This window comes from Nostoc sp., assembly GCF_036919575.1.
GTDB lineage: Bacteria > Cyanobacteriota > Cyanobacteriia > Cyanobacteriales > Nostocaceae > Nostoc.
Window position 1 is genome coordinate 1 of sequence record NZ_JBALBY010000128.1, and the last position, 57,671, is coordinate 57,671.

Annotated in this window: 54 protein-coding genes, 1 pseudogene and 1 riboswitch (1 of these 56 running past the window's edge); of the genes and pseudogenes, 30 read left to right on the forward strand and 25 right to left on the reverse strand. The window is 42.9% G+C overall.

Annotation, left to right across the window (positions count from 1 at the left end; translation table 11 throughout):
* Window positions 1–197 precede the first annotated feature (197 nt).
* Both V7K27_RS34285 and V7K27_RS34290 read left to right on the forward strand, forming a co-directional pair.
* Window positions 198–1,553 (forward strand): UDP-N-acetylmuramoyl-tripeptide--D-alanyl-D-alanine ligase, encoded by a 1,356-nt coding sequence (locus V7K27_RS34285; RefSeq protein ID WP_334953250.1) that lies wholly within the window; start codon window positions 198–200, stop codon window positions 1,551–1,553.
* Window positions 1,550–2,098 (forward strand): GNAT family N-acetyltransferase, encoded by a 549-nt coding sequence (locus V7K27_RS34290; protein WP_334953251.1) that lies wholly within the window; start codon window positions 1,550–1,552, stop codon window positions 2,096–2,098. Before V7K27_RS34285 ends, V7K27_RS34290 begins: the two co-directional genes overlap by 4 nt.
* Before the next feature lie 40 nt (window positions 2,099–2,138).
* Here V7K27_RS34290 and V7K27_RS34295 read toward each other — a convergent pair whose 3' ends face one another.
* From V7K27_RS34295 to V7K27_RS34320, 6 genes and pseudogenes are all read right to left on the reverse strand, one after another.
* Window positions 2,139–2,468 (reverse strand): hypothetical protein, encoded by a 330-nt coding sequence (locus V7K27_RS34295; protein WP_334953253.1) that lies wholly within the window; start codon window positions 2,466–2,468, stop codon window positions 2,139–2,141.
* A 201-nt stretch (window positions 2,469–2,669) separates the two neighbouring features.
* Entirely contained in the window at window positions 2,670–3,071 is a 402-nt protein-coding gene (locus V7K27_RS34300; protein ID WP_334953254.1) for a fasciclin domain-containing protein, read from the reverse strand.
* Between the two features lie 233 nt (window positions 3,072–3,304).
* On the reverse strand, window positions 3,305–4,621 hold the full coding sequence (trmFO, locus tag V7K27_RS34305; protein ID WP_334953255.1) for an FADH(2)-oxidizing methylenetetrahydrofolate--tRNA-(uracil(54)-C(5))-methyltransferase TrmFO: 1,317 nt from the start codon (window positions 4,619–4,621) through the stop codon (window positions 3,305–3,307).
* 56 nt (window positions 4,622–4,677) lie between these two features.
* A complete protein-coding gene (locus V7K27_RS34310) occupies window positions 4,678–5,457 on the reverse strand; it encodes a Uma2 family endonuclease (protein WP_334953256.1) in 780 nt (259 codons plus the stop codon).
* Between the two features lie 194 nt (window positions 5,458–5,651).
* Entirely contained in the window at window positions 5,652–6,461 is an 810-nt protein-coding gene (locus V7K27_RS34315) for a tetratricopeptide repeat protein (RefSeq protein WP_334953258.1), read from the reverse strand.
* 221 nt (window positions 6,462–6,682) lie between these two features.
* Window positions 6,683–6,895, reverse strand: a pseudogene (locus V7K27_RS34320) (4-Cys prefix domain-containing protein); the annotation flags it as partial.
* A gap of 161 nt (window positions 6,896–7,056) precedes the next feature.
* Here V7K27_RS34320 and V7K27_RS34325 point away from each other — a divergent pair.
* A complete protein-coding gene (locus V7K27_RS34325; RefSeq protein WP_442947673.1) occupies window positions 7,057–7,248 on the forward strand; it encodes a DUF6888 family protein in 192 nt (63 codons plus the stop codon).
* Window positions 7,232–7,480: a DUF6887 family protein gene (locus V7K27_RS34330; protein WP_334953260.1), complete on the forward strand. Its 249-nt coding sequence runs from the start codon at window positions 7,232–7,234 to the stop codon at window positions 7,478–7,480. The genes V7K27_RS34325 and V7K27_RS34330 overlap by 17 nt, the downstream gene beginning before the upstream one ends.
* A 3-nt stretch (window positions 7,481–7,483) precedes the next feature.
* Here V7K27_RS34330 and V7K27_RS34335 read toward each other — a convergent pair whose 3' ends face one another.
* The 4 genes from V7K27_RS34335 to V7K27_RS34350 are packed head-to-tail and all read right to left on the reverse strand — an operon-like array spanning window position 7,484 to window position 10,333.
* Complete coding sequence (locus V7K27_RS34335; RefSeq protein WP_442947674.1) at window positions 7,484–8,269, reverse strand: Uma2 family endonuclease; 786 nt, start codon at window positions 8,267–8,269, stop codon at window positions 7,484–7,486.
* A gap of 24 nt (window positions 8,270–8,293) precedes the next feature.
* Window positions 8,294–9,064, reverse strand: coding sequence for a 3-methyl-2-oxobutanoate hydroxymethyltransferase (gene panB, locus V7K27_RS34340; RefSeq protein ID WP_334953262.1), 771 nt, complete (start codon window positions 9,062–9,064; stop codon window positions 8,294–8,296).
* A complete protein-coding gene (locus V7K27_RS34345) occupies window positions 9,040–9,201 on the reverse strand; it encodes a hypothetical protein (protein ID WP_334953263.1) in 162 nt (53 codons plus the stop codon). The genes panB and V7K27_RS34345 overlap by 25 nt, the downstream gene beginning before the upstream one ends.
* 25 nt (window positions 9,202–9,226) lie before the next feature.
* The gene (locus V7K27_RS34350; RefSeq protein ID WP_334953264.1) at window positions 9,227–10,333 is read right to left on the reverse strand and encodes a ligand-binding sensor domain-containing protein; all 1,107 of its coding nucleotides are present in this window, start codon (window positions 10,331–10,333) and stop codon (window positions 9,227–9,229) included.
* Window positions 10,334–10,435: 102 nt separating this feature from the next.
* On the opposite strand from V7K27_RS34350, the gene V7K27_RS34355 reads away from it, so the two are divergent.
* The 8 genes from V7K27_RS34355 (at window position 10,436) to V7K27_RS34390 (ending at window position 16,747) form a co-directional block, all read left to right on the forward strand.
* Entirely contained in the window at window positions 10,436–10,636 is a 201-nt protein-coding gene (locus V7K27_RS34355; protein ID WP_334953265.1) for a hypothetical protein, read from the forward strand.
* 338 nt (window positions 10,637–10,974) lie between these two features.
* Complete coding sequence (locus tag V7K27_RS34360; RefSeq protein ID WP_292800584.1) at window positions 10,975–12,405, forward strand: form I ribulose bisphosphate carboxylase large subunit; 1,431 nt, start codon at window positions 10,975–10,977, stop codon at window positions 12,403–12,405.
* 216 nt (window positions 12,406–12,621) lie between these two features.
* Entirely contained in the window at window positions 12,622–13,029 is a 408-nt protein-coding gene (gene rcbX, locus V7K27_RS34365) for a RuBisCO chaperone RbcX (protein ID WP_334953266.1), read from the forward strand.
* 46 nt (window positions 13,030–13,075) lie between these two features.
* On the forward strand, window positions 13,076–13,405 hold the full coding sequence (locus tag V7K27_RS34370; RefSeq protein WP_292771904.1) for a ribulose bisphosphate carboxylase small subunit: 330 nt from the start codon (window positions 13,076–13,078) through the stop codon (window positions 13,403–13,405).
* 150 nt (window positions 13,406–13,555) lie between these two features.
* Entirely contained in the window at window positions 13,556–14,587 is a 1,032-nt protein-coding gene (locus tag V7K27_RS34375) for a tetratricopeptide repeat protein (protein ID WP_334953267.1), read from the forward strand.
* Window positions 14,588–14,773: 186 nt separating this feature from the next.
* Window positions 14,774–15,001 (forward strand): type II toxin-antitoxin system Phd/YefM family antitoxin, encoded by a 228-nt coding sequence (locus V7K27_RS34380; protein ID WP_334953268.1) that lies wholly within the window; start codon window positions 14,774–14,776, stop codon window positions 14,999–15,001.
* Window positions 14,998–15,384 carry a type II toxin-antitoxin system VapC family toxin gene (locus tag V7K27_RS34385; RefSeq protein WP_334953270.1) on the forward strand — a complete coding sequence of 129 codons (387 nt, stop codon included), beginning with the start codon at window positions 14,998–15,000 and terminating at the stop codon, window positions 15,382–15,384. The genes V7K27_RS34380 and V7K27_RS34385 overlap by 4 nt, the downstream gene beginning before the upstream one ends.
* Before the next feature lie 91 nt (window positions 15,385–15,475).
* Window positions 15,476–16,747: a ribulose bisphosphate carboxylase small subunit gene (locus V7K27_RS34390; RefSeq protein WP_334953272.1), complete on the forward strand. Its 1,272-nt coding sequence runs from the start codon at window positions 15,476–15,478 to the stop codon at window positions 16,745–16,747.
* 138 nt (window positions 16,748–16,885) lie between these two features.
* Here the strand turns inward: V7K27_RS34390 and V7K27_RS34395 are convergent, their stop codons facing one another.
* The 4 genes from V7K27_RS34395 to V7K27_RS34410 all read right to left on the reverse strand — a co-directional run bounded on the left by V7K27_RS34395 (window position 16,886) and on the right by V7K27_RS34410 (window position 21,540).
* On the reverse strand, window positions 16,886–17,638 hold the full coding sequence (locus tag V7K27_RS34395) for a hypothetical protein (protein WP_334953274.1): 753 nt from the start codon (window positions 17,636–17,638) through the stop codon (window positions 16,886–16,888).
* A 351-nt stretch (window positions 17,639–17,989) separates the two neighbouring features.
* Window positions 17,990–18,388, reverse strand: coding sequence for a hypothetical protein (locus tag V7K27_RS34400; protein ID WP_334953276.1), 399 nt, complete (start codon window positions 18,386–18,388; stop codon window positions 17,990–17,992).
* Between the two features lie 1,088 nt (window positions 18,389–19,476).
* Window positions 19,477–20,622 carry a beta-ketoacyl-ACP synthase gene (locus V7K27_RS34405; RefSeq protein ID WP_334953278.1) on the reverse strand — a complete coding sequence of 382 codons (1,146 nt, stop codon included), beginning with the start codon at window positions 20,620–20,622 and terminating at the stop codon, window positions 19,477–19,479.
* Between the two features lie 117 nt (window positions 20,623–20,739).
* Complete coding sequence (locus V7K27_RS34410) at window positions 20,740–21,540, reverse strand: peptidylprolyl isomerase (protein WP_334953279.1); 801 nt, start codon at window positions 21,538–21,540, stop codon at window positions 20,740–20,742.
* Between the two features lie 59 nt (window positions 21,541–21,599).
* Here V7K27_RS34410 and V7K27_RS34415 point away from each other — a divergent pair, with 59 nt between their 5' ends.
* Complete coding sequence (locus V7K27_RS34415) at window positions 21,600–21,755, forward strand: hypothetical protein (RefSeq protein WP_334953280.1); 156 nt, start codon at window positions 21,600–21,602, stop codon at window positions 21,753–21,755.
* Here V7K27_RS34415 and V7K27_RS34420 read toward each other — a convergent pair.
* A complete protein-coding gene (locus tag V7K27_RS34420; protein WP_334953281.1) occupies window positions 21,741–22,310 on the reverse strand; it encodes a photosystem I assembly protein Ycf4 in 570 nt (189 codons plus the stop codon). The genes V7K27_RS34415 and V7K27_RS34420 overlap by 15 nt on opposite strands.
* Before the next feature lie 798 nt (window positions 22,311–23,108).
* On the opposite strand from V7K27_RS34420, the gene psbD reads away from it, so the two are divergent.
* From psbD to V7K27_RS34435, 3 genes are all read left to right on the forward strand, one after another.
* Window positions 23,109–24,164, forward strand: coding sequence for a photosystem II D2 protein (photosystem q(a) protein) (gene psbD / locus V7K27_RS34425; RefSeq protein WP_334827233.1), 1,056 nt, complete (start codon window positions 23,109–23,111; stop codon window positions 24,162–24,164).
* On the forward strand, window positions 24,148–25,539 hold the full coding sequence (gene psbC, locus V7K27_RS34430; RefSeq protein WP_334953283.1) for a photosystem II reaction center protein CP43: 1,392 nt from the start codon (window positions 24,148–24,150) through the stop codon (window positions 25,537–25,539). Before psbD ends, psbC begins: the two co-directional genes overlap by 17 nt.
* Before the next feature lie 131 nt (window positions 25,540–25,670).
* Window positions 25,671–25,856, forward strand: coding sequence for a PCP reductase family protein (locus tag V7K27_RS34435; protein WP_334953284.1), 186 nt, complete (start codon window positions 25,671–25,673; stop codon window positions 25,854–25,856).
* A gap of 407 nt (window positions 25,857–26,263) precedes the next feature.
* Here the strand turns inward: V7K27_RS34435 and V7K27_RS34440 are convergent, their stop codons facing one another.
* Window positions 26,264–27,100 carry an SWIM zinc finger family protein gene (locus V7K27_RS34440; RefSeq protein WP_334953286.1) on the reverse strand — a complete coding sequence of 279 codons (837 nt, stop codon included), beginning with the start codon at window positions 27,098–27,100 and terminating at the stop codon, window positions 26,264–26,266.
* Between the two features lie 471 nt (window positions 27,101–27,571).
* Between V7K27_RS34440 and V7K27_RS34445 the strand changes: the two genes are divergently transcribed.
* Window positions 27,572–28,828 carry an FAD-dependent oxidoreductase gene (locus V7K27_RS34445; RefSeq protein ID WP_334953287.1) on the forward strand — a complete coding sequence of 419 codons (1,257 nt, stop codon included), beginning with the start codon at window positions 27,572–27,574 and terminating at the stop codon, window positions 28,826–28,828.
* Window positions 28,829–28,865: 37 nt separating this feature from the next.
* Here V7K27_RS34445 and V7K27_RS34450 read toward each other — a convergent pair whose 3' ends face one another.
* A complete protein-coding gene (locus tag V7K27_RS34450; RefSeq protein WP_334953288.1) occupies window positions 28,866–33,710 on the reverse strand; it encodes an SNF2-related protein in 4,845 nt (1,614 codons plus the stop codon).
* Window positions 33,711–33,854: 144 nt separating this feature from the next.
* Here V7K27_RS34450 and V7K27_RS34455 point away from each other — a divergent pair, with 144 nt between their 5' ends.
* The 4 genes from V7K27_RS34455 to V7K27_RS34470 all read left to right on the forward strand — a co-directional run bounded on the left by V7K27_RS34455 (window position 33,855) and on the right by V7K27_RS34470 (window position 40,442).
* Complete coding sequence (locus V7K27_RS34455) at window positions 33,855–34,400, forward strand: GNAT family N-acetyltransferase (RefSeq protein WP_334953290.1); 546 nt, start codon at window positions 33,855–33,857, stop codon at window positions 34,398–34,400.
* Between the two features lie 230 nt (window positions 34,401–34,630).
* Window positions 34,631–36,787 (forward strand): polyribonucleotide nucleotidyltransferase, encoded by a 2,157-nt coding sequence (locus tag V7K27_RS34460; protein ID WP_334953292.1) that lies wholly within the window; start codon window positions 34,631–34,633, stop codon window positions 36,785–36,787.
* 1,095 nt (window positions 36,788–37,882) lie between these two features.
* Window positions 37,883–39,244: a 5-histidylcysteine sulfoxide synthase gene (ovoA, locus tag V7K27_RS34465; RefSeq protein WP_334953293.1), complete on the forward strand. Its 1,362-nt coding sequence runs from the start codon at window positions 37,883–37,885 to the stop codon at window positions 39,242–39,244.
* A gap of 649 nt (window positions 39,245–39,893) precedes the next feature.
* Window positions 39,894–40,442 (forward strand): FG-GAP repeat domain-containing protein, encoded by a 549-nt coding sequence (locus V7K27_RS34470; RefSeq protein ID WP_334953294.1) that lies wholly within the window; start codon window positions 39,894–39,896, stop codon window positions 40,440–40,442.
* A gap of 447 nt (window positions 40,443–40,889) precedes the next feature.
* Here the strand turns inward: V7K27_RS34470 and ilvC are convergent, their stop codons facing one another.
* Both ilvC and V7K27_RS34480 read right to left on the reverse strand, forming a co-directional pair.
* Complete coding sequence (ilvC, locus tag V7K27_RS34475; RefSeq protein ID WP_334953295.1) at window positions 40,890–41,885, reverse strand: ketol-acid reductoisomerase; 996 nt, start codon at window positions 41,883–41,885, stop codon at window positions 40,890–40,892.
* Between the two features lie 261 nt (window positions 41,886–42,146).
* Window positions 42,147–42,323, reverse strand: coding sequence for a hypothetical protein (locus V7K27_RS34480; protein ID WP_334953296.1), 177 nt, complete (start codon window positions 42,321–42,323; stop codon window positions 42,147–42,149).
* Between the two features lie 13 nt (window positions 42,324–42,336).
* On the opposite strand from V7K27_RS34480, the gene V7K27_RS34485 reads away from it, so the two are divergent.
* The 5 genes from V7K27_RS34485 (at window position 42,337) to V7K27_RS34505 (ending at window position 48,418) form a co-directional block, all read left to right on the forward strand.
* Window positions 42,337–43,263 carry a DUF4349 domain-containing protein gene (locus V7K27_RS34485; RefSeq protein ID WP_334953297.1) on the forward strand — a complete coding sequence of 309 codons (927 nt, stop codon included), beginning with the start codon at window positions 42,337–42,339 and terminating at the stop codon, window positions 43,261–43,263.
* 430 nt (window positions 43,264–43,693) lie between these two features.
* Complete coding sequence (locus V7K27_RS34490; protein WP_334953298.1) at window positions 43,694–45,052, forward strand: NAD(P)/FAD-dependent oxidoreductase; 1,359 nt, start codon at window positions 43,694–43,696, stop codon at window positions 45,050–45,052.
* A 166-nt stretch (window positions 45,053–45,218) separates the two neighbouring features.
* Window positions 45,219–46,454 (forward strand): LL-diaminopimelate aminotransferase, encoded by a 1,236-nt coding sequence (locus tag V7K27_RS34495; protein ID WP_334953299.1) that lies wholly within the window; start codon window positions 45,219–45,221, stop codon window positions 46,452–46,454.
* Window positions 46,455–46,576: 122 nt separating this feature from the next.
* Window positions 46,577–47,215 (forward strand): Uma2 family endonuclease, encoded by a 639-nt coding sequence (locus V7K27_RS34500; protein WP_334953300.1) that lies wholly within the window; start codon window positions 46,577–46,579, stop codon window positions 47,213–47,215.
* Window positions 47,216–47,476: 261 nt separating this feature from the next.
* The gene (locus V7K27_RS34505) at window positions 47,477–48,418 is read left to right on the forward strand and encodes a hypothetical protein (RefSeq protein ID WP_334953301.1); all 942 of its coding nucleotides are present in this window, start codon (window positions 47,477–47,479) and stop codon (window positions 48,416–48,418) included.
* Window positions 48,419–48,560: 142 nt separating this feature from the next.
* On the opposite strand, the gene V7K27_RS34510 is transcribed toward V7K27_RS34505, so the two are convergent.
* The 3 genes from V7K27_RS34510 to V7K27_RS34520 all read right to left on the reverse strand — a co-directional run bounded on the left by V7K27_RS34510 (window position 48,561) and on the right by V7K27_RS34520 (window position 51,034).
* Window positions 48,561–48,857 carry a hypothetical protein gene (locus tag V7K27_RS34510; protein ID WP_334953302.1) on the reverse strand — a complete coding sequence of 99 codons (297 nt, stop codon included), beginning with the start codon at window positions 48,855–48,857 and terminating at the stop codon, window positions 48,561–48,563.
* A gap of 312 nt (window positions 48,858–49,169) precedes the next feature.
* On the reverse strand, window positions 49,170–50,510 hold the full coding sequence (locus V7K27_RS34515; RefSeq protein ID WP_334953303.1) for a voltage-gated chloride channel family protein: 1,341 nt from the start codon (window positions 50,508–50,510) through the stop codon (window positions 49,170–49,172).
* A gap of 95 nt (window positions 50,511–50,605) precedes the next feature.
* Window positions 50,606–50,692, reverse strand: a riboswitch (Fluoride riboswitch).
* A 93-nt stretch (window positions 50,693–50,785) separates the two neighbouring features.
* Complete coding sequence (locus tag V7K27_RS34520; RefSeq protein WP_334953304.1) at window positions 50,786–51,034, reverse strand: hypothetical protein; 249 nt, start codon at window positions 51,032–51,034, stop codon at window positions 50,786–50,788.
* Between the two features lie 82 nt (window positions 51,035–51,116).
* Between V7K27_RS34520 and V7K27_RS34525 the strand changes: the two genes are divergently transcribed.
* From V7K27_RS34525 to V7K27_RS34535, 3 genes are all read left to right on the forward strand, one after another.
* Window positions 51,117–51,659: a Chromate resistance protein ChrB gene (locus V7K27_RS34525; protein ID WP_334953305.1), complete on the forward strand. Its 543-nt coding sequence runs from the start codon at window positions 51,117–51,119 to the stop codon at window positions 51,657–51,659.
* Between the two features lie 383 nt (window positions 51,660–52,042).
* The gene (locus tag V7K27_RS34530; protein ID WP_334953306.1) at window positions 52,043–52,912 is read left to right on the forward strand and encodes a zinc metalloprotease HtpX; all 870 of its coding nucleotides are present in this window, start codon (window positions 52,043–52,045) and stop codon (window positions 52,910–52,912) included.
* 116 nt (window positions 52,913–53,028) lie between these two features.
* Window positions 53,029–53,451, forward strand: a complete 423-nt coding sequence (locus V7K27_RS34535) for a hypothetical protein (RefSeq protein WP_334953308.1) — start codon at window positions 53,029–53,031, stop codon at window positions 53,449–53,451.
* A 154-nt stretch (window positions 53,452–53,605) separates the two neighbouring features.
* On the opposite strand, the gene V7K27_RS34540 is transcribed toward V7K27_RS34535, so the two are convergent.
* The gene (locus V7K27_RS34540; RefSeq protein WP_334953309.1) at window positions 53,606–53,989 is read right to left on the reverse strand and encodes a hypothetical protein; all 384 of its coding nucleotides are present in this window, start codon (window positions 53,987–53,989) and stop codon (window positions 53,606–53,608) included.
* A gap of 203 nt (window positions 53,990–54,192) precedes the next feature.
* Here V7K27_RS34540 and V7K27_RS34545 point away from each other — a divergent pair, with 203 nt between their 5' ends.
* The gene (locus V7K27_RS34545; RefSeq protein ID WP_334953310.1) at window positions 54,193–54,378 is read left to right on the forward strand and encodes a hypothetical protein; all 186 of its coding nucleotides are present in this window, start codon (window positions 54,193–54,195) and stop codon (window positions 54,376–54,378) included.
* 151 nt (window positions 54,379–54,529) lie between these two features.
* Here V7K27_RS34545 and V7K27_RS34550 read toward each other — a convergent pair whose 3' ends face one another.
* Window positions 54,530–55,819: a restriction endonuclease subunit S gene (locus V7K27_RS34550; RefSeq protein ID WP_334953312.1), complete on the reverse strand. Its 1,290-nt coding sequence runs from the start codon at window positions 55,817–55,819 to the stop codon at window positions 54,530–54,532.
* A protein-coding gene (locus tag V7K27_RS34555; RefSeq protein WP_334953314.1) for a type I restriction-modification system subunit M crosses the window boundary here: on the reverse strand, window positions 55,816–57,671 show its 3' portion. Its footprint extends 166 nt past the window's final position; 1,856 of the gene's 2,022 nt are visible here — the last part of the coding sequence; its start codon lies beyond the right edge, outside the window — the gene reads right to left on this strand; the stop codon is at window positions 55,816–55,818. Before V7K27_RS34555 ends, V7K27_RS34550 begins: the two co-directional genes overlap by 4 nt.

Genomic DNA, 57,671 nt, shown 5'->3' on the forward strand with positions numbered 1-57,671 from the left:
TCGCACGGAGACTCGTGTCCCGATATGCCGACACATCGTTATTATAAAACGATAGGACAGAACCCATCAAAACTAATGACATACACTACTAGGCTGAGATTCCCGACTTTTTCAAGAAGTCGCAAATCTTGTTGTTCAATGTAGTATTGTGTCATAATCCGATTTTATAATTTTGAACTTTAAATTGTAAATTACTTATGCGTTGCTCTGCCACCCTAACCCAACTGGTTGAAGTTCTTTTGGCTCAAACTGTAAACTTATCTGAAACTGCTTTAACACAAGTAAGTAGCGGTATACAAACAGATAGCCGTACCCTGAAGCCGGGTGAAGTATTTCTAGCTTTGCGAGGCGATAAGTTTGATGGACATGAATTTGTGCCAACTGCGATCGCAAAGGGTGCAATAGCTGCAATTGTAGATTTTGAATACGAAAATCCGGGATTTCCGATATTACAGGTAAAAGATACGCTCAAGGCATATCAACAAATTGCCAGATGGTGGCGCGATCGCTTTAACATTCCTGTAATTGGCATAACAGGTTCCGTGGGCAAAACTACAACCAAAGAATTGATCGCCGCAGTTTTAGCAACCAAGGGACGAGTTCACAAAACTTATGAAAATTATAATAATGAAATTGGTGTCCCGAAAACTCTCCTAGAACTTGGCGCAGAAGATGACTACGCCGTGATTGAAATGGCGATGCGGGGTAGAGGACAAATTGCCGAACTGACGCAAATAGCGCGTCCAACAATTGGAGTGATTACCAATGTCGGGACGGCACATATTGAGTTACTGGGTTCCGAAGAAGCGATCGCTCAGGCAAAATGTGAGTTATTAGCCGAAATGTCTACTGATAGAGTGGCAATTCTCAACCATGATAATCCCCTATTAATGGCCACGGCGGCTACAGTTTGGCACGGAGAAGTTATAACTTACGGCTTTTCTGGTGGGGATATTCAAGGGCAATTAATTGATCACGAGACTGTGGAAGTTGCAGGAATGCAATTGCCTCTACCTCTACCCGGTCGTCACAATGCGACTAATTTCTTAGCAGCTTTAGCGGTGGCAAAGGTGTTGGGGATTGATTGGGCAAACCTGAAAGCAGGTGTGATGGTGAATATGCCCACAGGGCGATCGCAACAATTTACCTTAGCCAATGATGTGGTAATCTTAGATGAAACTTATAATGCTGCACCAGAAGCCATGATCGCAGCGTTGCAATTATTGGCAGAAACACCCGGAAAGCGAAAGATTGCCGTATTGGGTGCAATGAAAGAATTGGGAGAGCGATCGCAGCAGTTGCACCAGCGAGTGGGAGAAACAGTGCGAAAGTTGAATTTAGACGGCTTGTTGGTTTTGGTAGATGGACAAGATGCCGAAGCGATCGCCCTTAGTGCCGAAGGTGTCCCATCGGAGTGCTTTGCAACTCATGCTGATTTGGTGGCTAGGTTGAAGACATTTGTGCAAGCAGGCGATCGTTTATTATTCAAAGCCGCCCATTCGGTGGGACTAGATCAGGTAGTCAATCAGTTACGTGCAGAATTTCCCAAATGAATCTACCGCTAGAAACCCAACGTCTCAGACTGCGAGACTTTGTAGAATCCGATTGGCAAGCGGTTCATAAATACGCTAGCGATCGTGAAGTTGTGCGCTATTTGACCTTTAGCCCAAATAGCGAAGAAGATACCAAAAATTTTTTGCAAAGAGAGATTTCATTGCAAGGGGAAGAACCCCGTCAGCATTTTGCCTTGGCAGTGACTTTAAAACTCCAAAAGCAATTAATTGGTATCTGTCGCATATCTGTTAAGGATACTGGCAACAAAACAGGCTCTATTGGATACTCTTTTACTAAGGAATTTTGGGGACAAGGATATGCAACTGAAGCTGTAAAAGCAATTGTATCATTTGGTTTTCAGGAGTTAGGCTTACATCGCATCTTTGCGACTTGTCACCCAGAAAACATTGCCTCAGCACGAGTTATGCAAAAAATCGGAATGCAGCAAGAAGGATATTTGCGAGAACACCATTGGATTAAGGGAGAATGGCGAGACTCTTGGCTATATGCCATCCTTGAGCATGAATGGAGAGGCGTTAAATGATGATTTTCAGAAAATCTCACCAATAGACGCTCGATAGACTTCAGTTGGAAAGACTAGGGCTGTTATTGTAGCGTCTTTGAAAAAGAATTGCTGCAAAATTAGCCACCAAACAGGTGATTGCTAGCCACAGCAAGATATAAGTAGGAGCCATCACCACGCCAATCAGGAACCAAGTATATACGTGCAGTATCATTACAGAAGCGAAAAAGCTAGCAATTCCAGCAGATTGCCACACTTGATGCGATGGGCGACGTAACGCTACTAGGCTCATCGTTAAAATTGTGACAAGCAAGTTCGCTGGTACGAGAAATGCACAAATACTTATGCAGTTGCCACGAGAGAAGTCAGCTAAGGTGTTAAAATCGAGCATTAATTTGTTGGGATAGATGTTAGCTTTTTAAGAATTTAATTTATTTTAAAATAACAAAATATAAATTAACATACGAGTGAGTAATCACATTGTAAACCTAACATAAATTAACCTATTTGGCTGGCGTTTTGATACTACCAATAGTTAGATAATTCTAAAAATTTTGGATAACTAGGGTGGAAAACACCCACCCTAGCGGAATTAACCCGGTAAAATCACCGTATCGATAACGTGTATCACACCATTATCAGCTTCAATATCTGCTGCTAAAACTGTGGCATTTTTAACTTCAAAACCATCAGAAGAATTAATTTTAATGGGTGAACCTTCCACAGAATTAAGCGTACCGAGTTCTGCTAAATCAGCTTGTAGCAGCTTTCCTGGAACGACATGATACTTTAAAATCCGCGTTAGCTGGGGAATATTCTGTAACAGAGTTTGGATAGTTCCTGCTGGTAACTTGGCAAAAGCATCGTCATTTGGTGCAAAGACAGTGAACGGCCCAGGACTTTTTAATGTTTCTACTAAACCAGCAGCTTGTACAGCCGCCACCAGTGTTTTGAAAGACTCAGCCGTAACAGCAATATCAACAATATCAGCCATATATTTTACCTAAATCTCTGCAAAAGATTTTACAGCTATTTTCAGGTAAATAGACCACGCGGGTAGGGGCACAGCATTGCTGTGCCCCTACGATAGATGTGGTTCAAATAGAAAACTGCTGTAAAGGATAATAAACCTATTTAACGAGTGGCAGAGGAGAATAATTAATAACCAATGCCCAATACTTCGACTTCGCTCAGTACAAGTGCCCAATGCCCCATGCCCCATGCCCATTAATTATGATTAGCTTTCCAGTTTGCTAGATCAGTTAAAGAGCGATCGCGGTAACGTCCATAACGCTCCTGCTTACTTTTGATTTTCGCACCCAATTCGGGAAAAATTCCAAAGTTGGGCGGCATTGGTTGGAAATGCTTCGGCGAAGCGGAACTAATAAATTCCAATAACGCACCCATCATTGTTGTTGGTGGTAAAACCAAAGCTTCTTTACCCAAAGCTAGCCGCGCAGCATTAATTCCCGCCAAGCAACCACCCGCAGCCGCAGCAGTGTAGCCTTCAGTACCAATCAACTGTCCAGCTGCTAACAATGTCGGACGCTCTTTAAATTGCAGAGTCGGATACATTAACTGAGGAGCATTAATAAAAGTGTTGCGGTGCATCACTCCCAGCCGTACAAACTCTGCCTTTTCCAAACTTGGAATTAGCTGAAATATTCGCTTTTGCTCACCCCAACGCAAGTTTGTTTGAAATCCTACCATATTCCACAGTTGACCGGCTTTATCTTCTTGTCGCAACTGCACTACAGCATAAGAACGTTCCCCGGTGCGAGTATCTGACAATCCCACTGGCTTTAGTGGGCCATAGCGCATGGTATCTTCCCCGCGCTGTGCGAGTTCTTCTATGGGTAAACAAGCTTCAAAAAATTTCGCCGTTTCCCGTTCAAAACCTTTGAGTTCTGTTTGTTCAGCTTTACAAAGTTCTTCTCGAAACTGCAAATACTGCTCTTTATTCATTGGGCAGTTGAGATAAGCGGCTTCACCTTTGTCATAACGTGATGCCATAAAAGCAACGTCACGGTTAATCGATTCTCCCACAATAATCGGACTAGCCGCATCAAAAAAGCTGAGGTATTCCATCCCGGTAAAGCGGCGCAAATCTTCGGCTAAATCGGGGCTAGTTAAAGGCCCAGTCGCCAAAACCACAATTCCTTCTGGAATTGCAGACACTTCACCCCGGCGAAATTCAATTAAAGGATGATGTGCTAAAGTTTGAGTCAAGTCTTGGCCAAATTGTCCTCTATCGACGGCTAGCGCCCCACCAGCAGGTACGGCGTGTTCATCAGCTTTAGAAATGACGATCGAACCCAGTTGACGTAACTCTTCGTGCAATAATCCAGCTGCGCGATCGCTTGCCATTGCCCCAAAGGAATTACTACAGACTAATTCTGCCAAATGTTCTGTATGATGAGCCGGACTGAAGCGTTTTGGACGCATTTCATGCAGAATTACTGGCACTCCAGCTTGGGCTATTTGCCAAGCTGCTTCTGTCCCAGCTAGTCCACCTCCAATTACTTGTATCGGTTCTTGTTCCATAGTTAAATTTAGACATAACCAGTAGCGATAGCATAACGCACCATCAACACCAACAATTACAAATTATCTGTGTCAATTCCCTTTTGTTTGAGTTTAGCTAACAATTCTTGATAGCGATCGCGCTCTTTTTCTAATTCTTGTAAAGCCGCTTCTTTTTCTTGTGAAGCCGCTTCTAATTCTTGTGAAGCCGCTTCTAATTCTTGTAAAGCGGCTTCCTTTGCTTGACGTTCCCGTTCTGCACGTTGGCGTTCTTGTTCCCGTAACTGGTCAATTTCTCCGGGGCTTAAAAACTTTTGTCCGGTGGGAGAAACAATTTCCAGGGTATCCGGTGTCAATATAAAACGGATTCCCAAACGCGGACTTACCCAGCCATTCATCTCTTCGATAACTTCAAAACTATCCCCAGAACGGAGCAAGCCATTTAAATCGTTCTTATCAGGATCATAAATATAATATTCTTCCACGCCGTAACGCTGGTAAAACTGCAATTTTTTGGCCATTTCTTTGAGAGTGTTACCTGGCGATAGAATTTCAAATACTACCTGGGGAGGTATATTATCTTCATTCCATTGTAAATAGGAACTCCGTTTTCCTTTTGGTCTGCCAAAGACTACCATCGTATCGGGCGCTTGTTTAATATTAGGGTTTCCTTGAATTGGATACCAAAATAAATCTCCGGCGATAAATACATCGGCTGGCGATGCAAATAAGATTTCTAAATTTTCTTTAATTTTGACAATCCATGCAAATTGTTCTGTATTATCCGCCATTGGCTGTCCGTCGCTTTCTGGGTAGATGACTTCGATGGTGGTTTCTGGTGTGACTTGTTGTACCATTGCTGCACCTCAAAATATGGGGTATTTAGCTGATATTTCTAGTTGAGATAGTGATCGCGTTCATATTGATTTTAGCTATAAGTAAGTCGGCGATTAAAAACAAGCTATATAAAATCTCTGGAATTAGCTCGTAGTTGCGCTTTAGCGAAGACAGCGCAACTGCAAACCATAATCATTTATTCATGCCGACTTACTTAAGACTGAATTTCGCTCATGAAGTTAATCACCTTTTGGTGAAATATTGTGTTTTGATGCTTTAAAGCAATTTGGGCTGACTCTTGGAGATCAGCGATCGCTTCTTGCCGATTTCCTAAGCGATCGCGAGCCAAACCCCTTGCGTAGAAAGCAAATTCATCCTCAGAATATATTTCACCTGCACCTACTGCTTCAATCTGCTTCGCTTCATTAAAATCTGCAAATGCACCTTGCTCATCTCCTAAGTCATAACACGCATTACCTCGCACATAATAAGCAGCCGTTAAATTGGGATCTACATAAAGAGCCTTGCTTAAGTGCTTAATGGCTTGACTATTAATACCCTGAGAATATTGCAAAATGCCCAAATTGTAGTAAGAAATAGCAGAACGTTCCATGCTGGCGATCAGGCTGAAGTCTTCTAGCGCACCTTGATAGTTACCAGAGTAAAAATGCGCTGCACCTCGTCCAAAATAGGCTCGTACATATTGCGGATCTAATTGAATCGCCCGATGAGAATCTTCAATTGCACTTTGATTGTCGCCGATTGCTGCACGAGCAACACCACGTTCAGCATAAGCTTGAGCATATTGAGGATTCAGCCGGATTGCTTTATTAAAGTCTTCAATTGCATTTTGATAATCCTTTGTCAGTGAACGAGCCACACCACGACTAAAATATGATATCCAATCCTCTGAATTTTGTAAAATTGCCTGACTATAATTTTCAATCGCTCCTTGATAGTCGCCAGAATTATAAAGTATATAACCAAGGCTGGAGTATCCAAAAGCAAACATGAAATTGAGCATTGGTTTATAAAAGCTGATGACACTACTATTATTCCCAAATCTAGGAATTAAACATCACGACCTTTGCTCTGCTATCTTGCGACTGCGGACATGAAATTAATCATCAGGAGGATGCCAACCACTAATTGTCCAACGTCGTTGGGCAACAAGTATAACTGGATTATTCATTCGCAAGCAAACAATTGTCGCCCTACCAATAATAGCAGTGTGCAAGTTCAGGGAACTTGCGGTGCAAATTGCTTGATTACACAATGCTCATTTAGTTTGTCGATATCTTCTGCCAAATAAGTTTTACCAAATCCTCCACCACCTAATGATTTAATTGGGCGATAGCGGTTTCTCAACACCACCAATCCTGTACCGCAGTTAGAGCAAAACATTGTGCGATCGCTATTGGGCGGATTGTGGCAATCTGGATTTAGGCAGCAGATCATAACTGTGCTTGTGTGGGGAAATGTATTTATTATCGCCTAGCTATAAGCTATTCCTCGGAGAAATCGCCAAATAGTAGATAAGTAGAGTTTTTATAAGTAACAGGGTTTGTAATAAGTCGCCAAGGCTTACTATTATCTATGTCACAATTGAGGAACAGACAATCAACCCAACCAACGAACAAGCACAAGCCTGTGTGCGAGTCTGCCAAATGTTGTCAAACACTTACAAAGATATCCACCTGTTTCGTTTTGAAATCCAAACTAGAGATGTGTATATTTTGGCAGGTGAGAATATTCAAATTATCGTACCCCCTAGTGGACTTTGGAGGTTTTTGAATGAAACCGAACTTTGAAGCAATGACTAGCAAAGAACTAACAGCTTATATACTTGCACACCGAGATGATGATGAAGCTATTCGTGTCCTGTTTAGTCGCCGTAATCCTCCCGACTCCGAAGCAACATGGTATGGGCCAATGGTGACAGCAGACGGTACACCAATAGAAGAAAATATTCGCATCGCAGAAGAAGCAATTAAGCAGCGCATTGAGCAAGCAAATAAAAGAAAGCAAGATTCTCAAAGTTAAGCCTTACTCGTCTGGATTCACACCCATATCTCTCAGCCTTTGCGCCAAGCGTTCACCCCGTTGACGTTCCTGTTCTAACAATAATTCAGACTGCTGTAACTGTTGTTGAGCTTGTTCTTTTTGCTGTCTTTCCAAATCTGCTCTTTCTTCACCAGAGAGTAATAAATTTCCCTGCTCATCCCACCAACGCAACCAAGGTAATTCCAGATTCTGATAGCGACCTTGCCAAATACCTAACTCTACACCAAGAGCGTTGATGGGGTAATGTCCTCGTTCGTTTTCTAGGACTAGTTCATAGTGGTCTTCTATTAGGTGATACACTTCTACGCGACTGCGACGCACTTCGTAAATGCCGTAAAAGGCAGGTCGAATTGCTTGCTCATAAACCCAAAATTTTCTCGTCCAAGAAGTTTTGTCACGTTCTTCTGAACCATCACCCGATACAAACTCCAATACAATCAAAGGTGGGATGATTTCTTGCCATAATACATAAGAACGTCGTGTTTGACCCTTTAAAAGTGGTGGCACATTAGGCACATAAAACCAGTCTGGTGCTTCTGCACCTCTTTGTGGCGGGTCTGTCATCCGCCAATAAATGCCAGAATCTTGACCAATGCAATAATTACCTTCTGGATGACGTTGCTGTAATACTGGTTGAATCGAATCTGTGAGTAAAATGCTTTGGGGATGTTCTTGAAAATTTTTCACAAATGTGCCATCAGACTCAGGTAACTGAGTATGATCTGGTAAGGTAGTTGGCAGTATTTCAGGTGTAGTAGTCATAGAAATTTTGCCTCAACTCAGATTCTACTATTATGGAAACTTCCGATCGCGCACTTCTAGGGCATAATCTTGCACAGCTTTAGTAATCGTCTCTCGCAAGTTTGTATAAACTTTGGCGAATGGTGGATGCTTCTCGGTAAGTCCGATGACATCTGAAGTAACTAAAACTTGTCCATCGCAGTGAATTCCGGCACCGATACCAATTGTCGGAATGCTTAATTTTTGTGTAATCTGCATTGCTAAATCTGCGGGGATATGCTCTAACACTAAAGAAAATACACCAGCTTGTTCCAGAGCGATCGCTTCATTGAAAATTCTTTCCCCCGTTTCCTGGCTTTTTCCCTGTTGTCGCAAACCAAGTTGATGTATTGATTGCGGTGTCAAACCTACATGACCCATTACCGGAATTCCAACTTGTACTAAACGAGCAATAGTTTCAGCGATCGCTGGATAGCCACCTTCCAACTTTACCGCTTGAGCGCCTGTTTCCTTCAATACCCGCCCAGCTGAGTGCATCGCTTGCTGGAGACTTTCTTGATAGGTCAAAAATGGTAAATCTACAACCACTAAGGCGCGTTTAACTCCTCGACGCACAGATTTGGCGTGATATATCATTTCATCCAAAGTTATCGGCAGTGTTGTTTCATAGCCTAGAACTACTGCCATAGAGTCACCCACGAGGATTAAGTCTACACCAGCTGCGTCGAGGAGTTGAGCGATCGCATAATCCCAGGCCGTCAACGCCACAATTGCACGTCCCTGTTGTTTCCATTGAATTAATTGCTGGGTAGTGATTGCCATTTTCCTAAGTGGGGAGTAGGGAGTAGGGAGTAGGGAGTGGGGAGTAGGGAGTAGGGAGTAGGGAGTAGGGAGTGGGGAGTAGGGAGTAGGGAGTAGGGAGTAGGGAGTAGGAAGTAGGGAATTTCACCACTCCCCATTCACCACTCCCCACTCCCCCACTCTTCATTTAACGGCGTGACTGAAAGCAATATGGGGTTTTGCACTACCCATTTTGGGCATTAACCAAGCTAAACCTTCACTAGTGCCGATCCATAATTTATTGCTAATGTCAGGTGCAAGGGCAAGAACCCGACTAGAAGGAAGTCCAGCAACTTCTGCATCTAACACAGCTCCTGTATTTGGATTTAATCGTAACAAACCATTATTAGTTCCGACCCAGACACTACCATCTTTAGCAAAACGTACCACTGTCACATTACGCCCACGCAGACGAGTTACAGAGCGCAACACTGCACCAGTTTTTGGGTTAATAACAAGCAAATTATTCGGCATTCCCGCCCAAATTAATCCTTCTGGACTAATAGCTAAAGCTTGTACAGTCGTCCCTGGCAAATCTGCTATCCGCTTGATAATCGCAGCACTAGCAGTATTTACCCGCACTAATCCATCAAGAGTGCCAACCCACAGTTGACCTTCAGCATCTAAAGTCAGGGTGTTAGCGCTGACACCAGGCAGATTTTTTAATGTTGTCATAATCAAACCTTGGTCGGGACTAATTAGAGCTAAACCATTATCGGTTCCAACCCACAAATAACCCCGTTTGTCAAGTAACAGTGACAACACCCGTTTAGAAGGCAAAAATAAATTCTGCGCGGTGATTTCGTTAGTGCGCGGGTCTACTCGGATCAGTCCCTCAGAACTTCCCACCCACAAACGTCCTACTTTGTCTTGGGCTAAAGCACCAATTGCAACACTTGGCAAGCTAACACGAGAAATAATCTTGCCGGTTTTAGGATCAATCCGCGATAGTCCCCGTCCAGAACTTACCCAAAGATTACCTGTAACATCTCCCAGTAAGTTACCGACACGATAATCAGTTTTTGGTGAATGTTCTTGCACTCCCCGCTCATCTGGCAAAGGTTCCACTCGTGGTGGCGGTGGCGAAGGTGGGTAAACAGGGGTTACATCAGACGAATTAATCTCAGGGGTTTTTTGTGCCAATCCCATACTTGGCAAAGCTATCAACCCCAACAAAATAGAACTAATCAATAAACTAGTACGCTTGCAAAACAATACCACGGTGACATTTCCTTTGGAGACAGTACCCATAACGATTACCTAAACTTGCTTTAGGTTAATTCCAGTGTTCCCCTAGCTGGCATTTTTTAAACGTCATCGGCAATTTTTCTCAAATTCAATGGGCATTGGGCATTGGGCATTTGTCATTTGTCATTTGTCATTTGTCATTTGTCATTTGTCAGAAATTCTCCCCCTGCTCCCCCATCTCCCCCATCTCCCTCATCTCCCTCATCTCCCCCACTCCCCACTCCCCAACAGTTATCGATCGCACTTTGTAAAGTTTTTGTTACAAAATGTTTAAATCTTTCTGTGATAACAAAATTAAATAAGTAAGTTAAAAACTTTCAAAGAATAACTTATCAAATTATTGATATATTGTGAGACAAGCTACAAATTACGTGGTGTGCAATTCTTTTTTCTTTCGCTATAAGTATAGCAGGGAACAGTAAAAACACTAGGTTGTGTACTCCTAGATGGTGAAAACACTGGTAAGGAAGATTACCACCCCTGCCAAAGTGTCCACCGCCAAAAACTCTACCCTCTACTAAAAGCGACCCTTAAAAAAATTTTCCTGATCTTCTTCCCTCTGAAGAGGGGAAAGAGCGGAATGAGGAAAGTTGCCAAAAACGTGATTTGATAAGTAAAAGAGAGATTTCTGAGAAGGATAAAATATGTCTTACGCTCAAACTAAAACTCAGAGCAAAACTGGGTATAAAGCCGGGGTTCAAGATTACAGACTAACTTATTACACACCCGATTACACACCGAAAGATACAGACATTTTAGCGGCATTCCGTGTTACACCTCAGCCCGGAGTTCCCCCCGAAGAAGCAGCTGCGGCTGTAGCGGCTGAGTCTTCCACTGGTACTTGGACAACTGTGTGGACAGATTTGCTCACCGACCTCGATCGCTACAAAGGTCGTTGCTACGACATCGAACCCGTTCCTGGTGATGACAACCAATTCATCGCCTACATTGCCTACCCTTTGGATTTGTTTGAAGAAGGTTCTGTAACCAATATGTTGACCTCCATTGTAGGCAACGTATTTGGTTTCAAAGCTTTGCGGGCACTACGTCTGGAAGACTTGCGGATTCCTGTGGCTTACCTGAAGACTTTCCAAGGGCCTCCCCACGGTATTCAAGTTGAGCGTGACAAGTTAAACAAATACGGTCGTCCTTTGTTGGGTTGTACAATTAAGCCCAAATTAGGTCTTTCGGCTAAAAACTACGGACGCGCTGTATACGAGTGCTTGCGCGGTGGTTTGGACTTCACCAAAGACGACGAAAACATCAACTCCGCACCATTCCAAAGATGGCGCGATCGCTTCTTGTTCGTATCTGAAGCTATTAGCAAAGCTCAAGCTGAAACCGGTGAAATCAAAGGTCACTACCTAAACGTCACCGCTCCCACTTGTGAAGAAATGCTGAAGCGGGCTGAGTTCGCTAAAGAACTCAAACAGCCCATCATCATGCACGATTACCTCACCGCAGGTTTCACCGCCAACACCACATTGGCTCGTTGGTGTCGTGACAACGGCATATTGCTGCACATTCACCGCGCTATGCACGCCGTAATCGACCGTCAAAAGAACCACGGTATCCACTTCCGCGTATTGGCTAAAGCCCTGCGGATGTCCGGCGGCGACCACATCCACACCGGCACCGTAGTTGGTAAACTGGAAGGTGAACGCGGTATCACAATGGGCTTCGTTGACTTGTTGCGTGAAAACTACATTGAACAAGACAAGTCTCGCGGTATCTACTTTACCCAAGACTGGGCTTCTCTTCCCGGTGTAATGGCAGTTGCTTCCGGTGGTATCCACATTTGGCACATGCCTGCACTCGTAGAAATCTTTGGTGATGACTCCGTACTGCAATTTGGTGGTGGTACTCTCGGACATCCTTGGGGTAATGCTCCTGGTGCTACAGCTAACCGCGTAGCTTTAGAAGCTTGCGTCCAAGCTCGTAACGAAGGTCGCAACTTGGCTCGTGAAGGTAACGACATTATCCGCGAAGCGGCTAAGTGGTCTCCTGAATTAGCTGTTGCTTGCGAACTGTGGAAAGAAATCAAGTTCGAGTTTGAAGCTATGGATACCGTCTGATCAAAAGTTAGGAGTTAGAAGTAGAGACGCGACGCCAGTCGCTACAACGGGGAGGCAGCGCGATCTTGGGGGTTTCCCCCATGAGTGACTGCCGTGGGAACCCCCGCAACGCGCTGGCTCATTAATCGCGTCTGTAACAAGAGTTAAGAGTTACATTAATTCATAATTCATAACTCTTAACTCATAACTCATAACTGTTGACGGCTGGGGTCAAGCATGAATCTTAAGCAAATTGCGAAGGACACAGCCAAGACTCTCCAAAGTTATCTGACTTATCAGGCTCTAAGGACAGTGTTGGCACAGCTAGGCGAAACGAATCCTCCATTAGAACTTTGGCTGCATAACTTTTCGTCTGGCAAAATTCAGAATGGTGAATCATACATTGAGCAACTGTTGCAAGAAAAACCAGATTTGGCTTTGCGAATCATGACTGTCAGGGAACACATTGCGGAAGAAGTCATGGAATTTCTACCGGAAATGGTTCGCACTGGCATTCAGCAAGCCAATATGGAACAGCGTCGCCAGCATTTAGAACGGATTACGCAACTCAATTTATCGAACCCCAGCCTGCAACCAGAACAGCAAGCAAGTTCAGATCCGAATTTAGATAACTTATCGAATTAGTTCGGTCAACCTAGTAGTAAAAAATCACAACCCATTATCAAAAGCTATGCAAACTTTACCAAAAGAGCGTCGTTACGAAACCCTTTCTTATCTGCCCCCTCTGTCTGATGCTCAAATTTCCAAGCAGATCCAGTACATTTTGAATCAAGGTTACATTCCAGCGATCGAGTTTAACGAAACTTCTGACCCGAAAGAATTCTATTGGACAATGTGGAAGTTGCCTTTATTTGGTGCTAGATCGACTCAAGAAGTATTGAGCGAAGTTCAAGGATGCCGTTCTCAATTCAACACCAGCTATATTCGGGTTGTGGGTTTTGACAACATCAAGCAGTGCCAAATTCTCAGCTTTCTTGTTCACAAACCCAACAAATACTAAGGTTAGCAAGCTTTAAGTAATTGGTTTATTTTCATAGGAGAGGTAGAATTATCTGCCTCTCTTTTTTTTAGAGTACGGGAAACTCGGAGGTTTTTTTTTAGTTTGTGATGCAGAATAGAATCGTAAATTGAAAAGCAAAAGGTGGTACTTGTGCAGTACACTACTCTGGCTGAAGCATACTATAATCGAGGTATTGCTAACTATTATTTGGAGGATTTTCAGGGGGCTTTGGAAGACTTGAATGGAGCTTTGCAAATTAATCCTAACAATACCAAATCTCTCATTGCAAGGGGCATAATTTATTCTGCATTAGGAGCAATAGAAGAAGCTATCAAGGATTATAACAAAGTATTAAAGATTAATCCCAATAATTATTATGCTTACTTTAATAGGGCAGTTGTCTACTCTATTATAGGAAATAAACAGAAGGCAATATATGATTATAATCGAGCATTACAGATTAATCCTGATAAAGCTGACGCTTACTATAATAGGGGAAATATCCGCTATGAATTAGGAGATAAGCAAGGGGCAATATACGATTATGACATAGCATTACAGATTAATCCCGATAAAGCTGATGCTTACTACAATAGAGGAAATATCCAGAATCAATTAGCAGACAAAGATAAGGCAATTGAAGATTTTAAAAAAGCAGCAGATATCTATAAGCAGAAAAGCCAAGAGATAGATTATGAAGATGCTGTTGAAAAAATAAAATTACTTAAGAAGTCTGAATGTACAGATGAAAATAGAGATAATAGAACTGAAATCAAGTTTCCTCAAAATCACGTTAATTATTCATTTGATGTTTTGGTTAAAGATAAAGATATTTGGAAACAATTACTCCAAGATATAAAAACTCATATAAACTCTCGTTGGCAAATAGTAAGTATAAAAAATAAGAAATTTATCAGGATTAAATTCTATGGAAATGATGAAGAATGTTCAATTTTGAGTCAAAAATTCCAAGAAGATGAAGAATCTTGTCTTAAAAATATGAAAAGTGATTTTGATACTGATATAAATATTGAAACAACACAAGAAGAAAATTATATTGATAAAGAATTTAATAAGATTAGTGATAATAACTACTCTGCTCAATTTGAGAGTGATAGGTATGATGGTTGGCTCGATTGTGGCTATATGAATGATATTACAAATCCTTATGAAGTATACTAGATTATAGTTATAACTATGGGAGCATCCCAAATGTGTAAATTTATTTTTTTGTAGTGTGGGCTTCTAGCCCGCTTCCTGGACATTAGGGAGCAAGATGCTCCCACTACAAATTTTATTTTGGCAAAATTGGGATGCTCCCATAACTATACACTAGCATTTATTTTTTTTCTCCCCAAAGTAGTAATTATGCAGCAAATTACTCTAGCTGAAGCATCTAAAAATTTACCCGACTTAATTGAAGCAGCACTCAATGGTGAGGAAATTATCATCATCAAAGATAATCAACCTTTGGTGAAGTTAACTCCTGTGTCGCCAGTTAAACGCCGCCGTCAACCTGGAAGCGCAAAGGGTTTAATTACAATATCTGATGATTTTGATGCACCGCTCGAAGATTTTAAGGAATATATGGAATGATCTTACTGTTGGATACACATACTTTTATTTGGTATGTGACGGACAATTCAAGACTTAGTAATCAAGTCCTAGATTTAATCAATGATGAGAATAATGAAATTTTGCTAAGTATAGCTAGTCTCTGGGAAATAGCGATTAAGGAGAATTTAGGAAAGCTTCGTTTCAATCAGCCATTTGAGATATTCATCACACACCAACTCAGCCTTAACGATTTTAGGTTACTCGATATCAAAATTAGCCACGTTACTATTGTTGCTACACTACCTTTGCATCACCGTGACCCATTCGACCGACTTTTAATTGCACAGTCGATAGTTGAAAATATACCTCTATTGAGTGCTGATAAAATTTTTGATGCATATCCAATTAGGCGTATATGGTAGATAGTGCTGATTTTGTACCAAAAGATAAATCAACAGCGATCGCCAAAAAAACTTAACATTACTTTAAGCACTGCTAGGCAAAGATAATTTTATGGGTTACTACATCGCTCCCCGCTTTCTGGATAAACTGGCTGTCCACATTACTAAAAACTTTCTCAAGCTTCCTGGTGTGCGAGTTCCGGTGATTTTGGGTATTCACGGACGCAAAGGAGAAGGCAAAACATTTCAATGTCAATTAGTCTTTGAGAAAATGGGTATTGAGGTAACTAACATCTCTGGCGGTGAATTGGAAAGTCCAGACGCAGGAGATCCAGCGCGGTTGATTCGGCTGCGCTATCGGGAAACAGCAGAACTGATCAAAGTACGCGGCAAAATGTGTGTTTTGATGATTAATGATTTAGACGCGGGGGCTGGACGCTTTGATGAAGGTACTCAATATACTGTAAATACGCAGTTGGTGAATGCCACACTGATGAATATTGCTGATAATCCCACAGATGTGCAGTTGCCTGGAAGCTATGATTCTACGCCTTTACGTCGTGTGCCGATTATTGTCACAGGTAATGATTTTTCCACCCTCTATGCACCGTTAATTCGGGATGGACGGATGGAGAAGTTCTACTGGGAACCAAACCGAGACGACAAGGTGGGAATTGTCAAGGGGATTTTTGAAGCGGATGGACTGTCACAGAAGGAAATTGAACAGCTAGTTGATACTTTTGTCAATCAGTCCATTGACTTTTTTAGCGCTTTGCGATCGCGCATTTATGACGAACAAATCCGCAACTACATCCATCAAGTCGGTTTTGAGCGGGTATCGTTGAGTGTGGTGAACAGCGTTGAAGGACCACCAGAGTTTAAAAAGCCAGATTTCCGGCTGTCTCACTTAATCGAGTCTGGTAACTTCCTGGTTGGTGAACAAAAACGGGTGGAAAATTCCCATTTGGTTGATGATTACAACCGACTCAATCGAGGTAGAAATTCTCAATCTGCACCACCTGCGGCTGTAACACCAATTAGTCAGCCGTCAAATCGCACAACCCAAGAAGCAAAAACTAATGAATTCCCGAAACAGGAAGTATCGAGTCCACATTTGACCCTAGAGACACAAGCACAAATTAGAGAATTATTGTCTCAAGGTTACAAAATTAGCATTGAACATGTAGATGAGCGTCGTTTCCGCACAGGTTCTTGGCAAAGTTGTGTTAATAGTCACATTGATAGCGAGTCTGATGCAATCTCAAATTTGGAATCAACTCTGACAGAATATACTGGTGAGTATGTGCGCTTAGTAGGTATTGATCCAAAGGCCAAGCGGCGGGTGGTGGAAACGATTATTCAGCGTCCGCATGGGGGAAATTAGGGGTACGCTACGCACAAGTTATCCGATTACCCAAAAGTCCTCCAAAACCTCAAAGAGTTTTATCAGACATCCCTCTCCTTAGTAAGGAGAGGGACAGGTTTTGCGTAGCAAAACCAGGGTGAGGTTATGAGGTTTATGTTAACTACAAGTATTTGCTGAAGCCGAGTTAACCTTTGTTAAATCGCCAGTGAATACTGCTGTGTATTGATAAGGTGATGCACCAGAACAATTCATAGAATTTGTATTAGCACGACGGGGAGTCCACCATGAGGTTGTTTGCACAGTCAAATTTGTGCCATTCCATGATAGATTATTGATAACTAAAGAGTTAGTTTGTCCATCAGTCGGCTTTTTGGATGATAAAAATGTGGCGTAGTTAACCTCGCCATTGGCTGGATTAATCCTGGCTATAACTGCGACTTTTGGCCCGCCTCCGCTACCATAGCTAGACAACCAACGCCCAGTGGCAAAGCGGCGAAAATCATTACCAGTTTGACTGCCAGTGGAAGAGTAAACGCCATATAAAACATTCGCTCCATCCCAAAACAATCCATAACCTGTACCATCGTCATTTGTTGTTTCGTAATCACTACGACACCATGTTTTTATCCCATTATTAAAACGGATTGTCACAGGGTTTTTGTTATTAGATGAGACTTGCTGATAACCAATGTAAATGGTTGTATTTCCATTCTTTACTTTCGGCCCATTTTTAGCTTTGATTGTCGCTTCACTATCATTGCAACTAAATGTCACAGCATTACCGATAGATGAATTTACCGTTTGGGCCAAAAGTGGAGCAGCTTTTTGTGTGATTACTAAATCAGCTACTAATACTACAGATAAAGAGAAACATATCAAATGCTTCTGCAATTTTTGAGAATAAATCATGGTATAAATCTGCCGAGAAAGTGTTAGGAAAAACTTCGTATTACTATAAACTCTGATCAGAATTTAGACAATCAAAATTGTTGAGACTTGCAGATTACAGCATTCTCAATATTACGAAAAATGAGACTAAACTAGAAAACGTATAAGATAATATGCACGATATTAACTGTACATAAACCTTTCATATCAAAGAGCATCAGTGAGTAAAAAAAAATGCGTAGGCAAAGCCCACCAAAGTTACCGCAGCAATCAACAACAAATAGTTTTAATGAACAAGTAGCGTTTGCTCATTCTTCATATCTCTTGCTAAAAGGTTTTTTACCTCTGCTTTCTGTCTGCCGCCGTGCCGTATTAGACGGTTTTAACATTCTGATCTGATGCTTTTGCTCCACTAGCTTTCAGCAGGCGACTTAACCTAGTTTTGCGGACACGTTCGCTATCACGAATACCACCCGCCATTTCATATTCACTGCTGTTTTTGCCATACTTAAAAGCAACGCCCCTCACAATCTTATCTGTAAGATTGTCCAAGGTTTTTTCCATCTCATCAATTTTAGTCTTGGAAGAGTCAATCATCGCTAGAGAAATGTTATAACCATCAAGCATAGTGCGTAACTGCTCAATTGATTGAATCAGATTTTGCAAACCGCAATTATCACCAAAATCCATATTTGAATCAATTGCTTTCAATCCGGCGGATCTCAATTCAGCTTTTTCTAAAATACGGGATGTACGTTTTGGACGAGACATAGATATATTCGTTAGAGAGGGTTATAGAATACCAATTCAGTAATCGTAATTTTGGAAGAACTTTTCCCTCAACTCCTCTCCAAAGCTCAGAAGCGAGTTTGGTTCTGCCTTTCCTATTAACGAAGAGAACTGGAGGGTTAGGTTTTTGATTACTGAATCAATGCTCTAAGGCTAGTTTGACTTAGTAAAGCTGTTTTCTGGTTCAGTAAAATTGATGAATAATTTTATTTATTAAAAAACTAATACAGAAATCTGAGTAATTTCTCTTAACGGACTTAAATATTTTTGAGGGATAAACAAGTCTCAAACCCATGCAGGATAAGGTAAATACACCAAATGCTCAAGAATAGCTGAAACCCAAATATATCAAGATACTAAGCAAAAGAATGTCAAAGTCTCGTCTCTCTGTATATATAGGACTAGTATAAGATTAGTGAAATGCACGTAGTGGACCCTCAAGGCTTTAATAGTGCATTAGACGTAGATTGGGTGGAGCGGAGCGCAACCCAACATATATTAGGATGTTGGGTTACGCAAAGCCTCCACCCAACCTACAATTTTTTTGCTCATCTGATTAGTAAACGCTATAAGTCCCATTAATTCAGATATTGCACCTGGTTTTTTGGACGATTGCTTTAACGTTAGTGACGAATGTCGTGATGTTCATGAGACATGTCGTGATGTTCATGAGAGATGTCACGATGTTCATGAGACATGTCGTGATGTTCATGAGACATGTCGTGATGTTCATGAGACATGTCGTGATGTTCATGAGACATGTCGTGATGTTCCTGAGACATGTCGTGATGTTCATGAGAGATGTCGTGATGTTCATGAGAGATGTCGTGATGTTCATGAGGAATATCACGATGTTGAGGGATTTCTAAGAAATAAATTACTACTACTTGTGGGGTAGGCCGAAAAGCCATTGGTGTCAAGTTAAGAAAAATGGATGGCTGTCAAGAGTGGGCAAATCAATGGTAAAAGTCAATCAACGAAAATCGGCGGGAATCCCATCCCTTGAAGGGGCGTCCGGGATAGCCGACCGCCGATTTAGTCATTAGTTATTAGTCATTGGTATTAAGTTTTTACCTTGCCAATGCGATCGCGGCATTCTGTCCGCCAAAACCAAAACTCAAACATAATACCTGCCTAATTTTACTTAGACGTGCGGCTGTAACGATATCCAAATCAAACTCTGGCTGCTGCAATCCTATACAAGGTGGTAATATTTGATGCTGTAAGGCCATGAGAGAAAAAGCCACACCTAATGCTCCAGATGCTCCTAGTGTATGACCTGTGCTTCCCTTGGTGGAACTAACCGCCACCCCTTGGGGAAACAAACGCTGGATTACCATGCTTTCTATGCGGTCATTTAGCTGAGTAGCTGTGCCATGAGCATGAATATAATCAATATCGGCTGGTGAGAGACAACTACGTTCTAGACATTGTTTGATGGCAGCGATCGCACTTTTCCCTTCAGGTTCTGGCGAATTGGGATGATATGCGTCGTTAGTTAAGCCAAAACCGAGAATTTCACCATACACTTTTGCTTGACGCTGCTTGGCCAACTCTGCTGATTCTAAGACAAACACAGCTGCGCCTTCGCCCAACACTAAGCCTTCCCGGTGCAAATCAAAGGGATAAGCCCCAGTTTTCGCCAAAGCACCCATCTGCTGAAACCCTGCCAAAGTTAAGGGTGTAATCGGTGCTTCCACTGCGCCAGCTAGAGCCTGTTGACATTGCCCAGTTTGGATGAGTAAAGCTGCTTGAGCAATAGACCAAATTCCAGTAGCACAAGCTGCCATCGGTGCCAAAACTATCCCTGACGCGCCGATTTGTCGCGCAGCTGCGATCGCATTCATCTGAGGTAATGTATCTAGCCAATTTCCCAAAGATAACACCGGAAAATTCGCCGCGTCTCCATACATTTGCCTTGCCAGCATTTCCCAAGACGCTTGATAAGAGCGACTCGATCCAATGACTACAGCACAATCAGCTGCATGTGCAACCAACCCAGCATCTTGCAAAGCAGAAGAAACAACCATCTGAGTTAACATTGTCAACTCAGATGGTTTTTGACCAATTAAACCTAGAGGAAGTGGTTTCAGTTCTGGAAATGGTTGATGTAATCGAATTCCAGATTTACCTGCGATTAAATTTCGCCAACTATCTTCTAAGCTTCCACCCAAGGCGGAAATTAAACCAATACCAGTGACACAAACCTTAACCAATTTGAATTTTGGGGGATGAGGGGGATGAGGGGGATGAGGAAGATGAGGAAGAACAATAATCGTTTGTTTACTCCCTTTACTCCCTCATCTCCCTCATCTCCCCCTGCTCTCTTCCTCCTACTTTCCAGGTGTTTTCAGATTTTCAGCACCTTGGGTGACTTTAGCGGAGTCAATGCGATCGCCTTGCTGAATTTTGTTCACTACATCAAAGCCTTGAGTGACATTGCCAAACACGGCGTAGTTACCATCCAAGAAGGCTAGATCGGCTAAAGCAAAGTAAAACTGGGCAGAAGCAGAGTCTGGTGGTTGCGATCGCGCCATCGCTACTGCACCCTGTTTATGGGGCAATACGACAGGTTGAGCAGTAGCATCAAATGGTTTATTGTAAATCGGAGTATCTGAACCTTTTGGCTTAACTTCTAAAGGTATGTAGCGAGCGTTTCCCGTTTTTGGGTCAATATAACTACCTTCTCCCAATTTATCTATTGCAACTTTCGGGTCTTTGCTTTTAGGATCGCCCCCTTGAACCACAAACGGTTGGGGTTCGCGGATAACTCGATGGAAAGCTAAACCATCGTACACACCCTTTTGCACTAAATCCACGAAGTTGCCAGCTGTAATTGGGGCATTCGTGCCGTCTACTTCGATAGTAATCGGCGAACCTTTAACCGTCATAACCACAGTAGCCTTGCCTTCAAGACGTGGTAAATCTGTCAGTCCAGGAATAGTCTCACTACTAGTTTGAGATACAGATGTTGCTTCAGTAGTTGTCTTGGTGCTTGCCTCGCTCGTAGTCGAGGTAGCTGTCGAGGTTGGAGAAGACGTATTAGAAGCGACTTGACCTGTTGAACATCCTCCCAACATTAAGGCACTGATGATCACCAGAGAAAGCAAAAATTGTGAGATTTTTAACCGCATTGCCAATTACTGATTCAACCAGAGTATCTTATCGTTTTGAGGGGCATTAAGCATTGGGAATGGGGCATTGGGCATTAGGCACTGAGCATTGGGCACTTGTACTGAGCTTTGCCGAAGTATTGGGCATTGGGTTTAGTAGTCTCCCTCATCTCCCTCATCTCCCTCATCCCCTCACTCCCCACTCCCCACTCCCCACTCCCTTAAAGTCCTTCTAATGACACTCCCAAGAAGCGGGCTAACTTTGCGCCTTCTGTTTCCAACTCTGTTAAGGACAACGGTTGTCCAACCCGTGTTAAGGGTATATCTCGCCGGCCTTTAACGCGTAGATAGAGTGCGCGAAGGGGATTAAGACCTTCTTTGACGGCTATTCGCACAGATTGCACATCTTCTATGCGGCTGTCAATCTCAATTCGGCGGTTTTTGCCAGGAAATCCCCAACGGAATATTTTGATTGTGCCAGTTTCCTGATTAAATTCGTTGTAACCGCCTCCTACATCCAATAAAATCACTGCCCACAGGTATGTGGCTAATAGCAAGCCAGCAGCACCATATAAACCCATCACCAATCCTTGGGGGACGAATATCAGTTGGGTTGCATCGGTAACTATGAGTAAATTAACTTTTAAATAACTGGATATCCCAGCCAATAAAAAGCCGCTTGCTCCCAATGTAACGATAGTTGCCCACCAGTAGTTACTGAACCGACGGGAACCGAGAACATTTTGATGCAGGAGGCGATCGCCTTTGTTAATCGTTGTTGATGCCGTCATTGAACTACCATTGCCCATGAGATACTAACACACTGAATGTTTTCGCATTGAGTGTAGGCTTCTGTGCATTTTACCAAACATTGCTGACAAAAACTCAACTGCGGCCTTCCCTGTTGCTGCTACCCATACAATAGTTTGTTAAGGCACGTTACATAATTTATTCACTCCAGGGCTGATGAAAACTCTTTCTCCTCTACCCCTCTGTCATTCTTATCAAAAAATTGGGTTTAAAACCCCGTGCTAGAAGCACGGCTTTAAGTTTTGTGGCAATGAGTCTTTATCCCCGTTACAAAACTGTACCCAACGGCTACGCTCAGGGCATCGCTTCCGATTTCCGACTTCCGACTTCCGACTTCCGACTTCATTAACCCCTCTGGCTGCCCTTTTTGAACTCTTGGGAATGAGTTACCTACCTACGCCCATCGGCACTAAATTTTTTCAGATTTCTGAGAAAACTTGTGTCAAATTGTAAAAATTCTGATATTCATATTAATTATAGGGTTCGTGTTTCATATCCTGATTTGCTTGTTGTGTATCAGGCAAAAACCCGGAGTAGTGTGATAAGTTAAGAATCATTAAGTTACCAGAAGCTAGATTACTAGCCAATGGTACGTGTAATGGCATAAACAAAGAGAAATGCTGATTTCACAGGTCGGCAAGCTCTCAGAATCTCAGTTGCTTTCAGGCTGTTGAGATTGTCAAAAAAAACGTTAATTCCTCACGGCAGTCGGTTACATTGGCTCTCCGTACTGCCTTAGAAACGTTGCAATTTTAGTAAAAAAAGAGGATTTTAGTCCGATGACCATCGCAGTTGGACGCGCCCCCAGTAGAGGGTGGTTTGACGTTCTAGACGACTGGCTCAAGCGCGATCGCTTCGTATTCGTAGGTTGGTCAGGGATACTATTATTCCCCTGCGCTTTCCTAGCACTAGGCGGTTGGCTGACCGGCACCACCTTCGTCACCTCTTGGTACACCCACGGATTAGCCTCCTCCTACCTAGAAGGTGCTAACTTCCTCACAGTGGCAGTATCCACCCCCGCAGACAGCATGGGACATTCCCTATTGCTGTTGTGGGGACCAGAAGCCCAAGGCGACCTCACCCGTTGGTTCCAACTGGGTGGCTTGTGGCCATTCGTGGCTCTACACGGAGCCTTCGCTTTGATTGGCTTCATGTTGCGGCAATTTGAAATTGCGCGTCTAGTAGGTATCCGTCCTTACAACGCCCTCGCCTTCTCTGCCCCGATTGCGGTATTCGTCAGCGTCTTTTTGATGTACCCCTTGGGACAATCTAGCTGGTTCTTTGCACCTAGCTTTGGCGTTGCGGCAATTTTCCGCTTCCTATTATTCCTGCAAGGCTTCCACAACTGGACACTCAACCCCTTCCACATGATGGGCGTTGCTGGTGTATTGGGTGGTGCTTTATTATGCGCCATTCACGGAGCCACAGTAGAAAATACCTTGTTTGAAGATGGTGAAGGTGCTAATACTTTCCGCGCCTTCAATCCCACCCAGTCAGAAGAAACCTACTCAATGGTGACGGCAAACCGTTTCTGGTCACAGATTTTCGGGATTGCCTTCTCAAATAAGCGCTGGTTGCACTTCTTCATGTTGTTTGTGCCAGTCACAGGCTTATGGATGAGCGCCGTCGGCATCGTCGGTTTAGCACTCAACCTGCGGGCTTATGATTTCGTCTCCCAAGAATTACGGGCGGCGGAAGACCCAGAGTTTGAAACCTTCTATACCAAAAACATTTTGCTGAATGAGGGTATCCGCGCTTGGATGGCTCCTCAAGATCAACCCCACGAACAATTTGTATTCCCTGAGGAGGTATTACCACGTGGTAACGCTCTCTAATAGACCAAATATCTTAGGCGGCGCTGGACGCGACCAAGAATCCACTGGGTTTGCCTGGTGGTCTGGTAACGCACGTTTAATTAACCTATCTGGCAAACTACTGGGCGCTCATGTTGCCCACGCTGGTTTGATTGTATTCTGGGCTGGAGCGATGACTTTGTTTGAAGTCGCTCACTTCATTCCTGAAAAGCCCATGTATGAGCAGGGCTTAATCCTATTACCTCACCTCGCCACTCAGGGTTGGGGTGTTGGTCCTGGTGGTGAAGTCATCGATACCTTCCCCTACTTTGTTGTCGGTGTACTCCACCTAATTTCCTCAGCCGTCCTTGGCTTTGGCGGTATCTATCATGCCGTCCGTGGCCCAGAAACCTTAGAAGAATACTCTTCTTTCTTTGGTTACGACTGGAAAGACAAGAACAAGATGACCAACATCATCGGGTTCCACCTGATTATTTTGGGATTCGGTGCATTGCTGTTAGTGCTAAAGGCAATGTTCTTTGGTGGTTTGTATGACACCTGGGCACCAGGCGGTGGTGATGTTCGGATTATTACGAATCCGACACTCAACCCAGCAGTTATCTTCGGTTATGTAATCAAGTCTCCCTTCGGTGGCGAAGGCTGGATTGTCAGCGTCAATAACTTGGAAGATGTGGTCGGCGGTCACATCTGGATTGCCTTTATCTTAATAGCTGGAGGTATCTGGCACATCTTCACCAAGCCTTTTGCTTGGTCACGTCGTGCATCAATCTGGTCTGGTGAGGCTTACCTTTCCTACAGCTTGGGCGCTCTCTCCCTGATGGGCTTCATTGCCTGCCTCTTTGTTTGGTTTAACAACACCGTTTACCCCAGCGAATTTTACGGTCCGACTGGCCCAGAAGCTTCTCAAGCTCAGGCTCTGACCTTCTTGATTCGTGACCAACGCTTGGGTGCTAACGTTGGTTCTGCCCAAGGTCCCACAGGGTTGGGTAAATACCTGATGCGTTCTCCCACTGGTGAAATCATCTTCGGTGGTGAAACCATGCGCTTCTGGGATTTCCGCGGCCCTTGGTTGGAGCCTCTACGTGGCCCCAATGGTCTTGACCTAGAAAAAATCAAGAACGATATTCAGCCTTGGCAAGCTCGTCGCGCTGCTGAATACATGACCCATGCTCCTCTGGGTTCTCTCAACTCCGTGGGTGGTGTGGCTACCGAAATTAACTCCTTCAATTACGTATCTCCTCGCGCTTGGTTGGCGACTTCTCACTTCGTACTAGGGTTCTTCTTCCTAGTTGGTCACTTGTGGCACGCTGGTCGCGCACGGGCTGCTGCTGGTGGTTTTGAGAAAGGAATTAACCGTGATACTGAGCCAGTGATGTTCATGGACAACCTCGACTAGGTTGTAAGGTTTATCTGAATCACTGACAATTAAATAATTTAGAGGCTCTTGCATAAAAGCAAGGGCTTTTTTTATAGGAGAATTAGTAATCTGCTGATTAAACTGAGCGACTTACCAAGGTAATTAATCCTATGAGCGATTCCAATTTTATTGATGCTTTGCGATGGACATCTGAAGCTAAGGAAAAGTTACAAAATATTCCCTTTTTTGTCCGCATTCAAGCTCAAGCCCGAATTGAACAGCTGGCTCGTGAAGCAGAGCAACAAGTTGTGACAGATGATTTGGTAGAACAGGCTAGGCTTGAGTTTGGACAATAAAACAGGAGTCAGAATACAGAATTCAGAATTGGTGAATACTCTACCCATAAAGGAATAGAGTTTTAAGGCGAGAATATTTTAATTTTTTTTCGCCCACCCTTCGACAAAGCTTAGGGCATCGCAATTCGGCTTGGTTTTAAACCAATATTCATTACCCAGTCGGACTCCAATTCAATTCTGAATTCTGACGCCAAGCCGAGGAGCGTCTCCGGCTCCGCTCCTGAGTTCTGAATTCTTCTTATAAAACATTCTGCTTTAGCAATTCGATATCTGCCAAAACTGATTGACCAAAATCGGGCAGATGGCAAACTGGCAATTCGTCAAGCAGTGCGGGAAGGGTAAAGTTGAACTACCGACTCAACCTAATTCATAATTACGAATTACGAATTACGAATTACGAATTAATATCAACTTCTTCCGACATTCATTGCTGCTAAAAAAGCCTTCTGGCTCACATCTCTATAAACTGTATTCAAATACTTCATTACCACATCACTCGAAGTTGAATTTACTGCATTTTCCTCTTCCTTCGCTAGGGGAATTGCTCCTAATACATCTAATACCGTCTCGCTGCTGGAGGGCGCAATTACTACCAAGGATGACTCTAGTGGCTCATTGTATTGCCAGAAAGAGTCAATTTTTACCGAGTATTTGTTATTAGGAATTGACTGTTGAACATGAATCGTTTCTGTAGTATTGGGTTCAATCTTGGCACTACGTAACTGTCGCAAGTCGCTGATAATTTGCTCTTTAGTGCGTCCGCGTAATTGAAATAGTACAAAGGGGTCTTCGCTGAAGCGATCGCCTAACTGATAATATACCGCACCAATGTGTTTACAGGGATTTGCTTTATCAGGACAAGAGCATTTACTCTGGATATCAGCCAAGGTAAATGGAAATATCGAAAGACCATTAGCTGTGAACACTTCTTCTATATTTTGTGGCATTTCTCCTGCCAAAAGCTTGGCAGCAAAAATTGCTCTTTGAGACATGGTTTCAATTACATAACCCCACTGTTCATTACTAAAGGGTTCAAGCGAAAGGGAAACTTTATAAGGTTCCACTTCACTACCTTGCACTCTAGCTAATACTTTTGCACCTTTAAATTCAATGCTCAAAACATTTCCTTGACGAGCATAATTTCTCGCACGTTCTAAACGCTTTTTAAAGCGATAGGAATCTAGTAAATCTAGCCATTGTTGTGACCACCATTCTCGGCTTGCTTGCAATGTGTAATTAGTCATAAATCAATTTAAAATTCAAAATTATGGAATAGATGGGTTGATCTCGTTTTGTGACATTGGTATCGTATGTGATGATGCTCCTCAGTTCAAATCAGGACTTACGCAAACAATAGCCGAAACCCTTATTTTCAGGTAGGGGCAATTCATGAATTGCCCCTACAGCTTGTACTTTTGCGTAAGTCCTACAAATTACAGCAGAAATCATGTATTTGAACCACATCTGTCCTAGGGGCACAGAAAAAGCTCATGCGTGTCAACTTAAGCTCAAACCCCTTTAAAACCTCGTTTCTAGCCTCTGGCTAGAAATGCAGATCCTGGTGGCTTTGCCGCAAGTTACGGAGGCGGAGCCTCTCCGACGGGCATTCCCAGTCAGAGACTGGGAACGAGACTATCTCTAAAAGCTGGTTTTAGGCTGGCTTTCACGTTAAGTTGACACCAATGAGCTTTTTCTGTGCCCCTACCGCGTGGTCTATGTACCTGAAAATAGCTGTAATCACTAAAGTCATGCTTTGGAACAAGGTGAACGGGATGATTGAAGTCAATTCGACCGATAATGTCTTGGATGTCGCAATTATTGGAGCCGGGCCAGGTGGACTCTGTGCCGCTCATGCTTTAACACGACTTGGCTTCTCGATCGGGGTTTTTGAGCAAGCCCGCCTGTTGCGACCAATTGGTGCTGCTCTGGGGATCGGTGATCCCGGCTATGCTGCCCTAGCGGAGATCGATGCCGAACTAGCGCAGCAGGTGCGGCTGTTGGCGGTGAATCCCAAACAGCAGATGTTGATGCGGCCAAATGGCGAGGTTCTTTTCGCTGATGAATCCCCACTTGCCGGGACAGGCTTCACCTGGCTATGCTGGTATAACCTACAGACCTGTCTTTATAAAGCACTGCCCGCGACGGTATCACTTCATCTCAACCATACCCTTATCGGTTTCACTCGGACTTCAGTCCAGGGTCAAGAGCAATTGCGTTTGAAGTTCCGTCAACAGGAAGATGTCTGTGCCCGACTTTTAATTGGTGCCGACGGTTACAACTCTACGGTGAGAAGCATTACCGTTGCAGATGGTGCCCCTCTTTATACAGGAACTATGACTTGGAGGGGGATTGTGAAACGGAAAAACTTGCCCTCACTTACCGCTCCCTTCCTTGAATCTGCTGGATTTCAACTTGTGGTTGGAGAAAAAAAGAACTTCTGGATAATGGATGCGGGTACGGAATTGCTTGCCTGGGGTGGCACAGCCCTACGTTTGAATCACTCGAAAAGTTCATCAGCGCTAGAGACGGTACTCCAAATATTTGAGCAATGGCCCCCTCTGGTTGAAAGTGTAATTAGAGCCACTGAGCATGAGACCATCATCGAAACTGGTGTCTTCGACAGGGAACCAGTGCCGCAGTGGGGGGACTTGAGACGTGTTACCCTACTGGGTGATGCGGCCCACCCGATGCGGCCATCGTTGGGATTGGGCACAACTATGGCCATACAGGATGTGGTAGCCTTGGCTAAGGTTCTAGCCTGTACTGATCTAGGTGATGGGGAACAACTCGGCGTTGCTCTACGCACTTACGAGGAGGAGAGGATTGCCATTTCGGCCCCGTTACAGCGCCTTGCCCGACAGGAGGGTGCTAAATCCCATGCTGAAGATCTGGCAGAGCGGCTCAAAGAAGGATTTTCAGCCGCCCTGGCAGCACGCAGGCAGGCATCCCAGAAGCACTTCAGTGGTGAGTGAAAATTGTTGCTACTGGACTAAAGTCCTGACTACAAAATTATTCTGCATCATCGTCAATTACTGCACTACGATCAAGTAGTAGTAAGTTGCGAAGTTGATCTGTATTCATTTCAGTTAACCATTCTTCACCAGCACCCACAACTTGTTCAGCCAATTGTTTCTTACTTTCAATCATGTCATGAATTTTTTCTTCTAAAGTGCCAGTGCAGACAAATTTATGTACTTGCACATTCCGGGTTTGACCAATCCGAAATACTCTATCTGTGGCTTGATTTTCCACGGCTGGATTCCACCATCTATCAAAATGAAATACATGATTTGCTCGTGTTAAATTCAGTCCTACACCACCCGCTTTCAGTGAAAGAATCATAATCGGCGGACCTTGAGGATCGTGTTGGAAACGGTCGATCATTTCCTCACGTTGTTTTTTACTGGTGCTACCATATAAAAAGAATATTTCTCGCCCAAGCTGTTTTTCTAAATAGGGTTTAAGTAACTTACCCCACTCAGCAAATTGTGTAAATATTAAAGCATGGTCGCCTTCCGCTAAAACTTCTTCTAACATTTCTTCTAGCCGGAGAAGTTTGGCTGAGTTATGTTGCTCTAATGTCGCCTGTTTCAAATATTGGGCTGGGTGATTGCAGATTTGTTTGAGTTTGATTAGTAAAGCCAAAATCATCCCCCGACGTTGCAATCCTTCAGCAGATTCTATATCTACTAAAGATTGCTCTACAACTTGTTGATAAAGTGCAGCTTGTTCACCAGTCAGACCGCAAAATACGGTCATTTCTTGCTTATCTGGCAAGTCTTGAATAATTTCGCGATCGCTTTTCAACCGCCGTAGGATAAATGGTTGAACTAATGAACGTAACTGAGTCAAAGAAGCCGTATCACCATACTTTTCAATTGGCATCGCAAACCGACGCTGAAAAAATTGCTTGCTGCCTAAATATCCTGGATTAAGAAAATCTAAAATAGACCAGAGTTCTTGCAGTCTATTTTCTACTGGTGTCCCCGTCAATGCAATCCGAAACGTCGCTGATAATTGCCGCACTGCTTTTGATTGCTTCGCCTCTGGATTTTTTACATTTTGCGCTTCATCTAAAACAATTATCTGCCAAGAGACACTTTGCAATGACTTGATATCTCGATGAAGAAGTGAGTAGCTGGTAACGATTAAATCGTGATTTTTTACTGCTTCTAAAAATGCTTTACCTTTGGGGCGTTTGTCACCGTGATATTGCAAAATTTTCAGGCTTGGTGCAAATTTATTCACTTCCCTTTCCCAGTTGCCTAAAACAGAAGTTGGACAAACTAGCAGTGTTGGATTTTCTAGCGCATCCTGTTCTTTCAGATGTAGCAATAAAGCAATGAATTGGACTGTATTATGGCAAATAATATTGTTAGCAACGAAATTATGATGTTTGCTAACTTCAAAATCGTATACCCACCCTTCGTACTCCACATCCTCAATAGCCTCAATCCGGCAATAAAATACCTCTTGATCGAGAAGACATTGCAAAGACTGTCTTGTTAATCTCAAGTTTTCTATATCTAGGTTGCCGTAGGCTGATAAAGTTTGAGTTGTCCATTTAGAAGGTTTTAGTAGCTGATATTGTTCTTGGGCTTCTCCACTAATCATGCGGCTCATCCCAGCTATTACTTGCTGTAAACTATCTCTAGAAAATTGCTGTGAGCCATTAATATAAACAGTGTTGTGCATCCCAAAATGCCGCAACGGTAGTCCCGTTACTCTAACTGTTTGAGTAACAATATCAGAAGCAGGAATTCCTTCAATATTTGTGTTGCTGACTAGTTGACAAATTTGCTCTAACTTACTCTTTTTTTCTGAGTTATCGAAACCAATTTCTTGCAGAAATCTGCGAGCCGAATTCCCTCCAATTACACCAATATAGTAGGTGCGGAAAGTGCGAGTTCCATTAGTGGCACATTTCAGTTTAGGTGATATTCGCAACCAAATGCCGAAACGACGCAAGAGTGCAGAAAGTTGCTGAATTAGTAAGGCTGAAGCTGTAGAAATCTCAATACTCCGCATACTAAAAAGAACAGCAGACTCAGCATCGAAATAGTTTTGTAAAAATATCCGCACACTATCCAAATCTGCCTGCATGATGAAGGGCGGAATAGATTTTTCTGCCGACAATTTACCCCAAACATAACCCTTAGCTTCTAAGAATTCCCGATAGGCTTGGCTATTAACTCGAAGAGAAGCAACTCTGTTAGGGAAGGTAGAGATATTAGGGCTGTTAATTTTGAGGTTATAGCGCTTTTGAATGCGTTGGCAAGTCTGGAGTAAATCCTCTAATACTCTGGTATCTTTTTGCGATATTGTGACTCTTCCTACATCGGGTAGTTCATGCCCTTCGGCAATCTGCCAAGCGAGAAACTTGACTAAATCATCATCTTGTGGTTTTCCATTCCAAAGGGTTTTACCTGGCACACAAACGTAATCACCCACCTGTAATTTATTTGTCCAACCTTTACTTGTCAGCAGCTTGTGACGATGAGTAATAGTGATACTATTACCGTCTTCTAGGGTGATTTTTCGCAATTTTTCGCAGACTTGCTGCCGATACAACCGCCTGACATTAGCCTGGACAATTTTGCCAGTTTTTTCATCTATGGAATTAACTAGTAATTCCTCTGTGGGGTTAGTCCAAAATCCTTCGCCGTCAAACTCTGTTTCTCCAGCGTGAGTTTTCCAGATTGTCTCGGCTGTGCGTAACAGTCCATTTACATTTACTAGAGTATCATTGGCTACGCATTTACCGAGGCCCATATCGTCTGCGAGACACGCGCCTAAACCCCAACGTTCCAAGAAGGACAGCCAAGCGGCACCACGTTCTTGATAGGGTCGCAACTGCCCTTGAAAGCCTGCTGGTGTGGCTAAAGGTGCGATCGCTTGATTATTTGTTAGCGCCCCAATCAACTCTTGCAATGCCCCAGAAGCCTCAAAGCTAACCACTGGCAACTTTTCAATTACCTGGGTATCCCCTGTACTAAAACGCAAGGCGTCTTCCAAGGAAAGCGCCATTTGGTCTTTACGAGTGGTAAAAAAAGTTTGGGCTGTTTTGATGTCTTGCGATCGCAATTCTACCCACTCGCCGTTAATTTCCACTAGCGGGCTATTTAAAGCCACAAGTTTATCAAACTCAGCTTTGGAAATAGTTTGTCCACCAATTGCCAATTGCCATTGAAAATTCAATAGACTTTGCAATCCTAAACGTCCCTGCTTTGTCTTTGGAGTTTCGGCAGTAATTTTTAAACCCAAACGGTTCGCCCATCCTTCACGGTTCGCTAAACTGGGAGGCAAAATTACTCCCAAACCACTGTCTTCCAACCTCCAAGCTACAGCCTTGATAAACTCATAAGCTTGGATGGGGGTGAGATGAGAAAATTGGGGATATTCGGTTTCAAAACTGGGTGCGATCGCTGGATATAATCGGGAAGCTAGCCCTAAACCTCGCAAAAATGTTTCCTGTGGTTGCTCAATAGTCCGATTTTCATAAACCAATCGTTCAACTGGATTCTTCCAAATAGTTGCCGCATCTACCAAAAACTCTGGATTGTCAGCCGCTTGCAGGAAATACGCCAATGTCCAATCTGTTTCGCCAGCCTCTGGAGAACGCAGTTGAAAACAAGTATGAAATAGAGTTTTAAGAGTTAATTGGTATTGTAGCGGCATAGTCCAAGCCTTCAGTGCCGCTTCCAGTCGTTCCACTTCAATTGCATCTGCATCGACTGTACCAGATGCACTAGTTAAAGCTTGCAACCACTGCCGCACCCCAGATGGTAAAGATGCGATTGCTTTAGCTTCCATTGGAGGTTGAGAACCCGCCATTTCTCGCACTTGGGCATCTATCGTACTGTTAAGAAATCCCAAAAGTAATTCTTGAGGTTCGATTGGAAAGTCTACTGCTAGGTGAGGGGATGAGGGGGATGAGGGGGATGAGGGGGATGAGGGGGATGAGGGGGATGAGGGGGATGAGGGGGATGAGGGGGATGAGGGGGATGTTACTCCCTTATCTCCCCCTGCTCCCTCATCTCCCCCTGCTCCCTTATCTCCCCCTGCTCCCTCATCTCCCCCCACTCCCCACTCCCCACTCCCCACTCTCTCTTGATAAGTACGACAAACCAACGGCATATTCGGAGAAAATTTTTCTAGGCGGGTTCCATCTACAGCACTGTCTAGAAGTACTTGCCATTTAGTGGCAAATGCACCATGTGATTCTCGCTGAATTCTTGGTAAAAACTTACACCGCGAGATTAAATCTAAACTCCACCGGGCAACCTGCGACCAAAAGCGTAAATCTCCTCCCAAAAAGGCATCTTCGCCGTTAGTAGCATTTAGGGGAACAGCAGTAAGAAATTTTACTGCTTCTGTGGGGTTGAGACAAAAACCTTCAACTCGCCACGGTTGCAAATATTGCGGGGAGTCTATATCTAACTCCAAGCTGGCAGAATGCACAGGGAAAATCGCTGCTGTTCCTTCTTTACTGCTTTCTGGGATATAAGTTGGCAGGGCAATTATTTGCGAATGCGTTGGCAAACTTACCTCAGTAGTACTAGCGGCTTTGCGCGTTAGCGTAGCTCCTCCTTTGGAGGCTCGCCCAGTAGTAGCGATCGCTCCGCCCGCCCCAGGCATCGCAATTTGAGGTTGTTGGATGAAGTTAGCAATTGCCATGTTCTGGGAACACAACCACTCACTCAACTCAACTGATGTCATTGCCAATGGATGTAGTGGTATATCTCCAGATCCATTAGACTCGAAATTTACTCGCGGCGATCGCCAAGTTTCTCCCCAAATAAATAAACAGCCATTTTGATTTTTTAGTAACCAATTCCCGTGTAAAATCGCCATTTGCTAACTACTCAGATTTTCCCAAAACTCAAAAATGAAAATCGTCATCATTCTACTTTTTGCATCTGAATCAATCAGATTTTTTAGTCAAATATTGCATATAATAAACATTTAAGCACTTCTTCAACATAAACATTATTGATAATGAATTTTCCCCTGATTAAAGTTTTAAAAAATGGGTTATTGGTGGAACTAGATTATATGCATCCTCAAGAACAGGAGGTTGTAAGAGCATTACTCAATGTTGTAATTGTTGAAGGTAAAACTTATCCCCAAAAGCAACCTCTATCTCAGGCAGAATTTTCAGCTTACTGGTTAAGTAAGGATGCCTTTGTTGTCAAGACATCTGTTGAGAATGCTACACACAAGCCAAAAGAAATATTAGGGGCGTTTTATTTAAAACCAAACTTTCCCGGTCGGTGTAGCCATATTTGCAACGCTGGTTTTATTGTACAACCAGGCTTTGGCGGTCAGGGGATAGGGCGGTTCATGGGAGAGGCAATGCTTTTGATAGCAGCTAACCTTGGCTATGAAGCAGTAATGTTCAATTTGGTCTTTGAAACTAATATACCTTCAATTACACTTTGGCAGTCGTTAGGATTTGAGATTATTGGGCGGATTCCGCGTGCAGCAAAGCTAGGGGAGGAACAGGTGGTAGACGCGCTAATGATGTATCGCCCTTTGGGTTGAACGACTTGTTTATCAAAAAATTGGGTTTAAAACCCCGTGCTTCACGCAATGCTTTAAGTTTTGATGTCTAAATCTAAATCCCCGTTACAAAACTGTACCCTTCGACTTCCGACTTCGGACTTCCGACTTCCGATTTCATTAACTTTGTATGTACCAGAAGTCAGTCATAGGGCATAAATGTTAGGATTGCCACAGAAAGAGAACAGCGAAAGAGAAGGAAAAAAAACTGAATGGCAGAAGTTGATAAGTCAATATCCTTCGATGGTAGGGATATTCGACTGAAAGTAGGCTTACTAGCTCCCCAGGCTGGTGGGTCGGTTTTGATAGAATCAGGGGACACATCCGTTTTGGTGACGGCTACGCGATCGCAAGCCAGAGAAGGCATTGATTTTCTCCCCCTGACAGTAGATTATGAAGAAAGGCTGTATGCCGCAGGTAGGATTCCCGGCGGGATTATGCGGCGGGAAGGTCGCCCACCAGAAAAAACAATTCTCACCAGCCGTCTAATAGACCGTCCCATGCGTCCCCTGTTCCCCTCATGGCTACGGGATGACCTGCAAATTATTGCCATAACGATGTCGATGGACGAGTTAGTACCACCCGATGTGTTAGCAGTTACAGGTGCTTCCATCGCTACCTTGATTGCCCAGATTCCTTTTAATGGGCCAATGGCAGCAGTGCGGGTTGGTTTAGTGGGAGATGATTTCATTATTAACCCCACATACTCAGAAATTGAAGCTGGAGACTTGGATTTAGTCGTCGCAGGTTCACCACATGGCGTAATCATGGTGGAGGCGGGAGCCAATCAGTTGCCAGAGCGAGATATTATCGAGGCGATTGACTTTGGTTATGAAGCAGTGCGGGACTTAATCAAAGCGCAGCAAGATTTAATCGCAGAACTGGGTCTGGTAATCGTGCAAGCAGCACCACCAGAAGTAGATCAAACCCTAGAAAATTATATCCGCGATCGCGCTAGTAGCCAGATTAAGAAAATCCTCTCTCAATTTCATTTCACCAAACCCGAACGCGATGCAGCTTTAGATGTCGTCAAGGATGAAATTGCCACGACGATTAAGGAACTGCCAGAAGAAGACCCAATTCGACTTGCCGCAACTGCAAATAGCAAGGCACTTGGTAACACTTTTAAAGATATTACCAAATACTTCATGCGGCGGCAAATCATCGAAGATAACGTTCGTGTTGATGGTCGTAAACTCGATGAAGTGCGTCGTGTTTCTTGTTTAGTTGATGTCTTACCAAAGCGAGTCCACGGCAGTGGTTTATTTAACCGGGAACTAACTCAGGTATTATCCGCTTGTACTTTGGGTACACCTGGGGATGCCCAAAACCTCAACGATGACATGCAGCTAGATCAACACAAGCGTTATCTGCATCATTACAACTTCCCGCCTTTCTCAGTCGGGGAAACTAAGCCAATGCGTGCCCCAGGAAGGCGCGAAATTGGTCACGGGGCATTGGCAGAGCGAGCGCTACTACCTGTGCTACCGTCAAAAGAAGATTTTCCCTACGTGATTCGCATCGTATCGGAAGTACTTTCCTCCAACGGTTCCACCTCAATGGGTTCAGTCTGCGGTTCCACCCTAGCCCTGATGGATGCTGGTGTACCAATTCTCAAACCCGTCAGTGGTGCGGCAATGGGTCTGATTAAGGAAGGGGACGAAGTGCGAGTCCTGACCGACATTCAGGGCATTGAAGACTTTTTGGGCGATATGGACTTCAAAGTTGCTGGGACGGATGTTGGGATTACCGCCTTGCAAATGGATATGAAAATCTCTGGTCTGTCGTTGGACGTTATTTCCCAAGCCGTCCACCAAGCCAAATCAGCCCGGTTGCACATTCTGGAGAAAATGCTCGCCTGCATTGACACGCCGCGTACTGAAACCTCACCCTATGCCCCACGTCTGTTAACAATCAAGATTGATTCAGACATGATTGGTTTGGTCATCGGGCCTGGAGGCAAGACTATTAAGGGAATCACAGAGGAAACTGGTGCTAAAATTGACATCGAAGATGATGGCACGGTGACAATTTCGGCTGTAGATGAGAACAAGGCCAAGAGAGCTAAAAACATCATCCAAGGCATGACCCGCAAGCTGAACGAAGGGGATGTCTATGCCGGACGCATCACTCGGATTATACCGATAGGTGCATTTGTGGAATTTCTGCCTGGAAAAGAAGGTATGATCCACATCTCACAACTTGCTGATTACCGCGTTGGCAAAGTTGAGGATGAAGTAGCAGTGGGCGATGAAGTGATTATCAAAGTGCGCGAAATTGATAACAAAGGTCGGATTAATCTCACCCGCTTGGGTATTCACCCAGATCAAGCAGCAGCAGCACGAGAAGCTGCGGCGGTAAATCGTTAAATCGATTTGGGATTTTAGATTAGATTAAATCTAAAATCCGCGATGCCTATTGTGAAGGCATCGCCGTATGCTTCTCTGACATACTTCACACACTCCAATAAGAGTGAGTGTGGGCAACGAGAGTGACTCCTCTAGGAGGACATTAACTGAAGCTCTAGAGCCACTATGCCCTAGGGTCTTTTGGAGATAATTTTGAACTTTTGTAATAGGCTGCTTTTCAGCATTTAATTGAGTTATACCTATTGGTTAAAATTATATCAAATATTTTGAGAAAAACCAAGAAAGTGTTCGTTCCTCATCGACCAACATTGCTGATTTCCCGATGCTCAATGCAAGGAAAGTTGGTCAAGAAAGTCACTCACGCGTATTCATGAGGCAGCGCTTTGGGCGGGTTTCCCGACTTGTAGCGACTGCCGTCTCATCACCTCCCTATCGGGTAGGTGAGAGGCTTCTACTGTTTAAGCTAAATTAGTTGCAGAACTCTTAACCTAATAGCACTTTGCGGTCATCAGATATAATTATTAAGTTTTTTATACTCTATCCAACGTCAAAGCATTGTTTACATTATTCTGTCAATCCGTAGCTTGAGTATTTTTAATACATTATTTCTCTATTTACAAATATAGCAGATTGTCGGATCATAACGACATAGGAAAAAATGTGATAAACAACACTTTTTTTTGTAAGAAGTCGTAGTTTAACGCTGTGTGCGACTTTCCTCAAACCGAACCCCCCTTCCATAAAAGGGTTGGGGAGCAATAATCAAAGCCTCTCTGCCTATGGGCTAGGGTCTACACACAAGTCAAATTACCCCCCTTAATCCCCCCGTTTATTGGGGGGAGACAGGAATCTAGTTCCCTCACGCCACATGCTTCAAGTCGGGCATTGCCCGCCCAACGCAGTGGCTCCCCTTTATAAGGGGAGGGTTAGGGTGGGGTAAAACTGACGCAAAAAAGCAGGTGAGTAAACTATTTCATACTTGTGTGTACACCGTAGCTCCCTATGGGGGAGAGGAATGGAAGCGGGGTGACAAGAATAAGTCGCAGATGGCGTTAGTTTATGTAATTTGTACGATAATCTTGTGTCAAAAATATCATGAGTTTAGTTTCAACGATAAATAAACTGAAATCAAATCAAGTTCCCACACTCAATGATTGCAGTTCACAAAGCCTGCTCAACTACTTTGAGAATTCCTGGGAACTTGAAGAAACACTCATGAAGAGTTTGGTCGGGGAAGAAACTTTTTATCTTAACCCCGATCCTTTAAGAAACCGTCTAATTTTTTATCTTGGTCACTCAGCTGTTTTTTTCATCAACAAGTTAATTGCCGTTGGTTTAATAAAAGCTCGAATTAATTCACAATACGAAACCCTATTTGAAATCGGAGTTGATCCAGAAACACCGATAGAACTGGACGCAGCTATCCAAGGAGTTAGCTGGCCTGATGTGGAAAAAGTTTGGCAATATCGGGACAAGGCGCGAGAGGCGATCGCAAAGGTTATTCAAAATACTTACCTGGATTTCCCGATTCATCAACAGCATCCCTTCTGGGCTTTGCTGATGGGAATAGAACATAGTCGCATTCACTTTGAAACCTTTTCGATGCTGGTGCGACAATTGCCTATTGATCGCCTTAAACGTCCCCAAGGCTGGAATTACGCACCTAGCAACGGGAACATTCCCAAGAATCAAATGCGCCGAGTTCCAGGTGGTGTGGTGAAACTAGGAAAACCCCAGGATGATCTTACCTATGGTTGGGATAGCGAATATGGCGATCGCACTGTTGAAGTGAAACCGTTTTTAGCTAGTCAATATCTAATCACTAACGGAGAATATCTGAAATTTGTTCAAGCTGGTGGTTACAACAATTCCGACTACTGGGATAGTGAATCTGGGAATTGGCAGCAACTCTATAACGTCCAACATCCCAAATTCTGGATACCGTTCCAGGATGGCTACCGTTATCGAACCACATTCGACGAAATAGATTTACCCCTAGATTGGCCTGTGGAAGTCAATTATTATGAAGCGATCGCATTTTGTCGCTCTCAAGGCTCAGAAATACGCTTGATGACTGAAGCTGAATGGAATCAAGCCTTACTTAGCTGTGAGGATAACCACTTATTAACTAATTATAATCTCAACTTACAATTCATTTCCCCCAGTCCAGTGGGAATGTTCAAACCAGCTAATAGTACTTGTGGGCTTTATGACCTCAGAGGAAATGTCTGGGAATGGCTGGGAGACACTTTCAACCCCCTACCAGGATTTCAACCTCATCCGCTTTACGAAGACCAAGCGGCACCCTTTTTTGATGGCAAACATCAGATGATGCTTGGCGGTTCTTGGGCTACTAATGGTTCAATGGCATTACCAACCTATCGCAACTGGTTTCGTCCCTACTTTTATCAACACGCTGGTTTTAGAATTGCTCAAGATTTGCAAGCTGTGTCATGAAATGAATCAACTGAATATAGCGATCGCAATAGACATTATCTATATATAGTGCATAGCAGAGTACCTGTGCTGCTTTGATAGTTTCGGATTTATCTATCTCCGGTTAAGAATGATTAAAAGCTCTAATAAACATCAACTAACAAGGTATTATAAAATTCTTAATTGACAAGAAGTAAGTCTCAAAACACAAACACAATAAAGTAGGACTTTCAAGGTGGGTAAAAATGTTAGTCAAAAAACCCCTTTTTAACTTATTGTCTCTGTATTCTCTGCGTCTATATGGTTAGATAAATTACTTTTAAACCGCAGAGGCATAGAGGAGGACACTTGCCTGGGCGGGTTTCCCACGCAAGTCCGCTTGAAGGGCAGAACCCCCGCAAGCGGCTGGCTAGACAAAAAAAGAGATTTTACGAGTCACCTTAAAAGGGCTAGTACCGCAAGGCGGAATTCAAAATTCAAAATTCAAAATGAATACAGCGTAAGCATTTCGTTGATTTGGAATGAGTCGTTTATTTACGCCGTACTGTACTAGTCCTATAAAGGTTAAAGCAGAGATTTTGCTACTAAGGGTATAGATATAGATTTGAGTGTACCAAGGTAATTCCAGCCTCAAGCAACATATTTAAACACTACACAGGGGAATAGTTCCATGAAAGTTGGTTATAGATTATTAATGATGGCTTTAACTGTCCCGTTCTTGATTGGGATATCAAATTTTAAAGCAAAAGCTCAAATTACTACTATTCAACAATGGGGGCAAGCTGGTGATATTCCAGTCCCTGGCGATTATGATGGCGATGGGATAAAAGATTTCGCTGTCTGGCGACCCAATAATGGTACTTGGTATGTAATTAAAAGCTCTACAGGTGAAATTGTTACTCAACAATGGGGGCTAGCTGGTGATATTCCAGTCCCTGGCGATTATGATGGTGATGGGATAAATGATTTCGCTGTCTGGCGACCCAGTAATGGTACTTGGTATGTAATTAAAAGCTCTACAGGTGAAATTATTACTCAACAATGGGGGCTAACTGGTGATATTCCAGTCCCTGGCGATTATGATAATGATGGGATAAATGATTTCGCTGTCTGGCGACCCAATGATGGTACTTGGAATATATTAAAGATTAAAGAAGAATTCAAAAGTCAGAATTCAGGAGTCAGAATCAATCAGTCGGGGGTTCAGATCAGCCGCTGATTGAAGACCACTAAATCTTCTCTCCGAGACGCTACGCGAACGATTTAGTTGGGGTCTTAAACCCCCTGATTCATCCGCCAGTCACACAAAATTCATTCTGAATTCTGGCGACTGGCGCCTTTATTCTGTTTCGATCAACAATATTGAGCAAGTCAATATATCTCGTTTCTGACTTTTTTCTTATTTACGTCCTCTTCCATAAGTAAATAGATATCTCCGAAAATAAATGTAGAGACGTAGCACTGCTACGTCTCTACAAGGGTTCTGGGTAACGCATATTTAATTTCTGGAGATGTCTAATCCTTAATTCACACTGTAAGGGCATTAATGAGAATCTATTCAACGTAAATTTCCCCAGCCTAAGTGGTGCGCTAGGAAGAGCGCAAGCACTATAAGCAGGCTTTGCTGGAGTAGCCGCGACTTTAGTCCTTCGGCTGCTCCTTTTGCTTAAGCTTTTTTCAACCAGCTAAACATAGCGCGTAAATCTTTGCCAACTTCCTCAATTTGGTGTTCGGCTTCTTTACGACGCATGGCGGTAAATCCTGGTTTACCAGCTTGGTTTTCCAGAACAAATTCTCGTGCAAATTGCCCAGATTGAATTTCGCTGAGAATCTTCTGCATTTCAGCTTTGGTTTGTTCGGTAACAATTCGCGGTCCACGAGTATAATCGCCATATTCAGCAGTATTAGAAATGCTGTCGCGCATTTTGGCTAAACCACCTTCTACAACCAAGTCAACAATCAGCTTGACTTCATGCAGACATTCAAAATAAGCCAATTCTGGTTGATAACCAGCTTCTACCAAAGTTTCAAATCCGGCTTTGATTAAAGCACTCAAACCACCGCACAATACCGCTTGTTCGCCAAATAAATCTGTTTCGGTTTCTTCGCGGAAAGTAGTTTCGAGAACACCAGCGCGAGTACCACCAATACCTTTAGCATAAGCCATCGCGCGATCGCGTGCCTGACCACTGGCATCTTGATAAACTGCAAACAGCGCGGGTACCCCTTCCCCACTTTCATAAGTCCGCCGTACCAAATGCCCCGGACCTTTTGGTGCTACCATCACCACATCGACGTTAACCGGTGGTACGACTTGCCCAAAGTGAATATTGAAACCGTGGGCAAAAGCTAACACATTCCCTTCTTCTAGATTTGGTTCAATCTCGTTTTTGTAAATCGTTTTTTGGACTTCATCAGGTAACAAAATCATGATGAAGTCAGCAGCATTGGCAGCATCGGCAACATTCTTCACAGTTAACCCAGCTGCTTCAGCTTTCGCTACTGACTTACTACCCGGATATAATCCCACAATCACATTCAAACCACTATCTTTTAAATTGAGAGCGTGGGCATGACCTTGGGAACCATAGCCGATAATCGCAATAGTTTTTTCAGCCAAAAGGTCTAAATTGGCATCTTCGTCATAATACATCCGGGCCATAGAAGCATCTCCTGTCAGCAAGCATCGTCAATTAGCAGATTTCTGATTGTACCTCAAATTGAGTAACCACAGATGAACTGTGAGCCATTGAATTTACTTATTTGAACTCAGGGGATGGCAGGGTGGTTTCATCCGAAAAAAGAAAAATACATAAGTCTTGATTTCTCATGTAGAACCATAGATTTTGACCCCTCTCCAAACCTCTCCCCGTTGGCGTCAGCCTGCCGTCAGGCAAGCGGAGAGAGGCAATGAGAAAGCTAGTTACAATTTTTCTCTGTTTGTATGAAACCACCCTGCTTTGAACTCAGGAGATGGGGAGAGGAAGGGAGAATTACTAAGGACAAATGACAAATGACAAATGACTAACCCTGTTACATAAATCGCAACAATACAGGCTTTGAGTTTTACTTCAGTAATACTGGGTCTAACTTCATCCATCTGAGGGTAGATTATGTACACTTCGATTAAATTACCGCGCACATCTGCTTTATTTGTGAGTGCGTTATTAGGAGGGGTGATTTTTACCAGTTGCGCCTCTTCCCATCAGTCAGGAAATCAGGCTTTACGTCAAATTGCAGCCGATGGCATGGCAGATAAAGCAATGACACCAGCTAGTGAAAGCAGTCTTTCCCAAAATACGCAAGCTGCACCAATAGCCCGTTCTCGTCCTCAACTCATTAAAAAGGCAGCAATGTCTTTGACTGTCAACTCTGTAGATCAGAGTATTGATGCTGTTTCGCAAATTATCAATAAACAGCAAGGGGATTTGATCGGGTTGCAAGAACAACAACCCAAAAACGACAACCGGCGTTACACAGCAACAATCCAATTACGGATACCAGAGAATCTGCTGGAACCTACCTTAGAACAACTAGCTAAATTGGGCACTGTCGATAGTCGTAATATCACTGCCGAAGATGTGGGCGATCGCCTGGTGGATTTCCAAGCTAGATTAACTAATTTGCAGAAAACTGAAGTCAATTTGCAAAAAATTATGGATCGGGCGGGTTCTATTAGAGATGTGCTTAGTGTTGCCCAAGAATTGAATAATGTCCGCCAAACAATAGAACAAATTAATGCCCAACTCAAAAGCCTACAAAATCAAGTTGCATATTCCACTATTACGCTGAACCTAGAAGCAGCAGTTTCTAGCACCAGTCCCCAACCTGCCTTTGGTTTGCAAGTTCAGGAAACTTGGAACAATTCCACCCACTCCTTTGGTGCATTTTCCGTTGGCTTACTCAAGCTGGGTATTTGGTTAATTGTTTACAGTCCCTATTTGTTAATTTTTGTTGCTCTTATCTATGGCTTTTCCCGTTGGCGGCGAACTCATTCACCACGTTTAATACAAACACCAGAATCAACTAACTCTGAGTGAAATTACTTAAAGAAGAATTCAGTAGTCAGAATTCAGGAGTCAGAATTCAGCGTTCGATGGTTCCTGAGCCTGCGTTACCCTGAGCTTTGTCGTTTGCGTAGCGTCTCCAAGAGTTGGGTCGAAGGACTCAGCGTCTCCGCACTGAGCGTTCGCGTAGCGTCTCGTAGAGAAGTCGAAGTGTCACGCCGAAGTCCGCTAGTCATACAGAATACCCAACTGAATTCTGACTCCTGACTCCTGAATTCTGTTTTCAAATATTCCCAAATCTTATTGTCTGCGCCTCTATCTAGAAAAGTTCTGTTTATCCTGTAGTTTTGATTACTTTAATCATTCTTCAAATGTAAAAAGCAATACAAAATATATGATGACAATTTTGATACAAATTTGTTAAGAATAGTTACAATAGTCAGAATACAGGATAATATTTCTTATGGTAAATTCGCTTGACAATAATCCACCCCATGAAGTAGTAATTGTTGGCGGTGGTTTTGGTGGACTTTATGCGGCAAAAACACTTGCGAAAGCGGCAGTAAACGTTACTGTGATTGATAAACGCAACTTTCATCTATTTCAACCCCTCTTATACCAAGTCGCCACAGGTGCGCTATCTCCTGCGGATATTTCTTCGCCGTTGCGTTCTGTACTCAGCAAGAGCAAAAATACGAAAGTGTTGCTGGGAGAGGTGAATAATATTGATCCAGAAGCGCAGAAAGTGATTGTGGGCGACGAAGCAATAGCTTACGATACGTTAATTGTTGCCACAGGAGCCAAGCATTCCTACTTTGGTAAAGACAACTGGGAAGAATTCGCCCCTGGTTTGAAGACTGTAGAAGATGCCATAGAAATGCGTCGCCGGATTTTTACAGCGTTTGAAGCCGCAGAAAAAGAAACAGATCCAGAAAAACGCCGTGCTTGGTTAACTTTTGTAATTATCGGTGGTGGCCCCACTGGTGTAGAATTAGCGGGCGCGATCGCCGAATTAGCAAATCAAACTCTCAAAGAAGATTTCCGCAACATCGACACATCGGAAGCGAAGATTTTGCTATTAGAAGGTCTGGATCGGATTTTGCCACCCTTTGCACCAGAGTTATCACAAGAAGCCGAAGCATCTTTAACGCGGTTGGGGGTGATTGTCCAGACAAAAACACTGGTAACGAATATTGAAAATAATCTTGTTACCCTCAAACAAGGTGATGAAGTTAAAGAAATTGCCTCAAAAACGGTATTATGGGCAGCAGGTGTGAAAGCTTCAGCAATGGGAAAAGTGCTAGCAGAACGCACCGGTGCTGAGTGCGATCGCGCTGGACGGATTATTGTTGAATCTGACTTGAGTATTAAGGGACATCCCAACATTTTTGTAATCGGCGACTTAGCAAATTTTTCTCATCAAAATGGGAAACCGCTAGCTGGTGTTGCACCTGTAGCGAAGCAACAAGGTGAATATGTCGCAGAACTAGTCAAAAAGCGGCTTACAGGTGACAGTTTGCCACCATTTTCTTATGTTGATCACGGTAGTTTAGCGATGATTGGGCACAATTCTGCCGTGGTAGATTTGGGTTTTATCAAGCTGAAAGGTTTCTTTGCATGGCTGTTTTGGCTGTTGATTCACATCTACTTCTTAATTGAATTTGACAACAAATTAGTAGTGATAATTAAGTGGGCGTGGAACTATTTCACCCGTAATCGCGGAGCAAGATTGATTACAGGTCAAGAATCACTCACGCAGTTCGGAATTGGCGATCGCAGCAGTTACCCCTCAGCCGATAATAAACTACCGGTAAATGTCTAATTGAGAATTGGGCAATTCAATTTTGGATTTTGGATTGACGATTTTGGATTAAATTTCAATTCTTTAATCTAAAATCTAAAATCTAAAATCTAAAATCTAAAATTCTTACTCCCCGCCCTCATAAATTAGCAGTAAGCTGTTTGAGGGCGTTTTTCATAATCTACACATGGCAACTATTAACGACAACTACCTGAAACTGAAAGCGGGCTACCTGTTTCCAGAAATTGCTCGGCGGGTGAATGCCTTTGCCCAAGCGAACAGTAATGCTAAAATCATCCGGTTGGGCATTGGTGATGTTACTGAACCTCTGCCGGAGGCTTGCCGCACAGCGATGATTAAAGCTGTGGAAGAAATGGGCGATCGCAATACCTTCAAAGGCTACGGCCCAGAGCAAGGCTACGCTTGGTTGCGGGAGAAAATTGCTACTCAAGATTTCCAAGCACGCGGAGCCGATATAGATGCCTCAGAAATCTTTATCTCCGACGGTTCCAAATGCGACACAGGCAACATTCTGGAAATCTTTGGTCATGACAACATAATTGCCGTTACTGATCCAGTTTATCCCGTCTATGTAGACACTAACGTTATGGTGGGAAATACTGGGCATGCTAACGATAAAGGTGAATTTGAGGGCTTAGTTTATCTACCAATTACGGCTGATAACAACTTCACCGCCGAGATTCCCTCAAAGAAAGTTGATTTAATTTATCTCTGCTTTCCCAATAACCCCACTGGCGCAACTGCTACCAAGGAATATTTAAAGGCATGGGTGGACTATGCCAAAGCTAATAACTCGATTATTTTCTTTGATGCAGCCTACGAAGCTTACATTACCGATCCGTCGATTCCCCACTCAATTTATGAAATTGAAGGTGCAAGGGAAGTTGCGATCGAATTTCGGTCTTTCTCCAAGAATGCAGGTTTTACAGGAACCCGTTGCGCGTTAACCGTAGTACCGAAAACACTCACAGCAAAAGCCGCCGATGGTTCCGATGTCGAACTATGGAAACTGTGGAACCGCCGCCAGTCTACCAAATTCAATGGCGTTTCTTACATCGTCCAACGAGGAGCCGAAGCGGTTTACTCCCAAGAAGGACAGACACAAGTCAAAGGATTGGTGAGTTTCTATCTAGAAAACGCCAAAATTATCCGCGAGAAACTCACAGCCGCCGGATTATCAGTTTATGGTGGCGTGAATGCACCTTATGTCTGGGTGAAAACGCCTAATGGTTTGTCCAGTTGGGAATTCTTTGATAAGTTGCTGCAAACTGTCAACGTTGTGGGAACGCCTGGTTCTGGCTTTGGTGCTGCGGGTGAAGGTTACTTCCGCATTTCGGCGTTTAACAGTCGGGAGAATGTGGAAGAGGCGATGAAGCGGATTACCGAGAAGTTTAAAGTGTAAGGCGATCGCTTTTAGCCGCTTTTGTTAAACTCATTCTATTAGTCTAAAGGTTACGGTGGGCTATATTATCCACCGCAACCTGATAGATAATTATTGAGATTCAGCTTACTTATATTTTGGTTATGACTGCTGCTATCCCCGTTTTCAAACCTGTTAGCCAAATGCAGTTAGCACCTGGTAGCACAGTGACTATTCCAGATGTTAGCTGGGAGGAATTTGAATCTATTTTACAAGAATTGGGAGAAAAAAGAACTACACGAATTGCCTACAGTCAAGGGACTTTAGAAATTATGGCTCCTTTACCAGAACATGAAATACCCAAAGATTTAATTTCTGATATTGTCAAAATATTGCTGAAGGCTAAAGATATTAGATACCAACCTTTTGGTTCCACCACCTTTAAACGGCAAGGTGTAGCAGGAGTTGAACCTGATGCTTGCTTTTATATTCAGAATTATCAACAAATGATTGGTCATCGCCGCTTACAACCTGATGACCCGCCACCAGATTTAGCGATTGAGACTGATGTCACATCAAAAACTACTCTTGATGCTTATGAAGCCATTGGAGTCCCAGAATTATGGGTTTACGATAGCGGGAGCCTTTCTATTTATTTGCTAAAAGAGGGGAAATATATAAAATCTAACACCAGTCCTAATTTTGAGGATATAGCTATTACTCACATTATCCCGGCTGCTGTAGAACGTAGTTGGCAAGTAGGAAGTTTTCAAGCTTTGAAAGAATTAGAAGTGATGATTTAGTAAATGATAAAATAGGCATCGCTCATTGTGAGTTACTGCCAAATGTGGATCTTACAATTTTGGCACAATATGCGGTAGCAACCGATCTGCTGGAAGCTGCGATCGCATTTAGGAAAATAGTGAAATAAATGGCGAGTTAAACAGTTCAGCAAATTACGGAAAAGTTTAAGGTATAGGTTTGTTGGGCATCAGTTTTGGGTATGTTAAAGGTTATAGTTAAAGTTACCTAACGATCGATACTTAGAGGAGTAAGATTAGTAAATGCCAAGTAATCATTTACCAAAAAAAAGATACGAAATAGCAGACAAACCTAAACTTAGACCCTATGGCTCCAAGGTTGATATTATTCTTGGCAACACCCATCAGTTTGGTTTTGATGGAGAAAGTTGTCTCCTTTTGGGCAATGATCTGATTGTTCGTCTGATTCCTCACCAAAACAAGAAGTTTGAATTTCAGAAATTTACAGCCTATTTAGAAGGTTTTGCTACTGCTAGCGAAGCAGAGGAGGCTGGTTTAAAGTTTGCGATGTCAGTTTTGTGGGCAGCAGTCTCATTGAGATGTCCACTACGGTTAGAATATCACACTCCACTGCCATGTGTAGTATACGATCGGACTCCACACGGAGGGATAGGGATGTCATCTGATTTTGCGATCTCGTTCATTAGTGGAGCAAGCCTAGTTGTTGAAGTACTGGAGCAAAGTTTCACTTCTAATATCCCAATTAATAATAAACAGCTGCTCGTCTCAATGGAGCTTTTTGCCGCAGCTCGTTTAGAGGCAACAGAACGTGCAAGATTTGTTGGTCTTGTATCAGCACTTGAGCCATTAGCTGAACAGAAAAAATTTGAATATCCAGATTTAAAAAAAATTATAAAAGATACCTTAAATAAGGTGCAAGATTCACTGGATTTACCTGATGATATAAAGCGATCGCTCGAAGGGAGTATCAGGAATCTAACGCGCGAATCTGTCTCACACGCTATCAAACGCCTTATTACAACTAATTTAACTGACGACAAAATGGCATTAGAAATTCTGGAAGAAGCTTATACAATCCGCAGCAAGATTCTACATGAAGGGGCTTTCTATCCAGATTTACGCGATAAAAGTTATAAAATTGAAGACGTTATACGCCGTCTCTACTCTGCCATAATCGGATACGAACTTCGTGACCCAGCAATCACATATACAAATAATGATTAGCCTTGAGATGAGTAGTTAAATTAAAGGTTCGATTTTACAGGGTAGATAAAGTGCGATCGCACTCATTTAATCTTCAAAGATGGCATCAAAAAGAACCTTTTATTAAATATACCAAATAACCGAGTCTGTTGTGCGATCGCCTTCATGCTGTCCTTCTCAACTTAGCGTTTTGGGTAAGTTTGGCAGAATGACTTTCTGGCTCTGAATACATAGCAAATAACTCACTAAAAACCTCTTCTCCACTAATCTCTCCATTACTAACAAATCGTTCTACCTCAACTGAACCATCCTCAAAAAATTCCACTTCCCATCGTTCACCAGCCACCGCCACATTCACCATAATAGTTTCATCCCGATGATGGGCTAAAGTGTAACTAATTTTCTCTTGTTCCAATTGATTTAGAAACGTAACTAGTTTGCCAAATCCATGATTCTTCATTTGTCAAACCTCTTATCGCTTAATAGCTTGCGAACAACTTTAAAACCGGGTTGATTTACCTCTGCTCCCGCTTCAATCTCCTCCCATAACATTTCACAAAACTCATCCCAACTGGGCGATTCCTCCGGGAGTGGAGCCTGTTTTATACTACCCTTCTTGTACTTGAGGATTTCAGACACCTTTTGCCCAGCAAATTTATGTATGATTTCTCCCTCTCTTTTTGATTGAGTGGCTACTTTACTTTAGACAATAGCGATGCCTACGGCGATAAAATACGTGCTTTCCCAATTATCCATTAATTGCATCAAAAAATTATTCCTCAGAATTACTTCCTTCTTCTTCACCATCATCAGATAAATCGATTTTTGGCTTAATTTTGGGTTGTTCATAATTAGCCAAAGTCACCCCTTCTTCTAAATATACAGCAGAGTATTTACTCAACCCGATACGCTGTGCAGAGTAAATTCCCGAATGACCCGAAAATAAATAACTTACTACACAGCCAATAGCAATAAATATCCCCGATTCCAAACCAAATAATTCAATTCCCATTAAGGTTGATGCCAAAGGTGTATTTGCTGCACCCGCAAACACACCCACAAATCCCATTCCTGCTAACAGTGGTGCAGGTAATGCTAAAAGCAACGACAAAGCATTACCTAAAGTTGCACCAATAAAAAACAAAGGTGTTACTTCTCCTCCTTTAAATCCTGCACCTAAAGTTAAAGCAGTCAGACCTAATTTTGCTGCAAAATCCCAAGGAGGTAGCTGAGTGTGGAAGGAATCAACGATAGTAGGGATACCAAGCCCAATGTACTTAGTTGTACCACTCAAACCAACAATTATTGCTATGATCGCACCGCCTATTAAAGGACGCATTGGAGGATAAGATATCTTTGCTTTAAACAAGTGACTGATTTTGTGAGTTACTTGAGCAAAAAATCTTGCAATTATTCCAAAGATTGCACCTGCAATAATGGCAGAAATCAGCCCCCAAATTGTGAGTGTCGGTATAGACGGCGCGTGTCGGTATGCGGTATGATGCAAACCCCATAGTAAGGTTACTTGATTTCCAACGATCGCAGCAATTAAAGAGGGAAAAAGGGCATCATAATTAATTTTACCAATCGCTAAAACTTCTAGACCAAAAACAGTTCCAGCTAAGGGAGTACCGAAAACTGAAGCGAATCCCCCACTGATACCTGCCGTTAACAAAATCCGCCGATTGGCTCCTTGAAAATGTAATATTTTAGTTAACTGGTCTGAAAAAGTTGCTCCCATTTGTAATGCTGTACCTTCACGACCGGCTGAACCACCAAATAAATGTGTAAGGTCTGTTCCTAGTAAAACAAGAGGAGCCATGCGGAAGGGAATAATATTTTTGGGGTTATGAATTTCTTCAAGTAAAAGGTTATTTCCGGCTTCTACAGTCCGACCGAATTTATAATAAATCCAACCACTCAAGAAGCCACCAAGGGGTAGCAAGGCGATAATCCACCGATGCGATTCTCGCCAATCAGTTGCCCATTCCAATGATGCTAAAAGAGCCGCAGAAGCCGTTCCAGCAAGAATGCCAACCACAATGGAAATAGGCAACCACTTAATCAGGTGGGGTAATGCAATAAATGGTTCAAATTGACGAAAGTGTTTCATCCCATGACTCCTTGAGGTGCGATTTGTAGAGTTACACTTTCTACAGGGGAGTCAGGTAATGCATTTAGCCAAGCCCTACTCTCCCGCAGTCAGCGAGGAAAGTAGGAGCCATCAGCCTTCCAGTTATTAATTTAACCTCTACCGGAAAGGCGGTTTTGGCGAGCTCCATCGCCATTGGTTTCACTTTAATTCAAGGATACCATTTTTGCTTTTGGTCGTGCTCTGGAAAAATTTCTTTTGTAGTTGCATATTCCCTGTTTAGCTGACTAGAGTCACTACATCAGTTCTGTAATTCTTGAGAACCAATAAGTGATTTCTGCATCGCTGAAGGTAGTCAATCGGGCAATTTCTCTCGCCAACTGGTAGGCTTTCTCGCCTTGAGGATGTTGAGCCAAACCAGCATGATTCAGTAAAACAGCTTTCAAATCCCCTGGATATGCAGGTAAATGACAATTCCCGTGAGGTTCCATCCTTTGGATAATGGGACTCCAGTCAATGCTGCCAACTTTATGGTTCAGATTCATAAATTTTTATAAATGCAACAGATGTTTCATAATTAGACTAGCAATAAGATAAATTGAATGCAACACTTGTTACAATACCTCTATGGATAGAGAATCTTGGAACCTATTGGTGTATAAAGTACCTGCTCAACCTTCAACGCAACGGGTGTATGTTTGGCGTAAACTTAAGGGATTGGGCGCACTTTACCTACAGCAGTCGGTGTGCGTGCTACCACAGCGAGAAGATTTGCAGCAGCATTTGGAAGAGTTGAAAGCAGACATTACAACGGGTGGCGGTGAAGCAGATTTATTCACTATTTGGATTGATCAACCTGAGCAAAACGCGATGTTGATGGATCGTTTTCAACAGCAGGCAGACCAAGAATATCAAGAGTTTTTGGGGCAATGTCGGGATTTCCATAGCGAATTGAGCGAGGAACGGGAAACAAGTAACCTCACTTTTGCAGAGTTGGAAGAGAATGAGGCGGAACTAACTAAACTGCGTTCTTGGTTGCCAAAAATCCGAGATCGCGATTTGTTTGATGCACAAGGATACTCACAAGCGACTGAAGCTTTGAAGGCGTGTGAACTAGATTTTCAGCTATTTACCGAACAGGTATATCAAGCACAAAGGATAGACTCTTAACAATTCAAAATTCAAAATTCAAACATTTTAGACATTTTCAGACTCTTATTTAAACCCCGGCTGAAACTGATCGGAGTCGGAGGGTCGGTTTCCGACCATCAGAACTTTGTAAGAGAGGGGTCTTAAACCCTTTTATTTACGATAAACAATTTATTCCTATAGATAGATGCGTTTTTAGTATCTATAAAGCTTAATTTGATTACCAATAGATAAGTATGAAAAAAAAACTAAGTTAGTGTTTATAAAAGTTAAGTGGGAAAACCGTACTTATCTGATAGGTTTTCTGTACCATATATCTAAATTTAGCTGGATACAATCAAAATGTAGCTTAAGTAATGCTGTTTTCTCAAAAATTTACACAGCATTAGCAGGAGAGCAAGAGTATGACAAATCAATTGAAAACAGCTGCTTTGCTAGCGGCGCTAAGTGGTCTTTTGATCGCAATTAGTTACTGGGTAATTGGCGGTTCTAGTGGGTTGATAATCGGAATTGGGCTGGCAGCAGCAACAAACCTATTTTCGTGGTATCAATCAGATAAGATTGCGCTGGCAGTATACCGCGCCCAGCCTGTGAGTGAAAGGGAAGCACCAGGACTTTATCAGATGGTGCAGAGATTGAGCGATCGCGCTAATATTCCTATGCCCAAAGTTTACATTGTCCCAAGCCTTGGTGCTAACGCCTTCGCTACAGGGCGCGATCCTGAACACGCTGCTGTGGCTGTCACCGAAGGGATTTTGAATATATTACCAGAGGACGAACTCGAAGGCGTTATCGCCCACGAACTCACCCACATTATTAATCGTGATACCCTCACACAAGCCGTTGCTGCTACTGTCGCTGGTGCGATCTCATTCTTAGCGCAAATGGTGAGTTACAGCCTATGGTTTGGCGGTGGTTCACGAGATGACAACAGAGGTGCAAATCCTTTGGGAGTTTTGTTAACAGTAATCCTTGCGCCGGTGGCTGCGACGATTATTCAGCTGGCAATTTCACGCACACGAGAATTCTCGGCTGATGCCGGTTCTGCGAGATTAACTGGTAATCCCCGCGCCTTAGCTAGGGCGCTACAACGGTTAGAAGCCTCAGCAAAGCAGATACCTTTAAATGCCAATCCAGCTTATGAGCCGTTATTAATTATCAATTCTATCTCTGGACAGTTTCTCGGTAACTTGTTCTCCAGTCACCCTGCTACAGAAGTGCGAGTTGCAGCATTGCTGAAATTAGAGCAACAACTACCAACAAAAGCTTACTAATTTGTCATTTGTCATTAGTCATTTGTCCTTTGTGAAATTAACAATGACTGATGATTATTAGTATAGAGTGCAGCTTTTATCCGAGAGTAAGCTTTGTAATTAAGGATGTTTTAACTATGACTGCTAAGAAGATTGAATCTTTTAAACCCACAGTAATTGAATCTAATAAATCAATAGTAATTGTCGGAATTAATTCTCAAACCGATGAATTAGTAGAAATCGAATTGGCTGGCGAAAGTGATGAGGTGAAGCGCGAAACGAAAGCGCTGATTGAGGCGCTAAAAAGACGCGCTCAAGCTGAGTCAGCAGATACTCTGACGCGTGAAACATATTTGAAAGCTGTGCGTCAAGCACGGGAATTAATTGAAGGAAGAAAATTGATGGAACGCGATCGCTTAGAAGACTCTTGGGCAATAATTCAGGACGAAGCTGAGAGAAACTGGCACTTAATGATGAAAGACGTCGTAGACTTCAGTTTTCGCCTGCAAAAGGCGGCGATCGCTGCTTGGGAAACCTTCAATCACCCTTACTCTCGTTAAAATAATTCGTAATTCGTAATTCGTAATTCGTAATTAAAGACATTTTCAGACGGGGATTTAAACCCCGACTGAAACTGACACTACGTGTAGAGTTAGGGGTCTTAAACCCTTTTATTTACGATAACTTTTCCGTCACGGAAAGCTTATTTAACATTCATCCCTGAGGATTTTTCATTAGCCCAACAGATTGTTCGCTGTAAGTTTTATCTTGAATCTTGTCGTCTGTGACTACACCTGAAAAGGCTACCAGCGTTTTGATAGCATACCCTTTTTCCTGGATGTATTTGTCGAAACTCTGTTTGTAGCGCACTGCATCTAGGCGAGAGCTAGTTACTACCATTGCTTTGGCCTGACTACCGATTTTGTGGCGGGTAAAGGTGTTTAAGTGTTCTACCATTACTTCTGTCTTCTGGGCAATATTATGCGGGTGTAGGCGCATGAACCGAGCCAGGGAACGGGCAGCGTTTTTGCGCTCTACGTTGGGGTCGTTTTTACCGGCTTTGATCAGGTTGAAGTAGACTTTATAGGCTATGTTCATTAGCGCCTCTTTTGATGTTGGGTTTGGTTTTTATAGTAGACCTCTTGTATAAATCACGCGATATGTGACTTATTCTTGGAACCTCTCTCTAAATCTCTCTCCTAAAAGGAGAGAGACTTTGAATTTTCCCCCAACCCTGGTAGGGAAGGGGGTTAGGGGGTTAGGTCAATCGTTAGCTTTTCCACATAACGTGAAAAGTCAGAATGGCATTGTTAGTCGATGCAATGCCATTGTCAGCCGATGCAATGGCATTGTCAGCCGATGCAATGGCATTGTCAGTCGATGCAATGGCATTGTCAGCCGATGCAATGGCATTGTTAGTCGATGCAATGGCATTGTCAGTCGATGCAATGGCATTGCAGGTCAAAAGACTTGTGTGTACACTGTAGCCTAAAAGAAGAGAAGCTTTGAATCTTACTCCCCAACGCTAGTAGGGAAGGGGCTGGGGGTTAGGTCTGTATTGAACTAAACACAGAAGCGCTATATGTTGGAAATTTCAATAAATAATAAGGTAAATAATAACTTTTTAATTTAACTATATTATGCTGTAACTTTAATCTGTCCGGTGACTGCTGCTGTAATCAGTGCAGTGCGACGCTCATGTAAAAGTTCGATTGTGCTTCTAGCTACAGAACATAATCGATCTAACTTTAAAGTTGCTTCTTTAAGGTATTCAATAATAGCTTTTCGTTCATCTGGAGGGGGTACTACAATTGGCAGTTCCTTCATATTTGTGGTTGAAATTGAAGCAAGATTAGTGCTTTGTTTTGACCGAGATTCAAAGTATGCTTTTGCATAGTGTGAGCCGATTACAGTAGTTAACCAATCAGGTTCAATATTATGGCATCGCACCGCAAAAACATGATTTTGGTGTAAACAAGGATCAATAGAACCATCCCAAACAGCACCACGCCCTAGCTTGTCAGCATCACCACCTTCATTCATTAAAACATCACCTTTTTCCAGTTTGAATGAAGATATTTCTTCTGGTAAAACTTCAATTTGAGCTATGTCTGATAAATCGAGATACCCATCTTGAACATTAGCAACACGAAAATATGGTACGAGAACTGTTTCACGATTACCAAAATTACGCCCCTTGGTTACTCCTGTTCTCACTTCGGTTAAAAACTTGAGATTGATCACTTCCCAATGCTCAGGTATATACTTGAAAAACTCAAAACTCGAATTTTGTAAGCAGACATCAGGATTTAGCCCACGAGTTACAGCATGAGTAATTAGGGCGCGGCGCTTTTCTGTCAGTAAATCAAGCAAACGCTCTCTAGCTGAGATGAGTGTGTCTATTTTGGCGGTTTCACGATCAAGGTAATTTGCGATCTTACGTTGTTCTTCTAAGGATGGAAGAAGAACCGGAAAACTACCAAAAGCATCCCATGTTAGGTGTTGCATAGTTGAGCCATGAGCTTTATGTGCCATCTCATAAATAAACCAACTAGCTAACCATCGGAAATAGTCAGGACGTACTAAACTTTTGTGAATATCTACCTTAAAGATATGCTGATTTAGCCAAGCATCTTCACCAGTCCATTGAAAGACTCCAAGCGATGCAGACCAAGAGATAAGAATATCTCCATTTCTTATTATGTAAGCTTCTGGTAGAACACCTTGATAGCGATTTAAACTAGCATTAGGATTAGATAAATTTTGAATTCGTAAAATTGGTTTTCCTTCATGACTCCAGTCTTCAGGCTTAAAGGCATAACCATTGATATATCGCCCCAAGTATTTAACTTGACTAGCTCTCCATCCTAGTGGTATCTTTTGGAAAATAGGTTGATTTTTTGTTACTAAACTACCTATTAGAGTCACACTATCACCTCATGCAGCAAACGCATAAACTCTTCTTCCATTCGCTTAATGTCAGCATCAATTTCAGCTAAAGGTCGCAAAGAAGTGTATTTATAAAAGTGCCGATTAAAATTAATCTCATAAGCACTGCGAATTTTATCACCATCTGCCCAAGCATCAGCTACGTGCGGTTCAACCCCACGGTGAAAATATCCCACAATTTCATCAGTCAAAGGCACATTTTCAAAATCCCGTAATTGCGTATCTGGCTCATACATCCGCTCTACCTTGCCTTTAGCATCCCGGAACCAACCCCAAACACGCGCATTAGGTTCATTAGTCGCTTTACGTTCCTTGAGAATAACCCCCTCGGCTTCTACATTACGCTCCGTAAAAACATCCCGAAACAGCTTGTTCTCCATCTTTTTCCACTTGCTACCACGCTGCTTAATTAAAGCATTCATCAACTTCTCAAACTCACTCCAATTAGAACGGGGTTCTCGTCCTAATTCTCTATCTATCGCTTGCACATCATCTAATAAGTGAGGCACAGCATCTAAAAATCGGCTTTTGCGTTCTACATCCATTTGGTAGAGCAAACGTAGCGGTCTTTCAATCGGAACGCGATTATAGCCAAAATCTTCATTATCAAAAATCTTACTTGTTTCACTTTCTACAAACTCACCGTACTCCCGCACCACTGCGGCGATATCTTCTTCACGCATATAGCGACGTTTGTCACCTAAACTACGACGCATAGGTTGCCAGCGAGTGCGAGAGTCTATTAATTGAATCTTTCCTTTGCGGTGTTGCTGCTTGCGATTGGTAACAATCCAAACGTAAGTACTAATACCAGTGTTATAAAACATTTGCTCTGGCAGGGCTATAATCGCTTCCAACCAGTCATTTTCAATCACCCACTTACGGATTTCACTTTCACCGCTACCCGCACCACCAGTAAACAAAGGTGAACCATTGAAAACGATCGCCAAACGTGAGCCATTTTTCTCAGCTTCTGCCTGATACGGCTCAAATTTACTAATCATGTGCTGTAAGAATAGCAACGAGCCATCATTAACTCGCGGTGTACCTGCGCCAAACCTTCCAGCGAAACCTAACTTTTCGTGTTCGCGTTGCACCTCTTTTTGTTGCTTCTTCCAGTCCACACCAAACGGGGGATTAGCAAGAAAATAATCAAAACGTTCACTATAATATTGGTCATTAATCAGCGAATCACCGTAACGAATATCACTGTTTTCATTACTTTTCAGCAACAAATCTGAAGCAGCCATAGCATAAGCACGGGGATTAAAATCTTGCCCAAATACCCACAATTTTGCAGTTGCATGGTTTTCGCGTAAATAATTTTGTGCCTCAGCCAGCATTCCCCCAGTACCACAGGTAGGGTCAAGCATTTTGCGAATGATCCCCGGTTTAGTCAAGATATCGTCATCGGGATCAAACAAAATATCTACCATCAAACGGATCACTTCTCGCGGCGTAAAGTGATCGCCTGCTGTTTCATTAGCTGCTTCATTAAATCTGCGGATTAAATCCTCAAACAGCAACCCCATGTTGATGTTATCCAAGTCATCAGGATGCAGGTTAACATCGCAAAACTTAGAAACAACAAGATAGAGAATATTTGCTTCACGCATTTTTTCTATTTCAGCAGTAAACTCAAATCGCTCGAAAATATCGTAAACGTTTTTTGAGAAGCTTTTAATGTAGCTAATGAGATGTTGATCTATATTGTCGGGATCACCTTTAAGCTGCTCAAAATCAAGTTGCGATCGATTATGAAAACGTTGCCCTGCTACCTTATTCAGCATTGCATCTAGGGCATCATCCTTAAATGTATCTTTCCTCTTGT

Coding starts and splice junctions, on each gene's coding strand:
- V7K27_RS34285 (WP_334953250.1), top strand. CDS start 198: ATGCGTTGCTCTGCCACCCTAACCCAACTGGTTGAAGTTCTTTTGGCT.
- V7K27_RS34290 (WP_334953251.1), top strand. CDS start 1,550: ATGAATCTACCGCTAGAAACCCAACGTCTCAGACTGCGAGACTTTGTA.
- V7K27_RS34295 (WP_334953253.1), bottom strand. CDS start 2,468: ATGCTCGATTTTAACACCTTAGCTGACTTCTCTCGTGGCAACTGCATA.
- V7K27_RS34300 (WP_334953254.1), bottom strand. CDS start 3,071: ATGGCTGATATTGTTGATATTGCTGTTACGGCTGAGTCTTTCAAAACA.
- trmFO (WP_334953255.1), bottom strand. CDS start 4,621: ATGGAACAAGAACCGATACAAGTAATTGGAGGTGGACTAGCTGGGACA.
- V7K27_RS34310 (WP_334953256.1), bottom strand. CDS start 5,457: ATGGTACAACAAGTCACACCAGAAACCACCATCGAAGTCATCTACCCA.
- V7K27_RS34315 (WP_334953258.1), bottom strand. CDS start 6,461: ATGCTCAATTTCATGTTTGCTTTTGGATACTCCAGCCTTGGTTATATA.
- V7K27_RS34330 (WP_334953260.1), top strand. CDS start 7,232: ATGAAACCGAACTTTGAAGCAATGACTAGCAAAGAACTAACAGCTTAT.
- panB (WP_334953262.1), bottom strand. CDS start 9,064: ATGGCAATCACTACCCAGCAATTAATTCAATGGAAACAACAGGGACGT.
- V7K27_RS34345 (WP_334953263.1), bottom strand. CDS start 9,201: ATGGGGAGTGGTGAAATTCCCTACTTCCTACTCCCTACTCCCTACTCC.
- V7K27_RS34350 (WP_334953264.1), bottom strand. CDS start 10,333: ATGGGTACTGTCTCCAAAGGAAATGTCACCGTGGTATTGTTTTGCAAG.
- V7K27_RS34360 (WP_292800584.1), top strand. CDS start 10,975: ATGTCTTACGCTCAAACTAAAACTCAGAGCAAAACTGGGTATAAAGCC.
- rcbX (WP_334953266.1), top strand. CDS start 12,622: ATGAATCTTAAGCAAATTGCGAAGGACACAGCCAAGACTCTCCAAAGT.
- V7K27_RS34370 (WP_292771904.1), top strand. CDS start 13,076: ATGCAAACTTTACCAAAAGAGCGTCGTTACGAAACCCTTTCTTATCTG.
- V7K27_RS34380 (WP_334953268.1), top strand. CDS start 14,774: ATGCAGCAAATTACTCTAGCTGAAGCATCTAAAAATTTACCCGACTTA.
- V7K27_RS34385 (WP_334953270.1), top strand. CDS start 14,998: ATGATCTTACTGTTGGATACACATACTTTTATTTGGTATGTGACGGAC.
- V7K27_RS34390 (WP_334953272.1), top strand. CDS start 15,476: ATGGGTTACTACATCGCTCCCCGCTTTCTGGATAAACTGGCTGTCCAC.
- V7K27_RS34395 (WP_334953274.1), bottom strand. CDS start 17,638: ATGATTTATTCTCAAAAATTGCAGAAGCATTTGATATGTTTCTCTTTA.
- V7K27_RS34400 (WP_334953276.1), bottom strand. CDS start 18,388: ATGTCTCGTCCAAAACGTACATCCCGTATTTTAGAAAAAGCTGAATTG.
- V7K27_RS34410 (WP_334953279.1), bottom strand. CDS start 21,540: ATGCGGTTAAAAATCTCACAATTTTTGCTTTCTCTGGTGATCATCAGT.
- V7K27_RS34415 (WP_334953280.1), top strand. CDS start 21,600: ATGGGGCATTGGGCATTAGGCACTGAGCATTGGGCACTTGTACTGAGC.
- V7K27_RS34420 (WP_334953281.1), bottom strand. CDS start 22,310: ATGACGGCATCAACAACGATTAACAAAGGCGATCGCCTCCTGCATCAA.
- psbD (WP_334827233.1), top strand. CDS start 23,109: ATGACCATCGCAGTTGGACGCGCCCCCAGTAGAGGGTGGTTTGACGTT.
- V7K27_RS34435 (WP_334953284.1), top strand. CDS start 25,671: ATGAGCGATTCCAATTTTATTGATGCTTTGCGATGGACATCTGAAGCT.
- V7K27_RS34440 (WP_334953286.1), bottom strand. CDS start 27,100: ATGACTAATTACACATTGCAAGCAAGCCGAGAATGGTGGTCACAACAA.
- V7K27_RS34445 (WP_334953287.1), top strand. CDS start 27,572: ATGTACCTGAAAATAGCTGTAATCACTAAAGTCATGCTTTGGAACAAG.
- V7K27_RS34450 (WP_334953288.1), bottom strand. CDS start 33,710: ATGGCGATTTTACACGGGAATTGGTTACTAAAAAATCAAAATGGCTGT.
- V7K27_RS34455 (WP_334953290.1), top strand. CDS start 33,855: ATGAATTTTCCCCTGATTAAAGTTTTAAAAAATGGGTTATTGGTGGAA.
- V7K27_RS34460 (WP_334953292.1), top strand. CDS start 34,631: ATGGCAGAAGTTGATAAGTCAATATCCTTCGATGGTAGGGATATTCGA.
- ovoA (WP_334953293.1), top strand. CDS start 37,883: ATGAGTTTAGTTTCAACGATAAATAAACTGAAATCAAATCAAGTTCCC.
- V7K27_RS34470 (WP_334953294.1), top strand. CDS start 39,894: ATGAAAGTTGGTTATAGATTATTAATGATGGCTTTAACTGTCCCGTTC.
- ilvC (WP_334953295.1), bottom strand. CDS start 41,885: ATGGCCCGGATGTATTATGACGAAGATGCCAATTTAGACCTTTTGGCT.
- V7K27_RS34480 (WP_334953296.1), bottom strand. CDS start 42,323: ATGGATGAAGTTAGACCCAGTATTACTGAAGTAAAACTCAAAGCCTGT.
- V7K27_RS34485 (WP_334953297.1), top strand. CDS start 42,337: ATGTACACTTCGATTAAATTACCGCGCACATCTGCTTTATTTGTGAGT.
- V7K27_RS34490 (WP_334953298.1), top strand. CDS start 43,694: ATGGTAAATTCGCTTGACAATAATCCACCCCATGAAGTAGTAATTGTT.
- V7K27_RS34495 (WP_334953299.1), top strand. CDS start 45,219: ATGGCAACTATTAACGACAACTACCTGAAACTGAAAGCGGGCTACCTG.
- V7K27_RS34500 (WP_334953300.1), top strand. CDS start 46,577: ATGACTGCTGCTATCCCCGTTTTCAAACCTGTTAGCCAAATGCAGTTA.
- V7K27_RS34505 (WP_334953301.1), top strand. CDS start 47,477: ATGCCAAGTAATCATTTACCAAAAAAAAGATACGAAATAGCAGACAAA.
- V7K27_RS34510 (WP_334953302.1), bottom strand. CDS start 48,857: ATGAAGAATCATGGATTTGGCAAACTAGTTACGTTTCTAAATCAATTG.
- V7K27_RS34515 (WP_334953303.1), bottom strand. CDS start 50,510: ATGAAACACTTTCGTCAATTTGAACCATTTATTGCATTACCCCACCTG.
- V7K27_RS34520 (WP_334953304.1), bottom strand. CDS start 51,034: ATGAATCTGAACCATAAAGTTGGCAGCATTGACTGGAGTCCCATTATC.
- V7K27_RS34525 (WP_334953305.1), top strand. CDS start 51,117: ATGGATAGAGAATCTTGGAACCTATTGGTGTATAAAGTACCTGCTCAA.
- V7K27_RS34530 (WP_334953306.1), top strand. CDS start 52,043: ATGACAAATCAATTGAAAACAGCTGCTTTGCTAGCGGCGCTAAGTGGT.
- V7K27_RS34535 (WP_334953308.1), top strand. CDS start 53,029: ATGACTGCTAAGAAGATTGAATCTTTTAAACCCACAGTAATTGAATCT.
- V7K27_RS34540 (WP_334953309.1), bottom strand. CDS start 53,989: ATGAACATAGCCTATAAAGTCTACTTCAACCTGATCAAAGCCGGTAAA.
- V7K27_RS34545 (WP_334953310.1), top strand. CDS start 54,193: ATGGCATTGTTAGTCGATGCAATGCCATTGTCAGCCGATGCAATGGCA.